The organism is Streptomyces griseomycini, from assembly GCF_014203535.1.
In the GTDB taxonomy this organism is placed as follows: Bacteria; Actinomycetota; Actinomycetes; order Streptomycetales; family Streptomycetaceae; genus Streptomyces; species Streptomyces griseomycini.
Map to the genome: position 1 here is coordinate 873,890 of NZ_JACHJI010000002.1, position 55,658 is coordinate 929,547.

Here is a 55,658-nt window from a genome sequence, read left to right on the forward strand (position 1 = left end):
CCCCGAGGCCTTCCGGCACCCGCCCAGAGTCGCCCCGTTCGCACCACTCCGTCAAGATTGCATCGCGTCCTGTGGATAACTTCCGGTACGCAAGAGGAAGCGGTGCCTGCGCCCCTTCCTCCGTCGTGCGCCCCGCCCACCGGCCCTTCCGCCCCCGCACCACCACGCCGCCTCTGCCCAAGACCGCCGTCTCACCCGTAACGTGTGGCACGGCCACGAACACGTGGAACACCCGCGAGCACCCGCGCACACGAAAGAGAGGCAGCACCCGATGCCCCCCTTCGATGTCCCCGAGGGCGATCCCTTCGGCCCGCACAACCTGCCGTACGGCGTGTTCTCGCCCCCCGGCTCGTCGGAGCGGACCGTGGGCGTCCGGCTGGGCGACCACGTCCTCGACGCCGGTGCGGCGGCCCACGCCCTCGGTTCCCCCTACGCCTCCCTGCTCGCCCGCCCGACCCTGAACCCGCTGCTGGCGGCGGGCCGTACGGCCTGGTCGGACGTGCGGCGGGCGCTCACGGCGTGGGTGACCGTCCCGGCGCACCGGGAGACCGTCGAGCCCCTGTTCCACCCGTTGTCCGAGGTGACCCTGCACCTCCCCTTCGAGGTCGCGGACTACGTCGACTTCTACGCCTCCGAGAACCACGCCCGGAACGTCGGACAGATCTTCCGCCCCGACGCCGCCGACTCCCTGACCCCCAACTGGAAGCACCTGCCGATCGGCTACCACGGCCGCTCCGGCACGGTCGTGGTGTCCGGCACCGACGTCGTACGGCCCTCGGGCCAGCGCAAGGCGCCCACGGACCCCGCCCCGGTCTTCGGCCCGTCCGTCCGGCTGGACATCGAGGCCGAGGTCGGCTTCGTGGTCGGCGTGCCGTCCGAGCTCGGCCGGCCGGTGCCGCTCGGCGACTTCCGCGACCACGTCTTCGGCCTCTGCCTCCTCAACGACTGGTCCGCACGCGACGTCCAGGCCTGGGAGTACGTCCCCCTCGGCCCGTTCCTCGGGAAGTCCTTCACCACCTCGGTGTCGGCCTGGATCACCCCGCTGGACGCCCTGGAGGAGGCCCGCGTGGCGCCGCCGGAGCGCACCCACGCGCTGCTGCCGTACCTGGACGACGCGGACGAGGAGCCCGCCGGCTACGACCTGCGGATCTCGGTGGCCGTCAACGGCCACGTCGTCTCCGAACCCCCCTTCTCCACCATGTACTGGACGGCCGCCCAGCAGCTCGCCCACATGACCGTCAACGGTGCCTCCCTGCGCACCGGCGACCTGTACGGATCCGGCACGGTGAGCGGCCCCGCCGAGCGGGAGCGCGGGTCGCTCCTCGAACTGACCTGGAACGGCCGCGACCCCCTCGAACTGCCCGACGGCAAGCGGACGTTCCTGGAGGACGGCGACGTCGTGACCCTGTCGGCCTGGGCACCGGGCCCGGACGGCGCCCGGGTGGGCCTCGGCGAGGTCACGGGACGGGTGGTCCCCGCGACCTGACCCTTCCGGTCCTTCCCGATCCGCGACGCCCCCTGACTCACACCGCCCTTCGCCGTCATACTTGGCGTCGGGCGGTGTGCGCACGCGCACCACGCCGTCCTCACCCCACGCACGACCGCACGCCCCCTGCACGACCCCGAAGCCGCCCTCTTCCGACAGGACCCGGAGTCCGTGGCATGACCGTCTGCCTGCTCCTGCTGAGCGTCGTCGCCGTGACGGCCGCCGTGCCCGTCCCCCGGGCGCTGACCCGGGCGAAGTGGCCGGAGCGGGAACCGGTGGTCGCGCTGTGGGTGTGGCAGTGCCTGGTCGCCACCGTCCTGCTGTGCTGCGTGACGGCCCTCGCCCTGGGCGCCGCGGCCGTCTTCGGCACCGTCCGCGCCCAGCTCTTCGCCCCGGCCCCGCCCGCGGTGACCGCGGCGTACGACCTGTCCGCCGCGCCGCCCTGGGCCGCCGTCCTCACTGTGCTGCTGGCCTGCGGGGCCGCCTGGACGACGGCCATGCTCGGGCGCGAGCTGGTCGAGGCCCGCCGCCGACGCGCCCGGGCCCGGGCGCATCTGCGCGAACGCGCCCCCGACCTGCCCGCCGGCCTCCCCGCGGCCCGCGGCCCCCTGCTGGTCCTGGAGGACGAGTACCCGGACGCCTGGTGGATGCCGGGCAGCCCGCCCCAGCTGATCGTCACCACCGGCGCCCTGCACCGCCTCACCGACCACCAGCTCGACGCCATCCTCACCCACGAGCGCGGCCACGCCCGCGCCCGCCACGACTGGCTGCTGCACCTCTCCACCGCGCTGGCCACCGGTTTCCCCCGCGTCCCGCTGTTCGCCCACTTCTGCGACCAGACCCACCGCCTGGTCGAGCTGGCCGCCGACGACACGGCCTCCCGCCGTTGCGGCCACCTGACCACGGCCCTGGCGCTGATCGAGCTCAACCAGCACCGCGGCGTCCTGTCCTGCGCCTCCAGCCACCGCCTGCTCGGCGAGCGCGTCGACCGCCTCCTGGAGCCCCCGCCCCGTCTCGGCCGCCGCCACCGCGCCCTGACGACGACCGTGGCGGCGCTGGTGCCGCTGCTCCCCCTGCTGATCACCTTCGCGCCGGGGCTGACGGCGCTGCCGTAGCGGCCGGCGGCGCTGCCGCGGCCGGGAGCGGGGCGCCCTACGCCCAGTCCGGCTCGGGTTCCGGCTCCACGTCCGGATCGGGCCGGTCGTCCCGGCCGGCCGCTCCCGCGTCCCCGGCCGGGTCCGCCGCCCCGCCGGAAGGCCCGCCCAGCGACCCCAGCACCGCCACCACGCCCTCCCCGTACGTGGCCAGCTTCTTCTCCCCCACCCCGCTGATCCCGCCGAGCTCGGCCACCGAGGCGGGCCAGACCGTGACGATCTCCCTGAGCGTGGCGTCGTGGAAGATGACGTACGCCGGGACGCCCTGTTCCCGGGCCTGCTCGGCACGCCAGGCGCGCAGGGCCTCGAAGGCCGGCACGAGTTCCGCGGGCAGCTCGGCGGCGGCCCTGGCCTTGCGCTCGCCCCGCCCCGAGCCCGACGGTCCCGAACCGCCCGACCGGGAGGCCGCCGGCTTCTCCGGCTCCTTGCGCAGCGGTACCTCCCGCTCCCGCCGCAGCACCGCACCGCTGGCCTCGGTGAGCACCAGCGTGCCGTACTCACCCTCGACCGCGAGCAGCCCCTGGGCGAGCAACTGCCGGACCACGCCCCGCCACTCGGCCTCGGTCAGCTCCTCACCGATCCCGAACACGGAGAGCTGGTCGTGGTCGAACTGGATGACCTTGGCCGTGCGCCGTCCCAGCAGGATGTCCACGATCTGCACCGCGCCGAACTTCTGTCCGCGCTCCCGCTGCAACCGCACCACCGTGGACAGCACCTTCTGCGCCGCGATGGTCCCGTCCCAGGTCTCCGGCGGGGTGAGACAGGTGTCGCAGTTGCCGCAGCCCGCCGGGTCGGGGTCCTGGCCGAAGTAGGCGAGGAGCTGACCGCGCCGGCACTGCACGGTCTCGCACAGGGCGAGCATCGCGTCCAGGTGCTGGTTGGCCCGCCGCCGGAAGGACTCGTCGCCCTCGCCGGACTGGATCAGCTTGCGCTGCTGGATGACGTCGCCCAGCCCGTAGGCCATCCACGCCGTGGACGGCAGCCCGTCGCGGCCCGCGCGCCCCGTCTCCTGGTAGTAGCCCTCGACCGACTTGGGGAGGTCGAGGTGGGCGACGAACCGGACGTCCGGCTTGTCGATGCCCATCCCGAACGCGATGGTCGCCACCACCACCAGGCCGTCCTCCCGCAGGAACCGCGCCTGGTGCGCGGCGCGCGTCCCCGCGTCGAGGCCCGCGTGGTACGGCACCGCCTCGATGCCGTTGCGGGTGAGGAACTCGGCGGTCTTCTCGACGGAGTTGCGCGACAGGCAGTACACGATGCCGGCGTCTCCGGGGTGCTCCTCCCGCAGGAAGCCCAGCAGCTGCTTCTTCGGGTCCGCCTTCGGCACGATCCGGTACTGGATGTTGGGGCGGTCGAAGCTCGCCACGAAGTGCCGGGCCGTCGGCATGTTCAGCCGCTCGGTGATCTCCCGGTGCGTGGCGTGCGTGGCCGTCGCCGTGAGCGCCATCCGGGGCACGTCCGGCCACCGCTCGCCGAGCAGCGAGAGCATGAGGTAGTCCGGCCGGAAGTCGTGCCCCCACTGGGACACGCAGTGCGCCTCGTCGATCGCGAAGACGGAGATCTTGCCGCGCGAGAGCAGGTCCAGGGTGGAGTCCAGCCGCAGCCGCTCCGGCGCGAGGTACAGCAGATCCAGCTCGCCGGCGAGGAACTCCGCCTCGACGACCCGCCGCTCGTCGAAGTCCTGCGTGGAGTTCATGAACCCGGCCCGCACGCCCAGCGCCCGCAGCGCGTCCACCTGGTCCTGCATCAGCGCGATGAGCGGGGAGACGACCACGCCCGTGCCCGGTCTGACCAGGGCCGGGATCTGGTAGCACAGCGACTTGCCGCCCCCGGTCGGCATGAGCACGACCGCGTCCCCGCCCGCCACCACGTGCTCGATGACGGCTTCCTGCTCACCGCGGAAGGCCTCGTACCCGAACACCCGGTGCAGCGCGGCCAGCGCCTCGCCCTGCGTCACTGTCATCCTGCCACTACCGCCCGTCACCGTGCTCCCGTGAGCCGTCCCTCGACCACTGCCTCCACGATAGGGGTCCGCACCGACAGCCCCCGGGGTTGTCCACAGGCCCGCCCACGCGCGACGGCGGCGGTCCGGCACCCCCCGAGCAGGTACCGGACCGCCGCCGTGTCGCCGGGCGGGCGGCGCGTCAGCGCACGAACACCCCCGCGTCGCCCGCCAGCTCCAGGAAGTACTGCGGTGCCACACCGAGCACCACCGTGACCGCCACACCGACCCCGATCGCCGTCATCGTCAGCGGTGACGGCACCGCGACGGTCGGGCCCTCGGGACGCGGCTCGCTGAAGAACATCAGGACGATGACGCGGATGTAGAAGAACGCCGCGATGGCCGACGAGAGCACGCCGATCACGACCAACGGGACGGCCCCGCCCTCCGCCGCCGCCTTGAACACGGCGAACTTCCCGGCGAAGCCGGAGGTCAGCGGAATGCCCGCGAAGGCCAGCAGGAACACCGCGAACACCGCCGCCACCAGCGGGGACCTGCGGCCCAGCCCCGCCCACTTGGACAGGTGCGTCGCCTCACCGCCGGCGTCCCGGACCAGCGTGACCACCGCGAACGCGCCGATCGTCACGAACGAGTACGCCGCCAGGTAGAACAGCACGGACGACACACCGCTCGGCGTGGCGGCGATGACACCGGCGAGGATGAAGCCCGCGTGCGCGATCGACGAGTACGCCAGCAGCCGCTTGATGTCGGTCTGCGTGATCGCGACGATCGCACCGCCCAGCATGGTGACGATCGCGACGGCCCACATCACCGGCCGCCAGTCCCAGCGCAGGCCCGGCAGCACGACGTACAGCACCCGCAGCAGCGCGCCGAAGGCCGCCACCTTGGTCGCCGCCGCCATGAAACCGGTCACCGGCGTGGGGGCCCCCTGGTACACGTCCGGCGTCCACATGTGGAAGGGCACGGCGCCGACCTTGAACAGCAGGCCCATCACCAGCAGGGCCGCGCCCACGAGCAGCAGCGCGTCGTTGCCCATGGTGTTCGCGAGCGCCGGGGTGACGTCCTGCACGGTCCCGTCGACGACCCGCGCGATCGTCGCGTACGACATCGAGCCCGCGTAGCCGTACAGCAGCGCGATGCCGAACAGCGTGAACGCGGAGGCGAACGCGCCGAGCAGGAAGTACTTGACCGCCGCCTCCTGCGACATCAGCCGCTTGCGACGGGCCAGCGCGCACAGCAGGTACAGCGGGAGCGAGAAGACCTCGAGCGCCACGAAGAGCGTCAGCAGGTCGTTGGCCGCCGGGAAGACCAGCATGCCGGCGACCGCGAAGAGCAGCAGCGGGAACACCTCGGTGGTGGTGAACCCGGCCTTGACCGCCTTCTTCTCGCTGTCGCTGCCCGGCACGGAGGCGGCCTGGGCGGCGAAGGAGTCGACGCGGTTGCCGTGCGCCTCGGGGTCGAGCCGGCGCTCGGCGAAGGTGAACAGGCCGACCAGGGCCGTCAGCAGGACGGTGCCCTGCAGGAACAGGGCCGGTCCGTCGACGGCGATGGCGCCCATCGCCGCGATGCCCGCCTTGGTGGTGCCGTAGTCGCCGGCCGCGAGCGCCACGACCGCGGCGAAGGCGGCGGCGAGGGCCACCAGGGAGACGAACATCTGCACGTGGTAGCGCGACTTGCGCGGGACGAACGCCTCGACCAGCACCCCGAGGACCGCCGCCCCGACGACGATCAGGGTGGGGGCGAGCTGTCCGTACTCGATCTTCGGCGTGTCGATCTTCGTGATCGGGTCGGCCGCGGCCGCCGCCGTTGTCCACAGGCTGTGGACGGCTGTTGTGCTCACTTGGCCGCCTCCACCTCAGGCTTGGGGTCCTTCTGGTCCACGTCGAGCATGGTCTGCTTCACCGCCGGGTTCACGACGTCCGTGACGGGCTTCGGGTAGACGCCCAGGAAGACCAGCAGCACGACCAGCGGCGCCACCACCGCGATCTCCCGCACCCGCAGGTCGGGCATCGCGGAGACCTCGGGCTTCACCGGGCCGGTCATCGTCCGCTGGTAGAGGACGAGGGTGTAGAGCGCGGCGAGGACGATGCCGAGGGTGGCGACGATGCCGATCACCGGGTAGCGGGTGAACGTGCCGACCAGGACCAGGAACTCGCTGACGAAGGGCGCGAGACCCGGCAGCGAGAGGGTCGCGAGGCCGCCGATCAGGAACGTGCCGGCGAGCACCGGGGCCACCTTCTGCACACCGCCGTAGTCGGCGATGAGCCGCGAGCCGCGCCGCGAGATCAGGAAGCCGGCGATCAGCATCAGCACGGCCGTCGAGATCCCGTGGTTGACCATGTAGAGCGTCGCGCCGGACTGCCCCTGGCTGGTCATCGCGAAGATGCCCATGATGATGAAGCCGAAGTGCGAGATCGACGCGTACGCGATCAGCCGCTTGATGTCGCGCTGGCCGACCGCGAGCAGCGCGCCGTAGATGATGCTGATGACCGCCAGGACGAGGACGACCGGCGTCGCCCACTTGCTGGCCTCCGGGAACAGCTGGAGGCAGAAGCGGAGCATCGCGAAGGTGCCCACCTTGTCGACGACCGCCGTGATGAGCACGGCGACCGGGGCGGTGGACTCCTGCATGGCGTTGGGCAGCCAGGTGTGCAGCGGCCACAGCGGCGCCTTCACCGCGAAGGCGAAGAAGAAACCGAGGAACAGCCAGCGCTCGGTGCTGGTCGCCATGTCCAGCTCGCCGCTCGCCCGGGCCTCGGCGATCTCCGTGAGCGAGAAGTTCCCGGCGACCACGTACAGCCCGATCACCGCGGCCAGCATGATCAGACCGCCGGCCAGGTTGTAGAGCAGGAACTTCACCGCCGCGTACGACCGCTGGGTGGCCGCCGCCTGCTCGCCGTGCTCGTGGGCCCGGTCCCCGAAGCCGCCGATGAGGAAGTACAGCGGGATCAGCATGGCTTCGAAGAAGATGTAGAAGAGGAAGACGTCGGTGGCCTCGAAGGAGAGGATCACCATCGCCTCGACGGCCAGGATCAGGGCGAAGAAGCCCTGCGTCGGCCGCCACCGCCTGCTGCCGGTCTCCAGGGGGTCGGCGTCGTGCCAGCCCGCGAGGACGATGAACGGGATCAGCAGGGCGGTCAGCGCGATCAGCGCCACCGCGATGCCGTCCACGCCCAGTTCGTAGCGGACCCCGAAGTCCGCGATCCAGGCGTGGGACTCGGTGAGCTGGTAGCGGTCGCCGTCCGGGTCGAACCGCACCAGGACGGTGATCGCCAGCACCAGCGTGGCGAGCGAGAAGAGCAGGGCCAGCCACTTGGCGGCCGTGCGCTTCGCGGCCGGTACGGCGGCCGTGGCGATCGCCCCGACGGCCGGGAGCGCCGCCGTGGCTGTCAGCAGGGGAAAGGACATCGGTATCAGACCGCCCTCATCAGGAGGGTCGCGGCGACCAGGACCGCCGCGCCGCCGAACATCGAGACCGCGTAGGACCGCGCGAAGCCGTTCTGCAGCCTGCGCATCCGCCCGGACAGGCCGCCCATCGAGGCCGCCGTGCCGTTGACGACCCCGTCGACCAGGGTGTGGTCGACGTAGACCAGCGAGCGCGTGAGGTGCTCGCCGCCGCGGACCAGGACCACGTGGTTGAAGTCGTCCTGGAGCAGGTCGCGCCGGGCGGCCCGGGTGAGCAGCGATCCGCGCGGGGCGACGGCCGGGACCGGGCGGCGCCCGTACTGGGCCCAGGCGACGGCCACGCCGATGACCATCACGGCGACCGTGGACAGCGTCACCGTCAGGGCGCTGACCGGCGGGTGGCCGTGGGCGTGCCCGGTGACGGGCTCCAGCCAGTGCACGAAGCGGTCGCCGATGCTGAAGAAGGCACCGCCCGCGACCGACCCGACGGCCAGCACGATCATCGGGATCGTCATGACCTTCGGCGACTCGTGCGGGTGCGGCGGGGTGTACTCGCCCCGCGTCCGGGCGGCGGGCTCCACGTCCGGCTCGGCCGGGGACGGCGTCGGGGCGTTGCGCCAGCGCTCCTCGCCGAAGAACGTCATCAGCATCACGCGCGTCATGTAGTACGCGGTGATGGCCGCGCCCAGCAGGGCGCAGGCGCCGAGGATCCAGCCCTCGGTGCCGCCCTTGGCGAACGCCGCCTCGATGATCTTGTCCTTGGAGAAGAAGCCGGACAGCCCCGGGAAGCCGATGATCGCGAGGTAGCCGAGGCCGAAGGTGACGAAGGTGACCGGCATGTACTTGCGCAGTCCGCCGTAGCGGCGCATGTCGACCTCGTCGTTCATGCCGTGCATCACCGAGCCGGCGCCGAGGAACAGCCCGGCCTTGAAGAAGCCGTGCGTCACCAGGTGCATGATCGCGAAGACGTAGCCGATGGGGCCGAGGCCCGCGGCCAGCACCATGTAGCCGATCTGCGACATGGTCGAGCCGGCCAGCGCCTTCTTGATGTCGTCCTTCGCGCAACCGACGATCGCACCGAACAGCAGCGTGACCGCGCCGACGATGGTGACGACCAGCTGCGCGTCGGGGGCGCCGTTGAAGATGGCTCCGGAGCGGACGATGAGGTACACGCCCGCCGTCACCATGGTGGCCGCGTGGATCAGGGCCGAGACCGGGGTCGGGCCCTCCATCGCGTCCCCGAGCCAGGACTGCAGCGGCACCTGGGCGGACTTGCCGCAGGCGGCGAGCAGCAGCATCAGGGCGATCGCGGTGAGCTTGCCCTCGCCCGCCTCGCCCGCGAGGGAGGCCTCCCCGTGGCCGCCGAGCACCGGCCCGAAGGCGAAGGTGCCGAACCACAGGAACATCAGCATGATCGCGATCGACAGGCCCATGTCGCCGACGCGGTTGACCAGGAAGGCCTTCTTCGCGGCCGTCGCGGCGCTGGGCTTGTGCTGCCAGAAGCCGATCAGCAGGTAGGAGGCGAGGCCGACGCCCTCCCAGCCGAGGTACAGCAGCAGGTAGTTGTCGGCGAGGACGAGGATCAGCATCGCCGCGAGGAACAGGTTTAGGTAGCCGAAGAAGCGGCGGCGCCGCTCGTCGTGCTCCATGTACCCGACGGAGTACAGGTGGATCAGCGAGCCGACGCCGGTGATCAGCAGCACGAACGTCATCGACAGCTGGTCGAGCCGGAAGGCGACGTCGGCCTGGAACCCCTCCACCGGGATCCAGCTGAACAGGTGCTGCGTGACGGTGCGTTCCCCGGCGCCCTTGCCCAGCAGGTCGGTGAACAGCACCAGGCCGAGCGCGAAGGAGACGAACGCGAGGGCGGTGCCGATCCAGTGGCCGACGGAGTCCAGCCGGCGTCCGCCGCACAGCAGGACCACCGCTCCGAGCAGGGGCGCCGCCACCAGCAGCGCAATCAGGTTCTCCACGTTTCAGCCCCTTACAGCTTCATCAGGCTGGCGTCGTCGACCGAGGCCGAGTGGCGGGAACGGAACAGGGACACGATGATCGCCAGCCCCACCACGACCTCCGCGGCGGCGACGACCATCGTGAAGAAGGCGATGACCTGGCCGTCGAGGTTGCCGTGCATCCGGGAGAAGGCGACGAAGGCGAGGTTGCAGGCGTTGAGCATGAGCTCGACGCACATGAAGACGACGATCGCGTTGCGCCTGATCAGCACGCCGGTGGCGCCGATCGTGAACAACAGGGCGGCGAGGTAGAGGTAGTTGACCGGGTTCACTTCGACGCCTCCTCGGGCCGCTTGAACGTCGTCGGCTCGATCGCCGTGCGCTCCAGCCGCTCCTCGGCGCGCTGCTCCAGTGCCCTCAGGTCGTTGAGCGCCTCCTGCGACACGTCACGGATCTGACCGCGCTCGCGCAGCGTCTTGCTGACGGTGAGCTCGGACGGGGTGCCGTCGGGCAGCAGGCCCGCGATGTCCACGGCGTTGTGCCGCGCGTACACGCCGGGCGCCGGCAGCGGCGGCACGTGCTTCCCCTCCCGGACCCGCTGCTCGGCCAGCTCGCGCTGGGTCCTGGCGCGCTCGGTGCGCTCGCGGTGGGTGAGCACCATGGCGCCGACGGCGGCCGTGATGAGCAGGGCGCCGGTGATCTCGAAGGCGAAGACGTACTTGGTGAAGACGAGGGCCGCGATGCCCTCCACGTTGCCGTTCGCGTTCGCCTGGCCGAGGCCGCCGAACTCGCTGAGCGAGGCGTTGCCGATGCCCGCGACCAGCAGGACGCCGAAACCGAGCCCGCACAGCAGGGCCAGCCAGCGCTGGCCCTTGATGGTCTCCTTCAGGGAGTCCGCCGCGGTGACGCCGACCAGCATCACCACGAACAGGAACAGCATCATGATCGCGCCGGTGTAGACGACGATCTGCACCACGCCCAGGAAGTAGGCGCCGTTGGCCAGGTAGAACACCGCCAGGACGATCATGGTCCCGGCGAGGCAGAGCGCGCTGTGCACGGCCCGCTTCATGAAGACGGTGCACAGCGCGCCGATCACCGCGATCGTGCCGAGGATCCAGAACTGGACGGCCTCCCCGGTGGAGGTGGAGTAGGCGGCGAGCTGTCCGGTCATCGCTTGATCACCTCCTCCGACGCCGGTTCCTCCGGGCCGAAGGTCGAGGCGGCCTCCTGGACCACCTCGCCCCTGGAACGGGCGACCTGCCGCTCCGTACCGGGCGCGGCCTCGGTCACCAGGCCCCGGTAGTAGTCCTGCTCGTCGGTGCCCGGGTACATGGCGTGCGGGCTGTCGACCATGCCCTCCTCCAGACCGGCGAGCAGCTGCTCCTTGGTGTAGATGAGGTTGGCGCGGCTGGAGTCCGCCAGCTCGAACTCGTTGGTCATCGTGAGCGCGCGCGTGGGGCACGCCTCGATGCACAGTCCGCACAGGATGCAGCGGGCGTAGTTGATCTGGTAGACGCGGCCGTACCGCTCGCCGGGCGAGTAGCGCTCCTCGTCGGTGTTGTCCGCGCCCTCGACGTAGATCGCGTCGGCGGGGCAGGCCCAGGCGCACAGCTCGCAGCCGACGCACTTCTCCAGGCCGTCCGGATGGCGGTTGAGCTGGTGCCGTCCGTGGAAGCGCGGAGCGGTGGTCTTCTGCTGCTCCGGGTACTGCTCGGTCAGCCGCTTCTTGAACATGGCCTTGAAGGTCACGCCGAAGCCGGCCACGGGGTTCAGGAAACCGGGCTTGGTCTCCTTGGGCTCCTCAGCCATCGGAGGCCTCCTTTCCGTCCGTGGATCCACCCAGTGGTCCGTCACTCCGGGTGTCGGGTCCACCACTGACAATGAGCTCCCGCTCGCGTCGCGAGCGGCGCCGCGGCACCGGCGGCACCTCCTGTCCCGGCAGCGGCGGTACGGGGAACCCGCCCGCCATCGGGTCGAAGGCGGCCGGGGCCTCGACGGGCTTCCCGTCCCGCTTGGCCTTCTCGCGGAACATGTCGGCGACGAAGGAGAGCAGCAGCAGGGCGAGCACGGCCCCGCCGATGTAGAGCGCGATGTCGGCGAAGTCGTAGTTCTCGTTCCGCAGGGCCCGCACGGTGGCGACGAGCATCAGCCACACCAGCGAGACCGGGATGAGGACCTTCCAGCCGAGCTTCATCAGCTGGTCGTAGCGGACCCGCGGGAGCGTGCCGCGCAGCCACACGAACATGAACAGCAGCAGCTGGACCTTGAGGACGAACCAGAGCAGCGGCCACCAGCCGTGGTTCGCGCCCTCCCAGAAGGTGCTGACCGGCCACGGGGCCCGCCAGCCGCCGAGGAAGAGGGTGACGGCGACGGCCGAGACGGTGACCATGTTGATGTACTCGGCGAGCATGAACATCGCGAACTTGATCGACGAGTACTCGGTGTTGAAGCCGCCGACCAGGTCGCCCTCGGACTCCGGCATGTCGAACGGCGCGCGGTTGGTCTCGCCGACCATCGTGACGATGTAGATGACGAAGGAGACCGGCAGCAGCAGGACGTACCAGCGGTCGGCCTGCTGCTCGACGATCGTCGACGTCGACATCGACCCCGAGTAGAGGAACACGGAGGCGAACGCGGCGCCCATGGCGATCTCGTAGGAGATCATCTGCGCGCAGGAGCGCAGGCCGCCCAGCAGCGGGTAGGTCGATCCGGAGCTCCAGCCCGCCAGGACGATGCCGTAGATGCCGACCGAGGCGACCGCGAGGATGTAGAGCACCGCGATCGGCAGGTCGGTGAGCTGCATCGTGGTGCGCTGACCGAAGATCGAGATCTCGTTGCCGGCCGGGCCGAAGGGGATCACCGCGATCGCCATGAAGGCCGGGACGGCCGCGACGATCGGCGCGAGGACGTACACCGCCTTGTCGGCGCGCTTGACGACGACGTCTTCCTTGAGCATCAGCTTCACGCCGTCGGCGAGCGACTGGAGCATGCCCCAGGGGCCGTGCCGGTTGGGGCCGATGCGCAGCTGCATCCAGGCGACGACCTTGCGCTCCATCACGATGGAGATCAGCACGGTCACCATGAGGAAGGCGAAGCAGAACACCGCCTTGACGACGATCAGCCACCAGGGGTCGCGGCCGAACATCGAGAGGTCTTCAGCGGCGAGGTACGGGCTCATCCCTCCACCTCCTTGGGGGCCTCGCCGGCGAGCGTCGCCGGGCCGATGCGGACGAGGGAGCCGGGCTGTTCCCCGGTGTCGGAGGCGACGCCGCCGCCGACGGAGTTCATCGGGAGCCACACCACGCGGTCGGGCATCTCGGTGACCTCCAGGGGCAGTTCGACCGTTCCGGCGGTACCGGTCACCGCCAGCAGGCCGCCGTCCTCGACGCCGACCTCCGCGGCCGTGGCGGCCGACAGGCGCGCGTGGGCGGCGTGCCGGGTGCCGGCGAGCGCCTCGTCGCCCCGCTGCAGGACGCCCTGGTCGAGCAGCAGCCGGTGCCCGGCGAGCACCGCCTCCCCGGCGGCCGGCCGGGGCAGGGCGCCCGCGGTCTCCAGCGGGTCGGTGGCCCGCGGCCCGTCCCAGGCGCCGAGCCGGTCGAGCTCCGCGCGGATCGTGCGCAGGTCCGGCAGCCCCAGGTGGACGTCCATGGCGTCGGCCAGCATCTGCAGCACGCGCGCGTCGGTGGGCGCGAGACGCCGGGTCATGTGGTCGGGCTTGAGCGCCGCCTCGAACATGCGGACGCGGCCTTCCCAGTTGAGGAAGGTGCCGGCCTTCTCGGCGACCGCGGCGACGGGCAGGACCACGTCGGCGAGCCCGGTGACCTCGCCGGGCCGCAGCTCCAGCGAGACCACGAACCCGGCCTCGGCGAGTGCCGCACGCGCGCGTGCCGGGTCGGGCAGGTCGGCGACCTCCACGCCCGCGACCAGCAGCGCCTGGAGCTCACCGCGCAGGGCCGCCTCGACGATCTGGCCGGTGTCGCGGCCGTAGCGGTGCGGCAGTTCGGCGACGCCCCAGAGGGCGGCGACCTCCTCACGCGCGCGGGGGTCGGTCGCCGGGCGGCCGCCCGGCAGCAGCGACGGCAGCGCGCCCGCCTCGACGGCGCCCCGTTCCCCGGCCCGGCGCGGGATCCACACCAGCCGGGCGCCGGTCGCGGCGGCGGTCCGGACCACCGCGGTCAGGCCGCCCCGCACGGCCGCCAGCCGCTCGCCGACGACGATCACCGCGCCGTCGGTCCGCAGCGCCTCGGCGGCCACGGCCCCGTCGCCCTCCAGGCCGACGCCGCTCGAGAGCGCGTCCAGCCACTCGGTCTCGGTGCCGGGAGCCGCCGGCAGCAGCGTGCCGCCGGCCTTCGTCAGACCGCGCGTGGCGTGCGTGGCCAGGGCGAAGGTCTTCTGCCCGTGCCTGCGCCAGGCCTTGCGCAGCCGCAGGAAGACGCCGGGCGCCTCCTCCTCCGACTCGAACCCGACCAGCAGGACGGCGGGCGCCTTCTCCAGCGACGTGTACGTGACGCCCGTGCCGTCGAGGTCGCGTCCGCGGCCCGCGACCCGCGCGGCGAGGAAGTCGGCCTCCTCGCCGCTGTGCACGCGCGCGCGGAAGTCGATGTCGTTGGTGTCGAGCGCCACGCGCGCGAACTTGCTGTAGGCGTAGGCGTCCTCGACGGTGAGCCGTCCGCCGGTGAGGACACCGGTGCGGCCCCGCGAGGCCAGCAGCCCCTGGGCCGCGATCTGCAGCGCGTCGGGCCACGAGGCGGGCTCCAGCTCGCCCTCCGCGTTGCGCACCAGCGGCGTCTCGAGCCGGCCCGGCAGCTGCGCGTACCGGAACGCGAAGCGCCCCTTGTCGCAGATCCACTCCTCGTTGACCTCGGGGTCCTCGGCGGCGAGCCGCCGCATGACCTTGCCGCGCCGGTGGTCGGTGCGGGTGGCGCAGCCGCCGGAGCAGTGCTCGCACACCGACGGCGAGGAGATCAGGTCGAAGGGGCGGGAGCGGAACCGGTAGGCCGCCGAGGTGAGCGCGCCGACCGGGCAGATCTGGATGGTGTTGCCGGAGAAGTACGACTCGAAGGGGTCGCCCTCGCCGGTGCCGACCTGCTGCAGCGCGCCCCGCTCGATCAGCTCGATCATCGGGTCGCCCGCGACCTGGTTGGAGAACCGGGTGCAGCGGGCGCACAGCACGCACCGCTCGCGGTCGAGCAGCACCTGCGTGGAGACCGGGACGGGCTTCTCGTAGGTGCGCTTCCTGCCCTCGAAGCGGGACTCGGCGTTGCCGTGCGACATCGCCTGGTTCTGCAGCGGGCACTCGCCGCCCTTGTCGCAGACCGGGCAGTCCAGCGGGTGGTTGATGAGCAGGAGCTCCATCACGCCCTTCTGGGCCTTCTCGGCGACCGGCGAGGTGAGGTGGGTCTTCACCACCATCCCGTCGGTGCAGGTGATGGTGCAGGAGGCCATCGGCTTGCGCTGGCCCTCGACCTCGACGATGCACTGGCGGCAGGCGCCGGCCGGATCGAGGAGGGGGTGGTCGCAGAACCGGGGGATCTCGATGCCGAGCTGCTCGGCGGCCCGGATGACCAGGGTGCCCTTGGGCACGCTGATCCCGATGCCGTCGATCGTCAGCGTGACGAGGTCCTCGGGCGGGACCGCCGCCTCTCCTCCGCCGGAGGGCGCGCTGGTGGTCACCGTCATGCGTTCACCTCCGTACGGTGGTCGGCCCAGGCCGTCGACCTGGCCGGGTCGAAGGGGCAGCCCCGGCCCGTGACGTGCTGCTCGTACTCCTCGCGGAAGTACTTGAGCGAGGAGAAGATCGGCGAGGCGGCGCCGTCGCCGAGGGCGCAGAAGGACTTGCCGTTGATGTTGTCGGCGATGTCGTTGAGCTTGTCGAGGTCGGACATCCGGCCCTTGCCGGCCTCGATGTCGCGCAGCAGCTGGACGAGCCAGTACGTCCCCTCGCGGCAGGGGGTGCACTTGCCGCAGGACTCGTGGGCGTAGAACTCGGTCCAGCGGGTGACGGCGCGGACGACGCAGGTCGTCTCGTCGAAGCACTGCAGGGCCTTCGTGCCGAGCATGGAACCCGCGGCGCCCACTCCTTCGTAGTCGAGGGGGACGTCGAGGTGCTCGTCGGTGAACATCGGCGTCGAGGAGCCGCCCGGCGTCCAGAACTTCAGGCGGTGCCCGGGCCGCATGCCGCCGCCCATCTCGAGCAGCTGGCGCAGCGTGATGCCGAGCGGCGCCTCGTACTGGCCGGGGTTGGCGACGTGGCCGCTGAGGGAGTAGAGCGTGAAGCCGGGGGACTTCTCGCTGCCCATCGAGCGGAACCATTCCTTGCCCCGGTTCATGATGGCGGGAACCGACGCGATCGACTCGACGTTGTTCACCACAGTCGGGCACGCGTAGAGGCCCGCGACGGCGGGGAAGGGGGGACGGAGCCGCGGTTGGCCCCGGCGGCCTTCGAGCGAGTCGAGCAGTGCGGTCTCCTCACCGCAGATGTACGCGCCCGCGCCCGCGTGCACGGTGAGCTCGAGGTCGAGTCCGCTGCCCAGGATGTTCTCGCCGAGGAAGCCGGCCGCGTAGGCCTCGCGCACGGCCTCGTGCAACCGCCGCAGTACGGGGACGACCTCGCCCCGCAGGTAGATGAAGGCGTGGGACGACCTGATGGCGTAGCACGCGATGACGATGCCCTCGATGAGGCTGTGCGGGTTCGCGAAGAGGAGCGGGATGTCCTTGCACGTCCCGGGCTCCGACTCGTCGGCGTTGACGACGAGATAGTGGGGCTTGCCGTCCCCCTGCGGGATGAACTGCCACTTCATCCCCGTCGGGAAGCCGGCGCCGCCGCGCCCGCGCAGACCGGAGTCCTTGACGTACGCGATGACGTCGTCCGGTGACATGGCGAGCGCCTTGCGCAGCCCCTCGTACCCCTCGTGCCTCTTGTAGACGTCCAGCGTCCAGGACTCGTCCTCGTCCCAGAAGGCCGACAGCACGGGTGCGAGCAGCTTCTCCGGGCTCGTGTCCTTGAGTTCGGGTGCCAAGGTCATCACTCCCCCTCCTCGGCGGCGGGACCCGACGGGTGGGCCGGGTCGGAGGCCGATGTGTCCTGCGGCGCGTCGTGCGAGCTGAGGTGCTCGGTGGGCGACGGCTCGTGCGGCGGGGTGTCCTGGGGCACCTCGCCCCGCGGGTGCACCACACGCGCGGGTGCGGCCTCCCCCTTGGCCAGCTTCAGACCGACCAGGGAAGCGGGTCCCGCGCTTCCCGTGGCCTCGACGGCGCCCTCCCGCTCGTCGGGGAAGCCGGCCAGGATCCGCGCGGTCTCCTTGAAGGTGCACAGGGGCGCCCCGCGCGTGGGCGCGACCGGACGGCCGGCGCGCAGGTCGTCGACGATGCGCTTGGCGCTCTCGGGGGTCTGGTTGTCGAAGAACTCCCAGTTCACCATCACCACGGGCGCGAAGTCGCAGGCCGCGTTGCACTCGATGTGCTCCAGGGTGACCTTGCCGTCGTCGGTGGTCTCGCCGTTGCCGACGCCGAGGTGCTCCTGGAGCTCCTCGAAGATCACGTCGCCGCCCATGACGGCGCACAGGGTGTTGGTGCACACCCCGACCTGGTAGTCGCCGCTCGGCCTGCGCCGGTACATGGTGTAGAAGGTGGCGACCGCGGTCACCTCGGCCGTGGTCAGGCCGAGCACGTCCGCGCAGAACCGCATCCCGGTGCGCGTGACGTGGCCCTCCTCCGACTGCACGAGGTGCAGCAGCGGCAGGAGGGCGGACCGGGAGTCCGGGTAGCGGGCGACGATCTCGCGCGCGTCGGTCTCCAGCCGGGCCCGGACGTCGTCCGGGTAGGCGGGTGCGGGCAGTTCGGGCATGCCCAGGCTGACGCCCCGCTCCGAAGAAGAGGTGGTCACCGGTCGACGCCTCCCATCACGGGGTCGATGGACGCGACGGCGACGATGACGTCGGCGACCTGGCCGCCCTCGCACATCGCCGCCATGGCCTGCAGGTTGGTGAAGGACGGGTCGCGGAAGTGGACCCGGTAGGGGCGGGTGCCGCCGTCGGAGACGACGTGCACCCCGAGTTCGCCCTTGGGGGACTCGACCGCCGTGTACGCCTGTCCCGGCGGGACCCGGAAGCCCTCGGTGACCAGCTTGAAGTGGTGGATCAGGGCCTCCATGGAGGTGCCCATGATCTTCTTGATGTGGTCGAGGGAGTTGCCGAGCCCGTCCGGTCCCAGGGCGAGCTGGGCGGGCCAGGCGATCTTCTTGTCGGCGACCATGACCGGGCCGGGCTGGAGCCGGTCCAGGCACTGCTCGACGATGTGCAGCGACTGGCGCATCTCCTCGAGCCGGATCAGGAAGCGGCCGTAGGCGTCGCAGGTGTCGGCGGTCGGGATCTCGAAGTCGTAGGTCTCGTACCCGCAGTACGGCTGGGCCTTGCGCAGGTCGTGCGGCAGGCCGGTGGAGCGCAGGATCGGGCCGGTGGCGCCGAGGGCCATGCAGCCGGCCAGGTCCAGGTAGCCGATGTCCTGCATGCGGGCCTTGAAGATGGGGTTCCCGGTGGCGAGCTTGTCGTACTCCGGGAGGTTCTTCTTCATCTTCTTCACGAACGCGCGGATCTGGTCCACCGCGCCGGGCGGCAGGTCCTGGGCGAGTCCGCCGGGGCGGATGTACGCGTGGTTCATCCTCAGGCCCGTGATGAGCTCGTAGATGTCGAGGATGAGCTCACGGTCGCGGAACCCGTAGATCATGATCGTGGTGGCGCCGAGCTCCATGCCGCCGGTGGCGATGCACACCAGGTGGGAGGAGAGGCGGTTCAGCTCCATCAGGAGCACCCGGATGACCGAGGCCCGGTCGGGCACCTCGTCCTCGATGCCGAGGAGCTTCTCGACCGCGAGACAGTACGCCGTCTCGTTGAAGAACGACGTCAGGTAGTCCATGCGCGTCACGAACGTGGTGCCCTGCGTCCACGTCCGGTACTCGAGGTTCTTCTCGATGCCGGTGTGGAGGTAGCCGATGCCGCAGCGGGCCTCGGTGACGGTCTCGCCGTCGATCTCCAGGATCAGGCGGAGCACGCCGTGGGTGGACGGGTGCTGCGGACCCATGTTGACGACGATGCGCTCGTCGTCGGCGCGGGCCGCGGTCTGGACGACCTCGTCCCAGTCGCCGCCGGTGACGGTGTAGACGGTGCCCTCGGTGGTCTCGCGAGGGGATGCGTGCGACGTGCTCACGAGTACGACCTCCGCTGGTCCGGAGCCGGGATCTGGGCGCCCTTGTACTCGACGGGGATGCCGCCGAGGGAGTAGTCCTTGCGCTGCGGGTGGCCCTGCCAGTCGTCCGGCATCATGATCCGCGTCAGGGCCGGGTGACCGTCGAAGACGATGCCGAAGAAGTCGTACGTCTCGCGCTCGTGCCAGTCGTTCGTCGGGTAGACCGAGGACAGCGACGGGATGTGCGGGTCGCTGTCGGGCGCGCTGACCTCCAGGCGGATCAGCCGGTTGTGGGTGATCGAGCGCAGGTGGTAGACGGCGTGCAGCTCGCGGCCCTTGTCGCTGGGGTAGTGCACGCCGCTGACGCCGGTGCACAGCTCGAAGCGCAGCGCCGGGTCGTCGCGCAGGGTGCGGGCGACGCGGACCAGGTGTTCGCGTTCGATGTGGAAGGTGAGTTCGCCGCGGTCGACGACCGTCTTCTCGATGGCGTTGCCGGGGAGCAGGCCCTGCTCCTCCAGCGCGCCCTCGAGCTCGTCGGCGACCTCGTCGAACCAGCCGCCGTAGGGGCGGGTCGCCGGTCCCGGGAGCCGGACCGAGCGGACCAGTCCGCCGTAGCCGGAGGTGTCGCCGCCGTTGTCGGCGCCGAACATGCCGCGCTGGACGCGGATCTCCTCGCCGCCCTGACCGCGCTGGCCGGGGAGGTTCTGGGCGGAGAGGTCCTTCTCGGGGTTGGCCCCGCCGGCGCCGTTCGCGCCGTTGCCGTTCGCGTCGCTCATCGCAGCAGCCCCTTCATCTCGATCGTGGGCAGGGCCTTGAGCGCCGCCTCCTCCGCCTCGCGGGCCGCCTCCTCGGCGTTCACGCCGAGCTTGGAGCTCTGGATCTTCTGGTGGAGCTTGAGGATGGCGTCCATCAGCATCTCGGGCCGGGGCGGACAGCCGGGGAGGTAGATGTCGACCGGGACGATGTGGTCGACGCCCTGGACGATCGCGTAGTTGTTGAACATGCCGCCCGAGGAGGCGCAGACCCCCATGGAGATCACCCACTTGGGGTTCGGCATCTGGTCGTAGACCTGCCGCAGCACGGGCGCCATCTTCTGGCTGACCCGGCCGGCGACGATCATGAGGTCCGCCTGCCGCGGCGAGCCGCGGAAGACCTCCATGCCGAAGCGCGCCAGGTCGTAACGGCCGGCGCCGGTGGTCATCATCTCGATGGCGCAGCAGGCGAGGCCGAACGTGGCGGGGAAGACGGACGACTTGCGCACCCAGCCCGCGGCCTGCTCGACGGTGGTCAGCAGGAAGCCGCTCGGCAGCTTTTCCTCGAGTCCCATGGCTAAAGACCCCTCAGTCCCATTCCAGGCCGCCGCGCCGCCATACGTACGCGTACGCGACGAAGACGGTGAGCACGAAGAGCAGCATCTCCACGAGCCCGAAGATCCCCAGGGCGTCGAAGGTGACGGCCCAGGGGTAGAGGAAGACGATCTCGATATCGAAGATGATGAAGAGCATCGCCGTCAGGTAGTACTTGATGGGGAAGCGCCCGCCGCCGGCCGGCGTGGGGGTCGGTTCGATACCGCACTCGTAGGCCTCGAGCTTGGCGCGGTTGTACCGCTTCGGACCGATCAGCGTGGCCATGACCACGGAGAAGATCGCAAAGCCTGCCCCGAGGGCTCCCAGTACGAGGATGGGCGCATACGCGTTCACCGCTCCTCGCTCCTCTCAGTCGGCACTGACTGCTGGCGGTTGTGCATCGGGCCCTTCCGCCTCACCAGCCCCACGAACCACGCCCGCCCCGGCGAAGATCGAGAACATGTGAAGCAGGTCACAAGCCCAACCGCTCCGCATCTTATGCCCGCCGGTCTGTGATCTGCGACACGGGGTATCGCACAAGCTTTGTGATCTCCACCACCTGACGAACGATCATGAAGTCGGATGAGCGTCGATCTTCACACGCGAAGCGTTCGCGCGCTCACGAAACGTGACAATCCGCCTCGTCGATGCAGGCCAGAGGGTGCGTCTCCATATCAAGATGCTTCCCCTGCATGCAAATTGGCGCTGGACTCGATCTCTTGATAGAGGGCCCGTTCACACTTCGGAGGGGATGTGAGGCGCGATGTGGACACGTGCACGCGTTCACGAAGTCCCGGCGTCGTGATCCGGTCGTGATCAACCCCGCCGGACGCGGTGACGAGGGCAACCGTTCCGTGACCTCCATCACATCCATGAGAGATCGATGAGAAGGGGGCTTGGCCAACCGGACCAACCGGTGGTAAGCGGAGGGCAATCCGGACGTAATGACGAAAGACCGTGATCACGGGCCGGTCACGGGCCGCCCGCAATGTCCGTTACGGCGTCAGGGGAGAGCGACACGCCCGGGATTCGGGGCTCGACTGAACAACTGTGGCGCAGCACACGTTTCTTGTAGATATGAAGGAGCCCCTGGTACCGGTTGTTCCCATGTCCCACACCGCTCACATACGCAGCCACCGGAAGCCCCGCCGTACCGCGCAGTCCGCGCTCGCCGTGCGGGCCGGAGTTGCCGGTGGCGTCCTCAGCACCCTGGCAGTCGCCGGGGCGTCGGGTTCGGCGAACGCCGCCGAACCGGTGACGCAGACCCTCGAACTGCCCACCCTGACGGCCGACCTGGCCGCTCAGATCGCCCAGTCCGCGGACGCCACCCAGCAGGCCGCCGCGAACTACCAGCTGCAGGCCGAGCGTGACGCGGCCGCCGCCCAGGCCGCCAAGGAGGCCGAGGCGGACCTCGCCGAGGCCAAGGAGAAGGCCGAGGCCAAGAAGAAGGCCGCGGAGGAGGCCCGCAAGGCCGCCGCCGAGCGCGCCGCGCGCGACGCCGAGCGCACCACCCTCTCCGCCTCCGCCTCCACCGCCACGACGGCCTCCGCGCCGGCCAGCGGCAGCGTCGCGACGGTCATCGCCTTCCTCAAGGCGCAGGTGGGCGACGCCTACGTCATGGGCGCCTCGGGCCCCAACGCCTGGGACTGCTCGAGCCTGGTGCAGGCCGCGTTCAAGCAGGTCGGCGTCGACCTGCCGCGCGTCTCGCAGGACCAGTCGATGTCCGGCACCGACGTCCCGCTGTCCCAGGTCCAGGTCGGCGACATCCTCTACTGGGGCGGCAAGGGCTCCGCGTACCACGTGGGCGTCTACATCGGGGGCGGCCAGTACCTGGACGCCGCCAACCCCTCCAAGGGCGTCGTCATCCAGGACCTCTCCGGCTACCCCGCGTCGGGTGCCGTGCGCGTGCTCTGATCCGCGCCCACACGGACTGAAGGGCCGCTGCCGCTCGGGGGCAGCGGCCCTCCGCCGTTCCCGCCCGGGACCTTCGGGCACTTCACGCGTTCCGGCCGCACGCCCGGACCCCTCACCCGCGCCGAGCGAAATCGCCCCCGCTGCCCGAATTGCACCCGGCCGGGGACGCGCTGACGGCCCGCCGCGTCCGGACGGGAGCGCCGTACGGCCTCGTGACGGCCTCTCACAGGGCCCCGCACCGACGCCGACGGCCCCGAGCCCGCCCTTCGGGCTCCGGGCCGTCCGCGGTGCCGCTCACGGCCTCGCGCTCCGCGGCCCCGGGCGGTGGCGCCGCCGCCCGGCGCCACCCCGCCGGCGCGTCACGCCTTCGGCGCCACCTTGCTCAGGCCGTTGATGATGCGGTCCATCGCGTCGCCGCCCGTCGGGTCCGTCAGGTTGGCGAGCAGCTTCAGGGTGAACTTCATGAGCAGGGGGTGCGTCAGTCCGCGCTGGGCGGCGATCTGCATGATCTTCGGGTTGCCGATGAGCTTCACGAAGGCGCGGCCGAGCGTGTAGTAGCCGCCGTAGGTGTCCTTCAGGACCCGCGGGTAGCGCTGGAGGGCGGTCTCCCGCTGGGCCGGCGTGGCACGCGCGTGTGCCTGCACGATGACGTCGGCGGCGATCTGCCCGGACTCCATGGCGTAGGCGATGCCCTCGCCGTTGAACGGGTTCACCAGGCCACCCGCGTCGCCGACGAGGAGCAGCCCGCGCGTGTAGTGCGGCTGGCGGTTGAACGCCATGGGGAGCGCGGCGCCCCGGATCGGGCCGGTCATGTTGTCCGGCGTGTAGCCCCAGTCCTCCGGCATCGAGGCGCACCAGGCCTTCAGCACCTCGCGCCAGTCCAGCTCCTTGAAGGAGTCCGAGGTGTTGAGCACGCCGAGGCCGACGTTGCTCGTCCCGTCGCCCATGCCGAAGATCCAGCCGTAGCCGGGCAGCAGGCGGTCCTGCGGGCCGCGGCGGTCCCACAGCTCCAGCCAGGACTCCAGGTAGTCGTCGTCGTGGCGCGGCGAGGTGAAGTAGGTGCGCACCGCGACGCCCATCGGGCGGTCCTCGCGGCGGTGCAGCCCCATCGCCAGGGACAGCCGGGTGGAGTTGCCGTCGGCGGCCACCACCAGCGGGGCGTGGAAGGTGACCTCCCGCTTCTCCTCGCCCAGCTTGGCCTTCACGCCCGTGATGCGCCCGGTGCGGTCGTCGACGATCGGCGCGCCCACGTTGCAGCGCTCGTACAGCCGCGCGCCCGCCTTCTGCGCCTGCCGGGCGAGCTGCTCGTCGAAGTCGTCGCGCTTGCGGACGAGTCCGTAGTCGGGGAAGGAGGCGAGATCCGGCCAGTCCAGCTGGAGGCGGACGCCGCCGCCGATGATGCGCAGGCCCTTGTTGCGCAGCCAGCCGGCCTCCTCGGAGACGTCGATGCCCATCGACACCAGCTGCTTCACGGCGCGCGGGGTGAGGCCGTCGCCGCAGACCTTCTCCCGCGGGAACTCGGTCTTCTCCAGCAGGAGCACGTCGAGCCCGGACCGGGCCAGGTGGTACGCGGTGGTGGAGCCGGCTGGCCCCGCGCCCACGACGATCACGTCGGCGGTGTTGTCGGAGAGGGGCTCGGTCACGGCGGGATCTCCCCAAGGCTCGAAATCTGCGTGCCGACCGGCACTGGACATGGGCAGTCTATGCAGCAGAATTGATCACCCGGCTGAAGGGCTGCCCCGTGAACCGAGCTCTCCCCGCTGTACGGCTCCGAGTCCCCACCCACGAGGACGCCGTCGTCTGGCACCGGATCTTCGACGACCCGGAGGTCATGGAGTTCCACGGAGGCACGTCGGCGGAGCTGTCGGTCTACGAGGAGCTCACCGCCCGCCAGCGCCGGCACGACGCCGAGCTCGGTTTCTGCCTGTGGAGCGTGCTCGACGAGACCGGCCGCGTCATCGGCTTCACGGGCGCCCAGCCGTGGCCGCGGGAGTGGGGCCCCGCGGGCGAGATCGAGATCGGCTGGCGGCTCGCGCGGGAGCACTGGGGCAAGGGGTACGTGACCGCGGCGGCGCGGCAGACGCTGGAGCGGGTGCGCGCCGCGGGGGTGCCGGACGTGGTGGCGATGGTCGACGCCCGCAACGCCCGCTCGATAGCGGTCACCCGGCGCCTGGGGATGCGCCTCGCCGACACCTTCACGAGCCCGGAGTCGCGCCGCGAGGCGCACTGCTACCGCCTGGAGCTGTGACGGCGCCCCGGCGCCGTCACGCACGGTAGCCGATTGTCACGGATAGCCACCCGGAGCTTCCTGGCGGTGCGCGGCGGGTCTACCCTGCCGGTACCGCTGGGGGGTGAGTCCGTGCGTACGACACCCAGGACACCCGACGTGCGCGTGCCGCGCCTGGTCGGTCTGATGGCCGTGGACGCGCGCGAGTCGGCCCGGGCGCGCGGCCTGTTCCTCACCGCGCCGGACCGGCCGGACTTCCCTCTCACCGTCGTCGACCACGTCGTGCGCCAGTACCCGCAGCCGGGCGCCGAGGTGCCGCGGGACTCGATGGTCTACGTGTGGTTCGACTTCGGGGAGGGGGACGGCGGCGGAGGGGTGCGCGAGCCGTGCGGGTCCCGGCCGCCCGCCGGCGGGCTCCGGCGGGAGCTGGAGGAGCCGCACGGCCCCCGGGCCGTGGTCCTCAGCTGTCCTTGAAGCCCCGGTGCAGCGCCACCACGCCGCCCGTGAGGTTGCGCCACGCCACCTTCGACCACCCGGCGCCCCGCAGCCGTTCCGCCAGGGCGGGCTGGTCGGGCCAGGCGCGGATGGACTCGGCGAGGTAGACGTACGCCTCCGGGTTCGACGACACCGACCGCGCGACCGGCGGCAGCGCGCGCATCAGGTACTCGGTGTAGACGGTGCGGAACGGCGCCCACGTCGGGTGCGAGAACTCGCAGATGACGATCCGCCCGCCGGGCCGGGTCACCCGGTGCATCTCGCGCAGCGCGGCGTCAAAGTCCTGCACGTTGCGCAGCCCGAAGGAGATGGTGACGGCGTCGAACGTGTCGTCCCTGAACGGCAGTCGCGTCGCGTCCCCGGCCGTGAACGGCAGCCAGGCGCTGCGCCGCTTGCCGACCTGGAGCATGCCGAGGGAGAAGTCGCAGGGGACGACGTAGGCGCCGGTGCGGGCGAACGGCATCGACGACGTGCCCGTGCCGGCCGCCAGGTCCAGGACCTTCTGCGCGGGCCGCGCGCCGACCGCCTTCGCGACCTCCTTGCGCCACAGTCTCGCCTGCCCGAGGGACAGCACGTCGTTCGTCAGGTCGTACCGTTCCGCCACGCCGTCGAACATCGAGGCGACTTCGTGCGGCTGCTTGTCCAGGGATGCGCGGGTCACGCGCCCATTCTTGCAGCCCGCCCGCCCGGCAGGGGGGCCGGCTTCCGGCGCGCGGCGACGTCCTCGGCCCGGCCGGGGGTGTGGTGCGCGACCACCCGGACGAGGGCCACCGCGCGGGGGTCGGAGCACCCGTCACGCCCCGGCGGGGCCACCGGGGCCGCCGGTTCCGGGCGTCCGGCCCGTACGGCCCGCTTGCGGTCCGCCCCCGTCAGCCGCCCGTTCCCGGCGGCATCCCGACCTCGCCCGTCCGCTTCAGCTTCTGCCAGCGCAGCCGGCCGCCGGTCAGGGCGGTGACGCAGGAGTGGATGAGGACGAGGTACATCATCTGCCGGTACGCGAACTGCTGCAGCGGCATCATCAGCAGGTACCGGTACTTCTCCCGGTCGAGCCGGAAGGCGTACGCGGCGCACACCAGCTGCACGCCCAGGACGGCGAGCCAGGCCAGCAGGGCGGCCTCGAAGTCGACGAAGAGCATCGAGTACGCGGTGAACACGTCGATGAGCGGCGCGAACACCGGCGTGACGATCTGGAACAGCACCACCAGCGGCATGCCGACCCGCCCGAACCGTCCCGAAGGTCCCTTGTCCGTCAGGGACTTGCGGTGCTTCCACAGCGCCTGCATGGTGCCGTACGACCAGCGGTGGCGCTGCGACCACAGCTGCCGCAGCGACCGGGGGGCCTCGGTCCACGCGCGGGCGTGCTCCTCGTAGACGACCCGCCATCCCTCACGGTGCAGCGCGATGGTGATGTCGGTGTCCTCGGCGAGGGTGTCCTCGCTCGTCCCGCCCGCCCGGAGGACCGCCTCGCGGCGGAACGCGCCGATCGCACCGGGGATGGTCGGCATGCAGCGCAGCAGGTCGTACATGCGCCGGTCGAGGTTGAAGCCCATCACGTACTCGATGTGCTGCCAGGCCCCGATGAGCGTGGAGCGGTTGCCGACCTTGGCGTTGCCCGCGACGGCGCCCACCGACGGGTCGGCGAACGGCTGCACCAGGCGGCCCACGGTGTCCGGCTCGAAGACGGTGTCTCCGTCCATCATCACGACGATGTCGTGCCGGGCGCTGCGGATGCCGTTGTTCAGGGCGGCCGGCGCCGCCACGGGGTCAGCGCCGCCGGTACACCAGGCGCCCCTCGACCACGGTCGCCACGCAGGTCCCGGCGCCGCGTGCGGCGAGCGCGGCCTCGTCCGGCACGTCGAAGACGGCGAACCGGGCGGCGGAGCCGGGCTCCCGGGGCTCCGCGAACGTCACCGGCAGTCCGCAGGCGTACGGGTCCAGCGAGGGCGTCCCGCCGGGGCGCCCCAGCCGGCCGGCGACGCCCAGTCCGGAACGGCGCACGGCGTCCCGGACGGCCCGGTTGCGCAGTTCCCCGCAGGCCACCGCGACCGTGCCGTGGGCCAGCATGCGCTGCACCCCGCGCCGGGCGCTCGCACCCCAGCGGGCGTCGTCCATGGCCAGGGCCGCGAGCGCGTCCCCCGTCAGCGGCTCGGTGCCCAGCTCGTCGGCCTCACGCGGATCCGGGTGGTACGCCTCCTCCAGCAGCTCGTTGCCGTGGAGGTTGACGAGGCCGGGGGTGAGGATGCCGGGCCACCGGCGCACCCGGGCCCGCGGACGGTCGGCGAGCAGGTCCTCCAGGGAGCCCGCCCGGGCGATCCACGCGCCTTCGACGGCGAGCGCCCGCCCCTGGGAGTCCGCGTGGATCGTGAGCATGCGCGGCCTAGTTGGACGCGAGGAGCTTCAGCTCCGGGTGGGCGGTGCCGCCCTCGATGGCGGTGGAGGAGATGTGGGAGACCACGCGGTCGTCGGCGGGGTCGTCCGCCGGGTCGTCGTGCACCACGAGGTGCTCGTACGTCGTCGACCGCTGGGCGGGCACCCGGCCCGCCTTGCGGATCAGGTCGATGATCTCCAGCCGGTTGGAGCGGTGCCTGGCGCCGGCGGACGACACCACGTTCTCCTCGAGCATGATCGAGCCGAGGTCGTCCGCGCCGTAGTGCAGGGAGAGCTGGCCGACCTCCTTGCCCGTGGTCAGCCAGGAGCCCTGGATGTGGGCCACGTTGTCGAGGAAGACGCGGGCGATGGCGATCATCCGCAGGTACTCGAAGATCGTGGCCTGGGTGCGGCCCTTCAGGTGGTTGTTCTCGGGCTGGTAGGTGTACGGGATGAAGGCGCGGAAGCCGCCCGTGCGGTCCTGCACGTCCCGGATCATCCGCAGGTGCTCGATGCGCTCGGCGTTGGTCTCGCCGGTGCCCATCAGCATGGTGGAGGTGGACTCGACGCCCAGGTTGTGCGCGATCTCCATGATCTCCAGCCAGCGCTCGCCGGACTCCTTCAGCGGCGCGATGGCCTTGCGCGGCCGCTCGGGCAGCAGCTCGGCGCCGGCCCCGGCGAAGGAGTCGAGTCCGGCCGCGTGGATCCGGGTGATCGCCTCCTCGACGCTCACCCCCGAGATCCGCGCCATGTGCTCGACCTCGCTCGCCCCCAGGCTGTGGATGACGAGCTGCGGGAACTCCTTCTTGATGGCGGCGAAGTGCTTCTCGTAGTACTCCACGCCGTAGTCCGGGTGGTGGCCGCCCTGGAACATGATCTGCGTGCCGCCCAGCTCGACCGTCTCGGCGCAGCGGCGCAGGATGTCGTCGAGGTCGCGGGTCCAGCCCTTGGCGGTGTCCTTGGGGGCGGCGTAGAAGGCGCAGAACCTGCACGCCGTGACGCACACGTTCGTGTAGTTGATGTTCCGCTCGATGATGTACGTCGCGATGTGCTCGGTCCCGGCGTACTTCCGCCTGCGGACGGCGTCGGCGGCGGCGCCCAGCGCGTGCAGCGGGGCGTCGCGGTAGAGGACGAGCGCCTCTTCGGGGGTGATCCGCCCACCGGCGGCAGCACGGTCGAGGATGGGCTGAAGGTCGGCCTTCTCGGTCACCGGGCGTCCCTTTCGACAGGGTGTGGACGGACCGATCCAGCGTACGCCAGGGGTCCCGGGCCGCTGACGTCAGGCCGCGTACGCCCCGATCAGCAACCCCGCGAGGGCCCCGCTGATCAGGAAAGGACCGAACGGGATCGCCGTCTTGCGCCCCGCCTTCCGGGCGACGACGAGGACACCCCCGTACAGCGCCCCGAACAGGAACCCGGCGAAGGTGCCGAGCATGACGGCCGGCCAGCCGTACCAGCCGAGGACGGCGCCCGCGCCCAGGGCGAGCTTCACGTCGCCGAAGCCCATGCCGTTCGGGTTGATCAGGAACAGCACGAAGTACCCGGCGCCGAGCGCGAGCGCGCCCAGCAGGGCCGTCGTCCACTCCCCCGCGTGCTCGGGGACGAGGGCGATCGGCCCCAGCAGGACGAGCGCGGCACCGGCGAAGGGCAGGGTGAGCGGGTCGGGCAGCCGCTGCACCCGGAAGTCGACGACCGCGAGCAGCACGCCGACGGGCGCGAGCAGCAGCCACACCGCCAGCTCGGGCCGGGCCCCGGTGGCGGCGGCGAGGGCGGCGCAGACCAGGACGGTGGCGAGGACGGGAGCGGCGCCCGGTCCGTACGCCGGCCCCGCGCACCGCCCGCACCTGGCCCGTCCGAGCCAGCCCGTGACGGGATGCCCCGCCGGACACGCCGTGCGCCACTCCTGCCCCGACGGGACGGAGAACCGGTAGGCCGCGCGCGGCAGCACCGCGCCCGCCGCCGCGCCCCACAGCGCGGCGGTGACGATCAGCGAGACGTACAGGCCGTCGCTCATCCCCCGGACCGCTCCTCCCCCGGACCGCTCATCCGGCTGCCGCGACCGCGTCGCGCCACGTCGGCAGCAGTTCGTCGAGCAGTGCCTCGGTGCGCGGCGGCAGCCCGCGGGCGCCGCTGCGGCCGACGAGGTCGGCGGCGAGGGCGGTCAGCCGCTCGGGATCGCCGAGGGAGTGGGTGGCGCGCAGCAGCTCGTGCCACAGCCGCTCGTCGGCCGGGGCGGTGCGCAGCGCCGCGTTCAGCGCCTCGATGGCCTTCTCCGCGCGGTTCTTCTCCAGGTGGAACTCGCAGAGCGCGAGCCCGGTGTCCGCGACGAGCAGCGGGAGCTGGGCGTCGACGATCTCGTGGGTGAGCCAGCGGTAGCGGCCCTCGGGCCGGTCGGCGAGCAGCGGCCCGCGCACCAGCACCAGCGCGTCGGTGAGCAGCCGCCCGCGCACGGCCCGGCTGTCGACGCCCCGGCCCTGGGTGGCCTCGTGGTACAGCGACCGCAGCACGTCCAGGTCGGAGACGACGGACTTGGCGAGGGTGAGCCGCCCGGTGTCGTCCGTGCCGAGGCGGGGCGTGCCGTCGGGGTCGGTCCCGAGCCAGGTCCGCAGCCGCTCGACGAGCGCCTCGCGCACGTCGTCGGTGACGCCGCGCGGCCACAGCGCGGAGGACAGCACGCGCGGGTGCACGCCCTCGCGGTGCAGGAGCAGCAGCGCGAGCGCCTCGTGGAGCAGGGCGCTGCGCTCGCCGTCCGGGGTGTCGAGCCCGATGATCTCGTACGGGCCGACCAGGCGGGCGTAGACCGCCGGCCGCCCCTGCTCGCTGATGTCGACCAGGAACGGCGGGGTGTTGCCCGGTCCGTCGGGGCCGCGCTCGGGATCGGCCTCGACGAACAGCTCCACCACCGCGCGCTGTTGGGCGGGGGGCAGCAGCTGGGCGTCGAGTTCGAGGCCGAGCAGCGGGGCGAGCAGCTTGCCCTCGCCGGTGATCTCCATCTCCCAGGCGGCGCCCGGCAGATCGCCGCTCCCGGTGCCGACGAGGTAGCCGATGCCGAGGCGGCTCGCGTCGGCGGCCAGCTCGGCGAGCCGGAGCGCGTCCTCGGCGGACGGCTCGGCGGCGAGCAGCACCAGGTGCGGGGCCCAACGGGTGTGCTGGGCCGGACCGGTGCGTCCGGTGAGGACGGAGTCGTGCCCGGCGGCGCCGAGCGCGCCCCGCCGCTGCCGCGTCTCTGCCTCCATGGTCTCGAGCAGCGCCTCGACGCCGTCGAGGTGGCGCAGCCGGTTGGGCGCGAGCGGGGTGAGGTCCTCGCCGAACCCGACGAGCGTGATGGTCATCCGGTCCGACCACCCGTTGGTGGCCAGCTCGGCGGCGACGGACGCGAACACGGCGGCCCGGTCCTCCTCGCGGCCGCTCAGCGAGACGATGCCGGGCACCGACTCCAGGTTGAGCAGCAGCCGCGAGTCGTCCATGGTGCCGAGGCTGACGAGCCCCGGGTAGGGGGCGGCGGTGTCGGCGTCCTCGTACCGCTCGGCGTCGTCCTTGGCGAGCATCCAGAACGTCTGGTCCTGGCCGAGCTGCCAGGGCGCCGGCGGCTTCCCGGAGGGCTGGGCGAGCTGGAGGTGCAGGTCCCCGTTGCTGAGCCAGGCCGCGTAGACGGTCGGCAGGGGCCGCGACTCGGCGGTGAGGGCGGCGGCGAGCCCGCGCAACGACCGGTCGAGCAGCCGTACGCCCTCGGGGTCGGCGCCGACGAGCAGCGCGTCCTGCGCGTCCTGGGCGTCCCCGGTCGGCGTGGGCGGCTCCATCCCGCGCCGCCCGCCGATGCCTCCGAACGCCGACTGCCACAGCGCCTGCCGGCGCCGGTGCCCGAGGGCGCCGAGGAGGCCGGCGGCGAGGAGCGGGGCGGCGAGGAGGGCCTCGGGCAGCCCGAAGGAGGAGGTGGAGGAGGCGGGGGCGTCCTGGGCGGGGGCGGCGTGCTGCCGGTCGGGGGCAGCGGGCTGCCGGTGGCCCGCGTCGTCGGCGGCGGGCGCGGGCCGCTGCTCGGGCACCAGGACGTGGGCGGCGCCCCCGCCGCCCTGGGCCTGGGCGTGGTCGCCGGTCTCGGCGTAGTCGTGGATCTGCTGCCGCACCTCCGGCGAGACCTCGGGTGCCTCGTCGGGCATCTCGACGAGGTCGCCGCCGCGGGCGTCGCCGGGCATCTCCATGATCCAGCCGGGCCGGATCAGGCTGGCCTCGGAGAGCCTGGAACCGTCCGGCTGGATACGGTCCTTGTTGAGGTCGAAGATCTCCTTGTACCGGCGTCCGTCACCGAGGTGCCGCTCGGCGATCTCCCAGAGGGAGTCGTGGTGGCGCCCCTCGGGCGGCTGGATCCGGTAGAACTTCGTGTCCCCCCGCTTGGCGGTGCCGCCCCCCGCGTCGGCGTGCGCGGCGGCGTGGGACGCCTGCTCCGCGAGGGCGGCCGCGGCACCGGCGGCCCGCTCCTGCTGCTGGGCGAAGATCCCCGGCGTCTGCTGGGCGGCGGCGACGGTGGGGCGCTGGTTCCCCTCGAGGCTCTGCCCGAGCTGGCTCAGCCCCGGCGTGAAGCTGCCCGCGGCGGCGCCGACGAGCAGCAGCGCGGCGACGAGCTGCCGGGCGAGCAGCTGACTGGGCCCGGCCCCCGGCACCCGCCCCGGCACGCCGACCCCGGACAGCGCGGCCTTCATCTCGACGAGCACGCAGGCGGTGAACTGGGCCCAGGCGAGCCAGACGACGAAGGTGAGGATGTCCAGGAAGGTCGAGACGGAGAGGTCCGCCCTGAGCCACTCCATCGGCTCGAACGAGCTCGGGAGCGGCCAGCCGGCCGCCGTGGCCAGCGCGAGCGGCACCCCGACGACCAGGACGAGCAGCGCGACGAGGGCGAGGAACGCCTTGACGAAGTCCCCGAACGTCCGCCGCCGCACCCGCACCGGCTGCGGCGTCCGGTTCCGCGGAGCGGCGGAACCGGCGTCCGTCGAGCTTGACGAGCTGGAACTGCGGCGTCGCGGCATGGCGGGTGTCCTGGGTCCTGTGTGGGAGGAGTTGGGTGAGGTGGTGGAGGGCGTACTGAGCCTACCGAGATCTTATTGACTCGAACGGACGCCGTCGAAGGGCGGAGCCACCCCTCTTCCGCCCGGCGCCCTCCGCAGGATCCCGCCGTTCGCAACCGTCACGGCACACTCCTCACGTTCCCCACACGATCCGCCGTTACCTCACAAGTAGCCGCTGTCTGCTCCTGATGGCTTCGTTCTCCGCTGCACACAGCCGACACCAGGGTGGAACATCCGCGGCCCGCCGGCCCCTGCCCGTCACCGCAGCCGCGCTCACCGCGACGGCGGCACTGCTCCCCTCCGCCTGCGGCGGGGACGGCGACGAGCCGTCCGACGACACCGAGGGGGCGGGCACGGGGGTGTGGCAGACCGTGCCGACCGCGTCGAAGAAGAGGGGCGGGTGTTCCTGATGCGGTGGCTGACGAAGCGGCGCAACGCCTGGTCGAGTGGGTCACCATGCTCATCGTCCTTACCGCCGTCGGAACTTCCGTGTTTCTCAGTACAGGCCGGGGGAAATGAGGTGCGAGGCGCCGAGCGGACCTGCCAGGGCGAGGACTACCAGGGCCGTGGCCGCGGTCAGGCTGACGAGGAAAATGAAGACGGCGAAGATCAGTGTGCCGGTGGTGCCGCGGCCGACCTGTGCCTTCGTCCTGCCTTCCGGGTCGTAAAGGATCTCCACTTGCTCCGCGTGCTCGGACGTACCCGTGAGCTGGTGGACCCGGCCCTCCAGGTCGGTGAACTCATAGGCACCGGCGTACAGCCGCCGGCCTTCGACGAGGACGCCGTGGTTGCGCAGCCGCCACGTCTCCCGTGTGAACCCCCAGCCCCCGTACACGAAGTGGCGCAGTGGTATCGCGAGGGAACCGAACAACCAGCACACCAACGCGACGTACCACTCGTACGCGCCGAGGACACCGGCGGTCAGCATCGCCGCGGCCGCCAGCAGGTAGAGGGTCACGGCGACGCGTGAGGCGGTCCGGCGCCGGCCGGCGGGCGGTTTCGCGACCGGTGTCTCGGTCACCAGCAGGGTGCCGTCGGCTCTGGGTTCGGCCGAGTCCCGGACGGGCAGTTTCCGCTGGAGTGCGTCGGTGAAGGCCCGCACCGCCGGGGCGCTGCGGCCGTGTACCGTCCAGGACGTCGGACGGATCGTCCGCGGCGCGGTGAGCACGACGGCGAAGCCACGTTTGCCGGATCCAAGGGTCTCTATCCGTTCGATGCCGGTGATCGGTATGCGCCTGTTGAAGTCCGGTGTCTTCAGGACCAGCGAGCTCTGCTCGAGCCGCGCCTCGAAGCCGCGGCGGCGTCCGGGCAGGATCACCGCGGAGGCCGCTTCCGAGACTGTGCTCGCGTCGGAGGACGGGCCCGCCGTCTCGTCCGAAGTCATGGAAGGAGATTAGAGCAGCCCGGGTGAGGCTCAGGCAGTCGCCGGGCTCGCCCCGACGGTATGGCAACGGGGCCTATGCCGGCGCGCTGGCGTCCAGTGCGACGTGCTGGGGGATCACAGGTGCCGTCGACCGCCGGTGGCTCCGGACCTCATCGCGTGGACCGGTCGTTCTCGGAGTGGCCACCGATCGGTGGCGGGGCGGGCGTCCGCACCGCGCGAGGTTCCTGTGCCGTTGAGAGAGGTGCTCGACATCTCGACTCATCAGCTCGGAAGCCTCATTGGTTGTCCGTCCTGCCGCACTCGACCTGCCTCACGCCCCGGTCGAGTGGGTAACCGTGCTCATCGTCACCCGTGAGGGCGGCCGCCGCGGCAAGCTCCCGCCGCACCAGCGCGCTCTCGTCGCCCTGGTCTACCTGCGCCGGCACGACCCACTCGCGCAGATCGCCGCCGGCTTCGGCACATCCGTCGGCACCGCCCACGCGTACGTGACGGCCGTCATCGGTCGCCTGCCCCGGCGGGCGCCCGGACTGCTGCGGGTGCTGCGGGAGGCCGGTCACACGGCGGTGCTGCCGCAGGCGTGCGGACAGGAAGCCCGAGGCGGAGCTGGACACGTCGACGCCGGACGGGTGGACAAGCGTGCGAAGCCTCTGGTGGAGACGGTCCTCCTGGTCGAGAACCCGTCTGCCAGGGACTCCACCTCGTTGCCGGCCCAACGTCCGATCTCCCGCCGTAAGTCGGAAAAGGCTCATGGTCCGGGAGCAGCGACACCAGAAGGAGGTCCGATGATTCGCCCTGTCGGATTCTTCACCGGGCTCGCGCCCGGGTGGGGGCTTCCCGAGGAGGGTTCGATCAGGGATGCGGTCAGGCCCACGGGGGAGCCGGACGAGCAGGGCATTCTGGACTACCTGCGGAACGGCACCGAGATCTGGAGCGAAACGAGTGCCGGACCGAGAAGCTCTTCGAGAGCTACCGGGACGACATCGGCGACGGCAGCGTCAACGACGCGCTCGCCGACATGTCGGACGCCGTCGTCCGCGGGTTCGAGGAACTCGAGGACGGACTCGCCCGGCAGGTCGACGAGAAGACGAAGGTCGAGGACAAGCGAAAGAACAAAGGGGACAGGGGCGGCACGTGAGCCGGGTCCGGGGACGCCGAAGGCCCCGGCCGCAGCGGTCCGGGGCCCCCGTTCACGCGCCGTCGGCGCGCGTCCGCGACGCGGATCAGTACATGGTGGTGCGCGCCTGGCCGGCCGCCGAGACGCCGTCGAGCGTCACCGAGCCGCCGAGACCGGCGGAGATGCCGACGGGGCCGGCCTCGGCGTAGAGACCCGCACCGCCGTCCGCGGTGACGGCCACGCCGGCGGCGAGGCCGACGGCGCCCGCCTGGCCACCGGACACGTTGTCCAGGTCCGCGTCGGAGATTTCGGCCGTTTCGACCTGGGGGACGAGGTTCATGGCAGGCCTTTCCCTTCGTATCAACGATTGCAGCGGCGGATTTCGCCCGGAGCCCGGAGCGGAACGAACCGGGGCTGATCACCGGCGAGCCGCGCACCGATCAAAACACGCCGGAGAGGAACCGGCCACCGGCGCACCGTCGACGCGTGCTTTCCCGGCGCCACCGAATTCACCGGTGTGGCAATACGGTCATGGAACGGGCCCGTGTCTTCACGTTATCCGCCGGTTCCCGGAGGCCCCGGTCCCCGCGCACCGCGTTTCCGGGCGTCCCCTCCCCCTCACCCCGGTCTCCGTACGACCTTCCGGTGAACGGTGTGCAGGTCCGAGGGATGTTTCGGGGCAGCCGGGGGCGGAGGGCCGGCCGGGCCTCAGCCCACCAGGTTCTCCGCGACCGCCTGCCCGCGGACCGTCACGTCGCCGCCGTAGAACAGGCCCGTGAACACCGGTGAGTACGTCAACTGCACCTCGACCTCGACCGCTTCCGCGTTCGCCGCCACGCAGTGGGTCGCCGCGATGTCCGGGCCGGACATGTCCATCTCGCGGGCGAAGGCCTTCACCCGGGCGTCACAGTTCTCGTAGTTGATCGGTGCCGGGCCGCCCTCGTTGTCGTAGAGGGCCTCGCGGTCGATGTCCTGGGCGGCGTAACGGGCCGCCTGCTCCGCGATGTCGGCCGCCCGCTCCCGCTTGGAGATGGACATGCCGCCGTCGATCACGAACGCCGCGAGCGACAGGAACACGAGCGCGAAGAGGATGACCGCGCCCGCGCCCGATCCCCGGTCGTCCAGCCGGACCCGGCGGGCCGACAGCCAGGTCCTCATCGGTACGCGTGCCCTCACGCCGTCCTCCGGTACGGGTCCAGCGGTGAGCTGAAGCTGGCGGACAGGGTCGTCGGGATGTCCAGGCCCAGCATGGCCAGGCCCCGCACCTCGCAGCTCACCTCGACCGAGAAGAGGGTGTCGGGTTCGAATCCCTGGCTGGTCTGCACGACGGTCACCGGGCCCGAGCAGACGTCGGCGAGGTTCGCCTCCGCCGCCTTGCGCGCCTCGGCCATCGCCGTCGCGTGGTCCTTCTGGATGGAGCCCGCACGGGCCGCGTCCCGGGCGGCGCCGTCCAACGCGCCGCGCCCGTCGACCAGTTGCCCGAACGCCACCAGCACCAGGATGAACAGGATCATCACCGGCGCGAGGATGACCACCTCGACGGTGGACATGCCCCGGTCACCGCACGGTTCCGGCCGGCCGTCCCGCGGGCGGAACCTCATCTAGTTCTCCCCCTCCTGCACGAACCGTTCCACCGGCCCCACCGACTGCGCGTGCACCGTCAGGTCCAGGCCCGGGAACACCGTCGGGACGCGCGCCGTGATCTCCACGCCCACCGTGTCCTGCTCCGGCTGGAGCGTCCTCACGTCCGGCGCCAGCACCAGCTGCGGGCCCAGCTGCCGGATGTAGCTGTCCACCACGTTCTGCGCCTCGCCCCGCCAGCCGCCCGGCTGGTCGTGGGCCGTCGCACGCGCCTTGCGCGCCCCCGCCTGCGCCGCCGCCTGTGCGACGTGGTCGGCGAAGAAGTACAGCGCGAACTGCACCGTCGCGAAGATCATGAAGAACAGGATCGGCGTGAGGAACACGAACTCGATCGCGGTCACGCCGGACTCGCCGCGGGCGGAGGCGGCCTCCACCCGTCGGCGTACCCAGCGGCTTACGCGCACCGGCATTCCCGTGGACCCCGTAGCAGTCGTGCCGGCGGTCAGCAGGTGCTGCCCGCGTCCGCGCCCTTGATGCAGTCGCCGACCTTGTTCGCGCCCTCGCTCAGCGCGGCGTTGATGATCGCGGCCACCACGCCGACGATCGCCACGACGACCGCCGAGATGATGACCCACTCCACCGCGGAGGCGCCGCGGTCCAGTTCGCCGGAACGGGCGCGCTCCACGCGGGCCCGCAGGAAGGTGACCAGGAAGTCCACGGCGGGAACGCCGGTGTGGAAGGTACGTCCGTTCATGACGCGTTGTCCTCTCGAATTCGGTTCACGGAAAAGACGTAGGGCTCAGGGCTCACGGTTCTCACACCTGGAACACCCGCATCGCCGCCGGGAAGATCAGGAACACGAGGAACCCCGCGCACAGCAGCAGCTGCGCCACGAGCATCGACTGGGACTTCTCGCCCGCGCTGCCCTCGATCTCGGCGAGCTCGCGGTGACGCATGGTCTCGGCGCGGGAGGCGAGGGACTCGCGCACCTTGGCGCCGTCGTCGGCGACCAGGGCGAGGGAGGCGGAGAGGTCCTTCAGCTCCTCCACGCCCAGCTCCTCCCCGAGCTGCCCCAGTGCCTGCCACTGGCTGATGCCGGTGATCCGGGCGTCCGCGAGGGCGTTGCGGATGCGCTGCGTCGCCCACCCGTCGGACACCTCGGCCGCCGCCATCAGCGCCTCGGGCAGACCCCGGCCGCCGGCCAGGCTCATCGACACCAGGTCCAGGTACGCGCCGATCACCCGGCGCAGGTCGCGCCGCTTCTCCGCGGCGTCCCGGCGCACCTCCAGGTCGGGCAGGAGGAAGAACACGGTCGCGCACAGCAGGGCGAGCCAGACCGGGATGATCGGGCTGTCGCCGAAGCCGAGCGTCCAGACGACCGCGAAGAGGAACGGCCCGAAGAACAGGCCCGTCACCGCCAGCAGCGCCTTCGTCGCCAGGAACTTCTCCCAGCTGCGCTCCAGCACCGCCAGGTCCGCGCGCAGCGAGCGCTGCTCCCAGCCCTGCTGCAGGTAGAACTCGGCGACCCGCGCACCCACTTCGGCCCTCAGCGAGCCGAAGCGGCCGGTGTCCTCCCGCGTCGTGCGCGCCGACTCGTACGCCGTCCCGCGGGCCCGCATCGCGTCGATCCGGGCGACCTGGGAGAGGGCGCTGCGCTTGGTCGGCATCAGCGCGCGGACCAGGGCGTAGACGCCCAGTCCGATGACCGCGCCGACGACCACCGGCATCGTCAGGTCGTCGCTCACCGGCGTACCCCCTCTTCCTGCTGGAGCGGCGCCTGCTGCGACGGGGCGCCGGGGACGGGCGTGCGGGGACGGACCAGCCGGACCGCCGACTCGTCGCGCACCAGGAAGCGTTCGGGCGTCTCGATGGTGGACAGCTTGCGCAGCCACCAGAAACCGAGGGCGAACAGGCCGCAGACGCAGGCGAGGACGAGCTGGCCGACGGCCGTGCCGTACGGCTCGACGAAGTCGCGGTTGAAGACGGACAGTCCGAGGACGAACGCGATCGACACGGCGACGACGATCTGCACCGAGCGCCGGGTGGACGCCCGCTGCGCCATCACGCGCTGCCGCATGTCGACCTCCTCGCGCGCCGACTTGGCGAGCGCGCCGAGCACCTGCCGCAGACCGGGGCCGCGCAGCCGGGCGTTGAGGATGAGCGCGGCGACGATGATGTCGGCGGAGGCGTCGTCGATCTCGTCGGCGAGCTGCTGGAGCGCCTCGGGCAGCGGGGTGCGGGCGCGCAGCCGGTCGACGAGCGCGTCGAGGTGCGGGCGCAGGACGGGGGCGGCGGCCCGGGCGGACGCCGGGATGGCCTGCTCCAGGCCGACCGCGCCGGCGATGGTGTCGCGCAGCGACTCGGTCCAGGAGGCCAGCGCCTCCACGCGCCGCATCGCGGCCCGTTCCTCGGCGGCGCCGCCGAAGAGGCGGTCCCAGAAGAAGACGAGGACGGCGGCCGCGGCACCCGCGACCGTCCAGCGGGTCAGCAGCAGCACGACGAGTCCGACGATCGCGGCGAGGGAGCCGCGCCGGCCGGCGAACCGGATCAGCTCGCCCGCCCGTTCGCCCGCCTTCTGCTTCTCGTGCTCGGGCTTGGCCGGCAGTCCGCGCACGGCGACGGCCAGCAGGGCCAGTCCGCCGCCGACCGCGACGCCGGACGCGAGCGCGTAGAGGACGGTGGTGGAGAACAGCCCGCCCATGGAGCCGAGCGAGTCGAGCGCGGCGAGGGGGAGGGTCGTGCGGTTCATCGGATCACCCCCACGTTCCGCTGGGCCGGTAGCCGTGTGCCATCAGTTCCTCCAGGCAGGCTATGGGGGCGTGCGGCACGACCCGGCCGTCGGGGGCCTCCGCGAACACCTCGCTGGACAGCACGCGGCCGTCGACGCCGTTGACCTCGCGGACGGAGGTGACCATGCGCTGGAGGCGGCCGCCGCTCTGGAAGCCGTTGCGCCGCTGGATGAAGACGACGAAGTTCACCGCGCCCGCGATCAGCATCTGGCTGGCCTCGATGGGCAGCCGCTCCGACGCCTGCAGGGCGTAGGTGGAGATGCGGTTGAAGACCTCGCTGGAGCTGTTGGCGTGGATCGTGGACAGCGAACCGTCGTTGCCCTGGGACATCGCGTTCAGCATGGTCACGATCTCGTCGCCGAGCACCTCGCCGACGATGACGCGGGAGGGGTTCATGCGCAGCGACCGCCGCACCAGTTCCGCCATGGAGATGGCGCCCTGCCCCTCGGAGTTGGGCAGCCGCTCCTCGAACGCCACGACGTTGGGGTGGAGGTCGGGGAAGGTGTCGAGCCCGAGCTCCAGGGCCCGCTCCACGGTGATGAGCCGCTCGTGCGGCGGGATCTCGTTGGCGAGGGCCCGCAGCAGCGTGGTCTTGCCGGCGTTGGTGGCGCCGGCGATCATGATGTTCTTGCGGGCGCGCACCGCGCAGGCGAGGAAGTGCCCCAGCTCCGGTGTGAGCGTGCCGTTCCCGACCAGGTCGGAGATGAACACCTTGCCCATGCGCGCGCGGCGGATGGACAGCGCGGGCCGCCGCGCCACGTCCATGACGGCCGACAGGCGCGAGCCGTCCGGCAGCCGCAGGTCGAGCTGGGGGTTGGCGGAGTCGAAGGGCCGGGACGACAGACCCGAGTACGCGCCGAGCACCTGGATGAGCTCGATGAGCTCCTCGTCGGTCTCGGCGACGGGCTCGCCGCGCACCTCACGGCCGTCGGAGTAGCCGACGAACACCTGGTCGCAGCCGTTGATGTCGATGTTCTCGACCTCGGGGTCGTCGAGCAGCGGCTGGAGCCGGCCGACGCCGAACAGCGCGGCGTGCACGGCCGCCGCGTACTGCTCCTCGGTCTCGGCGTCCAGCGGCGTACGGCCCGCGTTGATCTCGGCGCGGGCGTACTCCTCGAGTATCTGGGCTATGACGGCGCGGGCGTACTGCCGCTCGTCCTCGGTGGACATCGGCGTGACGCCGTTGACCTGGTCGAGGCGGCGCTGTTCGGCGATCCGGTCGCCGGCGTCCTGGCGGAACCGCTTGACCAGCTGGTGGTCGACAGCGGTCATCGGCCGGCTCCGGCGTGACCGCTCGCCTGGCCATGGTGCGTCTGCTGGGGCTGGTGCACCTGCCGGGGCTGGTGCGCCTGCTGGGCCTGGGCGGACGCGGCCCAGGCGGCGCCGTACTGCTGGTACAGGTCGGCGGTCACCTTGCGGGCGGAACGGATCAGCAGCGACTTGTCGAGCCGTCCGCGCCTGCGTCCGGCCAGCTGCTCGGCGCCGGCCGGGTCGTCGGCGAGGGTGCCGACCACCCGGGCGCCGGTCTGGGCGTGCACGAGCATGTCGTTGACCTGCGACGCGAGCTTGGCGGCGGTGCCGGTGTCGGCGATCAGGACGACGCCGATCATCGGGTTGCCCAGGCTCGCGGCACCGCGCGGCCCGCCGTGCAGCTTGCCGGCCAGGGCGGCGGCGCGGTCCCGCACCCGGGCGAGCGCCTCCGGCTCGGTGCGCGAGATCAGCAGCACGAGGGCGGCGTGCGGGAACAGCTCGACGGCCGGGGTGTCCCCGCTGATCCGCCCGCAGTCGGCGATGACGTCGGCGGGCGCGTGCGGGGAGTCGGCGAGCGAGGCGAAGGCGTGCCCGAGGGTCGGCCACAGCCCGGTGAGCCCGGCGGCCTGCTCGGCGATGCCGAGCCCGACGAGCACCTCCAGTCCGCCGCTCAAGGGCTGCACGTGGTCCCAGAGTTGGTCGGGCACGAGCCCGCGCCGGGCCGTGGCCGCGATGGACAGCATCCCGGTGTTGGGATTGAGCGGCCCGCCGTGCGCGGCGGCGCTGCGGTAGACGAGGTCACCGCCCGCCGGGTCGGTCTCGGCGAGCAGCACGCGCCGCGGCCAGACCGCCGCGAGGGCGACGGCCGCGGTGGTGACGCCGGGGGAACCCTTGTCGGCGGCGAGGGCGATGAGGGCCATGGGTGGGGTGCCGCCTTCTAGTTGCCAGGAACGAGGACGAGCGCCACCTCGCCGTTGGAGGCGGCCTGGGTGAGTTCGGCGGCCTCGGCGCTGTCGACGAGCAGCGTCACGGGCCGGTTGGTGCTGCTGACGATGTCGCCGCTCTTCGTGGGCTGGACGTAGTCCACGCGCGCCCGGTCCACGATCAGGGAGTCGCCGCCACCGGTGGCGGAGGAGCCGGCGGCGTCGTCGGAGTCGGAACCGGACCGGGCGGTGCCGCCGACGCGGTAGGCGGCGACGACGTCACCCGCCTTCAGGCCGGTCGGGTACTGCCCCTCCTTGAGGGAGAGACCGACGAGCGCCTTGCCCTCCGGGACGCTGGCCTCCTTGCCGAACATCTCCCCGACGGGGACGACGCCGGCGGGGATCGTGCTGACGGCCTTGAGCTTCTTCAGGGCGTCCAGCTTCGTCCACTCGATGTAGTGGACGCCCGGATCCTCGGCGACCATGACGGGCTCGGTGTTGGCGTCGGTGACCGACTGCCCCGCGGGGACCTCCTTCGTGATCTTCACGACCTCGATCCGCTCCCCGGCCTGCAGCACGAGCATCGTGGCCCCGAGCGCACCGACGAGGACCAGCAGGACGGCGAGTGCGGCCAGCGCCGGTTTGCGCTCGCGGGGCGGCGTGGGAAGCCGGTCACCGACCGACGGCTGAGCCGGAGCGGCGGAACGACCGGCGCCCGCCCCCGTACGCTCTTGGATCTTCACGCAACCGCTCCCCGTACACCCAAGAAATTGTCTGCCAAGTTCCCTGAAATTCCAGACACTTCACCCACGCCCGCTCGCGCACGGACATGCGGGGCATGCGGGACGCGCCGGATTTACCCGCCCGACCTGGGCGGATAACCAACGCTGGGGTGAGTGTCAAGCGATCGCACCGTATCAGCCACCCATAAGCCCCTCAAGGCGGACCTCGCCCCAGGAGCCCCTTCACCGACACCGTTACCCACCAGCAACTTGAGCCGTGAACAACCCTGTTGGCCGCTACCCCGAGATCCAGGTCACACCCTGTGCGGGAGCGAACCGACGAGCGGCCCAACCGGCCACCGCAGGAGCCCGGTTCGTCACACGTCACCCATGATGCCCGCACGATTCGCTCACGAGGACGCCGACGGCCCGTGCCATGATCTTCGCTCGGACCGGTGACGGGACGTACGGGGACACGGGGGACCCAGGGGTGACGGAAGCGCAGACGGCGCCGGTTCCCGCCGTCCACAGGACTCGATCGACCTCAAGGAGCCACCCATGAAGCGAGCCGTCACGCTCGCCGCCTCCACCCTCTCCCTCCTCTCCCTCGCCACGCTCACCGCGTGCGGCGGTGACGGGGAACCGGACAACGCGACCGGCGAGCCCAGGCCCTCCGCGTCCCGTGCCGAGCGGCCCACGCCCGAGCAGCAGCTCGCGAAGCTCATGGTCACCGAGGCGGACGTCGCCGGGTACGAGGTGACGGAACCCTCCGACGACTTCGTCCTCGCCGGGTCCACGGACGAGGTCACGCTGGACGAGCCGGCCTGCGCACCCCTGGCGTACGCGATGAACCAGCTCCCCCTGGGCGAACCGGAGGCAGATCTCACGCGAGTCGTCGAGACGGAGAAGTACGGCGACACCGACACCTACGTCACGCTGACCGCCTACGCGGCGGGCGGTGCGAAGGCGGCCCTGGCCGACCTGCGCGAGGCGGTGGACGCCTGCGGTTCCGGCTTCACCGCCGAGGCTGACGGCACCAGCGCCTACGACTCGGTCACCGCCGAGGAGCCGACGGACCGGGCCGGCGACGAGACCGTCGCCTTCGCGTCGACGACGACCTTCCGCGGCGCGGGCCACACCCTCCACACCCAGGCCACCCGCAGCGGCGACGTCCTCGCCGTCTTCTTCTCGGTCAACGGCATGGCCATCGCCAACGCCTCACCCAGCGACGCGGAGCTCCCGCCGCCGGTGGTGAAGGCACAGAACGCGAAGCTGGGGTGAGGCGCGGATGACCACGGCCATGTCCCACGCACCGCGCCGGCCCCGCTCCCGGACCCCGCGCACCGCCCACCGCCTGCTCCTCCTCTGCCTCTGCGCCCTGGCCGCGTTCCTCGCCGCCGTGCCCCAGGCCCGCGCGGCGACCGACGCCCCGGCCACCGCACGGGCGGCCTACCTGGCCGACCGCCTGCGCGAGAACCCCGTCCACATCACCGACCAGCTGCCCCGCGCCCTCCCGCGGTCCACCGCCCCCGACTTCGCCCGCCTGGCCGAGCGCACCGGCGTCCCCACGTACGTCATCGCGCTGCCCGGCCAGAGCCTGTACGCGAGCAGGGAGCTCCTCACCGCGGTGCACGACCGCCTCGGCCGCGACGGGCTGTACGTCCTGCTCGACGAGACGATGGTCGTGGCGGCCGCCGCCCACGGAGTGCGCGTCCCCGCGGAGCACGCGGCGACCGTCGTCCGCTACGAGCTCCCCTACGACGCGGGCCCCCTCCTCAGCTTCGAACGCTTCGTGGAGGTCGTCACGCAGGGGCCCGAGGAGGCCGCGGCACGCGCGCAGGCGGCACGCGAACGGTACGCCGACGCGGAACCCGCGGACCTGTACATCGGCCCGTCGGACCGCCGCAACCAGTCGCTCCTGACGGGCGTCGTGCTCACCGGCGTACCCCTGTCGATCCTGTTCCTGGTCCCGTACGTACGCCGCCGTCGGCACGGCCCGCCACCCACGAACCGCAAGAAGGGACGCACCGCTCACCCCGCCAGCGGGCCCGCGCGTCCTCTCTGGCGTCGTCTCGCGCTCCCCGCCGTCGCTCTGGCCACAGCCGTCGCGATCGCCGTCACCGCACCGCTGGTCTTCGACCAGACCCGCAGCAGCGCGGCTGCCACGCCCTCCCCCGCCGACCTCTCCGCACGCGTCGAACGGGTCGCGGCCGCCCTGGTCCGGGACCCGGTCTACCAGGACCCGGAAAGCCCACGCACGCTGGACTCGGCGCAGCTCTCCCGCCTGCGCGACCGCATCGACCGGTTCGCGAAGTCGGAGGGCGGCGGGCCGGTGTTCGTCACGCTCGTGCCGCACATGCCGGAGGACGAGTCCACCGGTATCGAGGAACTGTTCGCCGCCGCGGTCCACGCCGAACTGGACGAAGACGGCGTGTACGTCGTCGCCGACCCGCTGAGCGGCTACATCGACGTCTTCAACCACGGTCTCCGGCTGGACAGCTACGACCTCCTCTCCGACCTCCCCGATTCCATCTCGTACGGGACGGACGAGGCGGGCAGGGCCGAGGACCACCTCTTGGGCGAACGCCTCGACGCCCTCATGACGTACCTCGACAAGTCGCCCCGGACCGAGGAGCCGACCACCAGCGGCAAGCCGCTGCCCGCGCCCAGCCCCGCCGAGGAACACGCCCTCCCGCCGCTCTTCGCCACCGACTTCTGGCCGGGCCTGATGGCCGGCGCCCTCGCGGCCCTGCTGCTGCGCGGCGTGGTGGCCTGGACGTGGACGGCCGTCGCCAAGGTGCGACGGCGGCTCGGCTGAAGCCGGGACCGTCATGTTCGCCCCGACTTCACCGCCCGTCGTACCGCCGGTCCCACTCGCTCTGCCGCACGCTGCCCCAGGTGCCCATGAGGACAGCCACCAGGAACAGGGCCGCGAGCATCCCTCCGTACGAGCTCGCACCCTGGTCCTCCGTCGGGCCGGCAATGCCTTCCGGGTCGTACCGCACCCGCAGCTCGTCCCCCTTCGAGACCCAGTCCTCGCAGCCGCCGCCCTCCGGGAGCGAAGGGGAGATCGTGCGGCCGTCCGTCGTGCGCAGGTCGCAGTGGTTGGTTCCGGAATCGTCCATGCTCACGACCACGGCATCGGTCCACCTGCCCCGGTCCGCAAGGGCGGCCTGATCACCGGCGGCGTTCCCGAACACTCCCATGGCCACCCCGGCGATCAGAGGAACGCAGAGTTGCCACGCCACCTTCCGCTTCTTGCGCGGCACCCGGCGCAACAGCAGCACGGGTACCAGCAGCGTCGCCAACGGGAGCACCAGGACGGCGAGGATCATCCCCACGCCCCGCACCGGAGCCGGCAAGGGCGCGACGGGCCCGAGCCAAGCGAGTCCCAGCGAACCACCGGCGCACACCAGGTTGAACAACAGCCACCGGATCAGGTCCACCCGCTGTCTGGTGTCCTCCCCCACACGGGTTGCCCGGACGGCAGCCCCGGACGCGCTCTTCGTCACTCAGCCCTCCCTCTCCTCGCCCGCCGCGATCCTGCGCCCAGCTCGCTTCTCGAACTCACGCCTTCACCACGGTTCGTTGCCGGATGCGAACCGTACCGGCGTCGGTCAGCGGTGCTGGAAACGACCGGGACACAACCGTCACCAACCAGCCCCCATACGCCGGGATCGCCCCGTTTGCAGGGAACTTCGCCCTGGCGAAACCAGGAACCACACCGATACCGTCATTGCTCTTGACTGAACTTCTGTCTCACGGGGAGTCACTGTGAAGCGCCGCTCTTTGCCCGTTGCTGCCGCGTTCGCCGCGACCGCGGCCCTGCTCCTGACGGCGTGCGGAGGTGAGGACGGGAGCTCCAAGGCCAACGACGAGATCGCGGGAGCCGACACCGGCAAGACCGGGAAATCCCCCTCACCGGCCGCCGCAGCCACAGACTCGGCGCAGCGCCCCGAGGTGGAACTGCCCAAGGACGTCACCAACACCTTCGACGGCTGGAAGACCGGCGACGCCGCGAAGGACGCGGTGCTGGCCGACGCCTCCCGCCGCATCGACGCACTGGCCTACGCCATCACCCAAGGCGACCCGGAGGAACCGGTGTTGGGCTTCTACTACAAGGACGACGCCTTGCTGGGTGCCGCGGACTGGGTCCAGGAGTTCGTGAAGGCGAAGAAGTCCATGACGGGCGAGACCCGCTACTTCAAGCCGAACGTCAACGTGTACGAGAAGGACAAGGCGACGCTGACGTACTGCTCCTTCGAAGGCGAGGCGTTCGTCAAGGACAGGCAGACGGGCAAGGCGGAGAAAACTCCGGTCACCGACAACTCCTACCTCCTCTACTCCACTCGCCTGGAGAAGAGCGACAAGGGCGTGTGGCAGACCGCCGTGCTCAACTCTGAAAGGGGCAACGACTCGTGCACGCCGTGATGTCCGCTCGCCGGTTGTTCCCTGCCGCCGGCATTGCCGTTGCATGTGCTCTCATCGCTCCTCCCGCCCACGCCGACGTGGACCTCGGCAGCGGCAACGAAGGGGCCAAGGTGAAACAGGAAGGCTCGAACAGCGGGAGGACACTGGAGTCCCGGATCACCTTCAGCGGCTCCACCAGCGGCGGGGGCGGCAACACATCGGGGAGCCTCAAGCCGGTGGGGAACTGGACACCGCCGGCTTGCTGGTACGAGCCGAGGTCCGCGGAGGAGTTCGCGAAGTACATCGAGGACATGTACGAGACCACCGTCAACGCCCCGGGACAGCACAGCTACGCCAAGACAAGCGCCGGCAAGACCCGGGAGAAGTACAAGGACGGCGAGTACGAGAACTACAACCTCGAGAAGAAGGACGAGGGCAACTGGTGGATCGCCGTCCAGGACGAGGACCGCTGGATGGAACCGGAGGCGCAGGTCTGCGACCGGGAACCCTTCTGGGTGGAGAACGGTGACGCACCGGACGTAGAGAACGCGGTCACTCCTCAGGTCCTGGCCGAACTGGCCTACAACCGCGTTCGGCTTCCCACCACCGAGGTCACTCTCGCTCCCGCGGAGACCACCAAGGTCAACCTCCCGACCTGGGCGTGGCTGGACAAGGCCGAGTTCAAGGAAGTCTCCGTGACCGCATCCCTGGACGCGGGCGGGGTGAACATCCAAGCCACCACCACGGCCAAGCCCGTCTCCCTCAAGCTGGAACCGGGCACGGACGACGCCGAGACCTACCCCGCATCCGGGGAATGCACGATCAACGACGACGGGTCGATCGGCGAGCCGTACGCCGAGGGCAAGGCCGACGAGACCCCGCCCTGCGGCCTCAAGTACCTGCGTTCCTCCGGTGACGGCACCTTCACACTGCAGGCCACGGTCACGTGGGACATCACCTGGGAAGGCACGGGCGGTGCGGGCGGCGACCTGCCTGACGGGACCTTCGGCAACGACCAAGCAGTGACCGTCCAGGAGATCCAGGCCGTCAACCGTTAGCCCCGCACCGCGCGAATCACCCCTACGAAGACTGCATTACAGGAGACCAGTCGGAGCCATGGCAGGCGACTCAGATCTGATTGTCAATGTCGACCTTCTCATCGAATCGGAGTCCGCTCTGAGCAAGATCCAGAAGGAGCTCAAGGACATCAACAACAGAAAAGACGAGATGCGCCCCTACTGGGGCAGCGGAGAGATCAGCGAAGCGATGGGCGATTTCGTCGACAACTGGGACGACTACCGCACCAAGATGATCGAGAGCCTGGAAGGCGTTGGAAAGCTCATAACAAACACCATCGACGGGTTCACCGGGGCCGACGCCGCTCTCGCAAAGGAACTCAAGAAAGCGAGGAAGGGCAAGTGAGCGCTTCCTCGAAACCGCGCCCCAGGGACTGGCACCCACTCGCCGAATCCGACCCCGTGCCGGGCGATGCAGAAGAGATACGCGATGAAGTGAAGCACATGAAGAGCGTGGCATCCGCTCTTCGGGACCAGGCCGAGCGACTTCGTAAAATCAAGAACGACGACGAACTCAAAGGCAAGTACGCCGGCAAGCTTCGCGAAGATTCCGAGGTGCTGGAAAAACACCTGCGAGAGGTCGCAAGCCGTTACGAACGTGTACACGTCCACCTGTCCAACTGGGCCAACGACCTGGAGTACTACCAGGGCGAAGCCGACAAGGTCCTGGCCAACGCGAAAAAGGAACAGGAACAACTCGACGCGGAAAAAGCAAAAAAAGATTCCGGAGACAGCGACACTCCAAAGCCCTCGGAAAGCGAAACCGAGGGAGACCCCCTACACAAATACAGAACACAGCTCAGCGGCATCACCCGCGACCGAGACGAACGCGCCGGGCATTACGCCAAGAAAATTCGCGAAGAAATTGACGACATTATCGAGGACAGCTTCTGGGACGACATCAAGGGATGGATTCACGATAACGTAGATGCGATCAAACTGGTACTGGACCTGGCCGGCTGGGCAGCCACCTTCTTGGGAATGCTGGCTCCATTCTTGGCCTTCATTCCCATCATCGGTCAGATAGTAATAGCCATTTCTATCTTCGTGGCTCTGTCTCGTTTCATCATGTTCCTGGCGGGCGAAGCAAGCCTCACCGAGGTGTTCGTCGACTGCATCGGCCTGATGGCTTTCGGCGCGGGTCTCAAGATGCTGGGCAAATTGAAGGTCGCGAACAGTGCGGTCAAGACCGCGTCCAAAGCCCAGCGCACGACGCGCCTCAAGGATGCCGTCCGGGCGAACAAGGCCGCCCGTGAAGAAATTAGCCGGGTGCTTGCCACGACCAGTGATGACGGACTCAAGTCCTTCGCCCGCGACTCACTCAACCGATTGCGCAGAGAAATCCTGGACAACGCGGGGCGGGTGACCGATGAAGCTCCGGTGAGCCTCAACCGTTTCGAAAAGATAGGGCTCGGAAACTCTGACGCTCGGGCCTTGATGGAGAACATCAGGCGCAACGCCGACGCTTTCCCCGAGTCCGGAGCGGAAGCTCTCGGAAAATCCCAGAACTATTACAGAGCTGCTGTTACAGCAGCTGTGACAGGCACCGCGGCGGACCTCACAGACAAAGCTCTTGGCGAAAGCCCTCTGTTCCCGGGCAAGCCTTTCTACGCACCCTACGAGGACGGGAAGGGAGAATTCATCAAACTGCCCGAAGACACGCACTGGTAGGACACAGAAGATCGGATGGATGAAGCGACATGAACTCGAACGAATCACTAGGGATTCTTCAGAAATTGGGCGGCGGGCATGTAGCACTCGCCAAAATCTGCATCATCGGCGGCTTCGCGTCAGTGTTTGTCGCCGCGATCGCGGCCCGTTTGCCGGACACGGCCAAGGACGCTCTCTACTGGATTCAGCGCGGCATCGTATCCGCAGCCATCATCACTTTGCTGATTCTGTTCATCAAGTATCCCCGCCACGCGTCACGTCCGGAGGGATTGACACTGCCCCTGGTCATGTCGATCGCCCTCGCGCTGGCCTCTCTCGTCACAGCTTTCTGGCCCGGCGTCTTCGTTGCTTTGGTCACTCCCCTCCTGGTCGCCGTCTCATGGCTGTGGGAAAGGTTCAGCCGTGACTGAGGTCAATCTCAAGAATTCCCCCACCGGTTACAACTTGGTTCCCCCACCAGGCTGGGAACAGATCGAGCTGCAGAGCGACTCCCTCAACGAGACGCTGCTGGGAATCGTCGACCGTTCCATGAACGAACTTCCGCATGACCTGCCGAAGGACGACATCACCAGAGTGCGAATGGAACTGTTCAAGCAGCTCAAGAAGGGAGCAAGGAAAGCCGCCAGGGGAAACGGCCACATGCTCTACATGCCCGTGGAGCGTGTGCAGGGCACTTTCATTCCAGCGTCCTTCGTCATCTCCAAACCTCTCGACGGTCCGGGCTCGAGCGCATTGACCCAGGAAGTCATGGGGGCGGTGGCAGGCGACCGCGGCGACAGTGAGCCCGTCGAAGTCGACGGCGCACGGGGAATTCGTATCGAGTACGTCGCTCCACCTCAGGAGGACATCGAGGCGCAGTTTGCGTCCCGTCGCGTCGAATACGTTCTCCCTGTCCCCGGGAGCCCCACTCCCCGGTGGCTGACGATCAATTTCAGCGCAGTGGGAGACGGTAACCCGGACAGCGAGTTCTCCGACGCTCTGGTGAGTCTCTTCGATGCCGTTATGACAACTTTCCGTTGGAGTTATGCATGATTTTTTTCGAAACCGAGGCTGATCCCACCAACTGGTTCCTGATGCCGCTGCACTGGACTGAACTCGACCAAGACAAGATCGAGGACTGGTCGCGAACCTGTGCCGAGATCATGTCTCGGCGGCATAGGAAATGGTGGAGGAGCCCGAACAAGGACGCACTCACCACACGGTTCCGTCTGCTGGTGGAGTCACACCCGCACCCCGCAATTCCGGCAGACCAGGTTTTCCTCTATGGCGGTGATCCCCGTCGCATCCCCCAGGTCTTTTACGCGCTCGCCGTCCGCAGCGACGGCGGAGATCGCCGCAAGGAGCTCCTCACGCTGGTCCAAGCCGACAAGGGGAACGACGTCAAGCCGCCAGAGGTCGAGACGTTTCACTCCGACCGCATGGGAGACGGGCTGCGCTGTCTGCAGTACTTCGACGACGCCGGGCAAGTGTGTGTCTCGCTGAATTACGGATGGTGGTCGGAGGAGCACCAGACCTACGCGTCACTGCGAACGGTCACGGGTGATCTCGGCTGGCTCATGTCCCTCATCGACGAATGGGACGATTTCGCCCGCAGTATCTGGCTGAACTCGAATCCCCAGTAGCTCGGCTTGGACATGCACCGACCCTGTTCCGCGCCGGCGAGGAGAGTCCTGACATGACACGCAGGGGCAAGCAGCGCGCGGCGACGGAGCGTCTTGGCATCCACGCCGAGGCGGGCGGCTGGTGCACGATCGACAAGATCCCGCACCCTCCTGCGGATGTGCTCCAGGCCGCGGACAATCCTCGACTCCGCCCGGCGAGGATGCGACCACTGGGCATGCTCGGTGCGGCACTTGGTGCACCTTTCATCCTCGTGATCACGTTCTTCGAGCTTCTGGCCAAAGCGGAAGAAGCCGTCATGCGGTCCCTTGACACAAGGGACGAAAAGGAACGGTTGCGGGTCAAGAAAGAGGACGAGAAACGCCGTCGGGACGCCATCACCGCCCAACAAGGCATCGACAAGGTCTTCGACGGCAACTGGCACGGCGACGCCGGGCAGTTCCTCCTGCGGTGGTACGGCCACTCGACCCACCACCAGCGGCTTCTGCTCGCGACCACGGAGGGGATCGCCCTGGCGGCCCCGCCGCGGCGCGTCAGTGCGGGACGGGAGAAGCACCTGCAGATCGTCGCCCGTCTTTCCGCCGCCGAAGCGACCCTCGCCGATCCCTTCTCCGGTGAGTTCAAGACGAGGATGCTGCTGATCCGCTTCCAGGACGGGTCCTGGCTGCGGGTCGACACGGAGGAGTTCCGCAGCGACCTCCACATGTACGTGCTCCGGCAGCCTCTCACCGGCAGCTGACACGACCCCGTCGGCCGTCCGCCCGGTGCGTTCGGCATCCGCCGCCGCGGCTCAGTCGTGCGGAACCTGCTCGACCACCTTCTCGCCGAAGCACCACGAGCCCCGGGTGCCCCACGTCTCCGCGCGCAGCCCCGTCCACCAGGCGATCCGGGCGGCACGACGGTGCGAGACATCGGGGTACTCCTCGGGGGTCACCTTGATGTAGCCGCGGCGGTCGTCCGGGTACGTACGCAGGGCCTCGCGCAGCCTCTCCTCCTGCTTCTCCTGTATGGAGCGATCACCGGTGGCCCGCTCGTACACCTTGCGTACGATTCCCGGCCCCTTCAGCACGTCGCGCCACCTCGCGGTGTCCGAGCCCTGCCCGGTCATCCAGCCGACGGCACCGAGCGCGGCGACGGCCGAAGCGCCGGCACCGACCAGTTCACCGGTGGCGTCGGCCTGGCCCGGAGTCCGGGGGCGGAGCTCACCCTCGGGATCCTCGATCACCGTCAGCACCTGGTCGACGTCGTGGAGCCCGGACGTCGTCTCCATCTCCGGACCGGGGACCCGGGTGCCGTCCTGTCTCCGAAGTGTGCAGCCGGACGGCACGCCCCTGTGGTTCTCCCGCCCGACACCTGACCGCACACATGACCTGACCGCACCCCGCGGCTACGGCATCGTCCAGGCCTGCCTGACCCGGCAGATTCTCGTCCTCGCGGACCGCGCCTTCTGGCCGGGCATGATCGCCGTCCCGGCTTGGGCTCTCCTCGTCGGCATCACCTACGCAGTGGAAGGGATGCGGGAGCATCATGGCCACCGCTGAGCGCCGCCGCCCCCCGAACGGTTTCGACCTGGTGCCGCCGCCCGGCTGGGACGTGATCCCCCTACGCACGGGCACCAGGGAAGCGATGGACCGTGTCGTCCGCAAGGCCGTCGCACAACTGCCCGCCAGCTTTCCCAAGGACGACATTCCGAAGGCCCGGCTGAAGCTCACCCAGGAGATGAAGAAGGTCGTCCGCCGGGCCAGCGCCAAGGGGGGAATGACCCTCTGCCTCCCCACCGAACCCCTTCACGGCGTCGCGCTGCCCGTCTCGATCGTGGCCTCCGAGCCGATCGAGATTCCACGGGTCAGGCCCAGCAGCGGCCCGGAAGCGGTCCTGGCCGCGCTCGCCTCCGTGACTCCCGGTGCCGAGACACGGGAACTCGACGACACCGCGGCCCTGCGCTCGGAGCGAGACGTACCCGCCGACGCGGCCAAGGGCGTCGACGTCGCTCACCGCCGGGTCGAGTACTTCGTTCCGGTCCCGGACAGCGCCCCCGACCAGTACCTGACCTTCTCCTTCAGCGCCCTGATCGCGCCCGGCTCGGATCCCGCCTTCTACGACACCCTCGTGGAGCTGTTCAATGCCGTGATGGGCACCTTCCGCTGGAGCTACGCCTGAAGGCTCCCTTCTGCCGTGTCCCCCGAAGAAAGAGACCGCTCATGTCCGAAGGCACCCTGTGGAGCACCGACCTCGGCGCCCCGCTCCACATCGACACGGATGCCAACCCAGACCTCTGGGGCTATCTCCACCTCCAGATCGACAAGAAGAACTTCAAGGAATGGCTGGGCCTGCACCTGACCGGCCTGGCCGCCGTCCACGACATCGAACTCACCCGCAAACTCCGCCGATTCCACAAGAGCTTCTACGAGCAGACGATCGTCACGCTCCGGGACAAGCTCCAGGCCGACGAGGCGTTCATCTACCACCCCGTTCCGCTGACCTACATGCCGCTGGTGATGCACGCCACCCGCATCCACTGCGAGGCCCGTGACGCGTCCTCCTGCGAGGGGATCACCGCGGCCACGGTGCCGCACCCGGAGATCCCCGAGTGGCAGCAGCGAACCGGCAGCATTCCGTTCCCCTCGCCGCACCTGGGCGCGGACGGGGTCCGGGTCACCCGCTCCTACCCTGCGGACAGCACCATCATGATGACCTCGGTGACGTACCACTGGCACACCCCGCCCGGCCTCCCCGACGTCCTGCTCCGCGGGCACCACGACGATCCGGAGGTGATCGCCGCGGCACTGGAGGCACTGGACGACTTCGCGCGGACGCTCCGGCTTCCTGATGCGGCCCATTGACCGGAGCCGCCGGGGGCAGGACTGATGGGACTTCCCCCTGCGGCCTCGAGTACCCGTTCTCTCTCCCCCCGGCGACGGCGTTCGAGAAACCATGCGGGAGTAGCTGCCCTGCCGCAGGTTCGAGCTCTCCTCCGCAAGCGGGCCCCAGGCGGGATTGTCCTCGGTGAGGGCGTGCAGGGGCAGACTGCCGGGTGCGATCATCGTGCTGGTCTCCTTCAGGCTTCGACACCTCGAAGACCAGCCGGTGGCCGTTCGTCCGTGCGGGCACCGTCCCGATGCCGGAACGAGCCCCGGATCAGACCGAACCCGTACACCACTTCCCTGGACGCAACCGGACAGCATGGGACGATCGACCGCACCACGTCGTCGCAGAGCAGCCGCATCGGCCCTGCGCTACGAACACCGAACGGGAAGGCCCGGCCCAGCCGGGAAGAAGGAGAAGGACGCCGGTGTGACCCCCGGGGGCTGCCTGGTGGGTCTGGGCTGTGCCGGCCTCATGGTCCTGGCGGCCACTCTCGACTGGCTTTGGGGTGATGACGCGTGGCAGTGGGCGGCGGCATCATGGCCGGGCGGTGCTTACGCCTTCGCGGTCTGCATCGGTGTGATCGGGCCTTGCCTCGCGGCGCTCTCCGTCTTCAGCCTGAGCCACATGGGCTGGAAGTCGTGGAGGAAGCATCCGGCGCGCACACTCACTCACACGGCGGTGGGTGTGGCGTCCACGGTTGCGCTGATGCCCTTGGGGTCCTTGATCACCAACGCACAGAACAGTGGCGGGTGGGCCCGTAGCCGTACCTCTTCCCCCACCTGGGTGTTCAGTCACTACCCGTGGCTCTGGGCCGTCGGGCTGGCCTCCACCGTCGTCAGCGCCATCCTGCTCATCCGGGTTGTCGTCGCTTACCACCGATTGCGGCGCCGATCACCCGCCCCAGGCGCCGAGAGCGGATCCCGGCAGGATGCCGTGCCCCCGGAATCGCCATGACGCGCGGCACCTTCAGTGGCCAGGCCTTCCCCGGCCTCGCCCGTCAGTCCCAGTGAAGCGTGCCGGCCACCGCGTCGCACTTGGACTGGATCGCACGGACTGCAATGGCAACGGGTCCCATCAGGAACCGTCGGTACAGCCGCCGCCTCTTTACCGGTCCTTGCTCTGGGTCACCGGAGCCGCTCATTCCCACGGCCGTCTTCCGTTCTGCTCGAGAGCTTCGGACTATCACTTCCGATGCGCCCAGCGGGCCCGTGTCATAGGCAGGCGGACATGCTGCTGGTGCCTCCGTCTGTGCACCCGACGCACCGAATCCTGTTCCACGTCGGCAAGGAGAACCTCGACATGACGTGTAGGGGCAAGCAGCCCGTGGCGACGGACCGCCTCGGCATCCACGTCGAAGCAGGCGAGTGGTGCCGGACGGCGGCGTATGTCGCCCGGGCGTTTCAGAATTCCACCGTCAGCGTCTGCGCGATGCCGTCGGCAGCCTCTTCCATTTCCTGCGTCAGTCCAGGGACGGTCCACGACGCGAGGACCATCACCGCCACTTCCGAACCAGTGGGCCGGATCCCGTACGTGAGCGTCTCCATCAGGATTCCGGGCCCCCGGGGCGGAGGATCGTCCGCGGCGAAGTTCTGCCGGATACGTACGGCAGGACCGACCGGCAACTCCGTGCGCGTGATCTCCGGCGTACCGAAGTCATCTGCGCTGAACGTCTCGGCCAGCCAGTCCAGAGTGATGCG

52 protein-coding genes and 4 pseudogenes (1 of these 56 cut by a window edge) are annotated in these 55,658 nt (G+C 70.5%); 19 read left to right on the forward strand and 37 right to left on the reverse strand.

The genetic code is table 11. The features are described from left to right. The first annotated feature begins 271 nt into the window (after nucleotides 1-271). Nucleotides 272-1,486 (forward strand): fumarylacetoacetase, encoded by a 1,215-nt coding sequence (gene fahA, locus FHS37_RS08570; RefSeq protein ID WP_184818655.1) that lies wholly within the window; start codon nucleotides 272-274, stop codon nucleotides 1,484-1,486. 176 nt (nucleotides 1,487-1,662) lie between these two features. Continuing rightward, on the forward strand, nucleotides 1,663-2,601 hold the full coding sequence (locus FHS37_RS08575; RefSeq protein ID WP_184818657.1) for a M56 family metallopeptidase: 939 nt from the start codon (nucleotides 1,663-1,665) through the stop codon (nucleotides 2,599-2,601). A gap of 37 nt (nucleotides 2,602-2,638) precedes the next feature. On the opposite strand, the gene recQ is transcribed toward FHS37_RS08575, so the two are convergent. From recQ to FHS37_RS08650, 15 genes are all read right to left on the reverse strand, one after another. Then, on the reverse strand, nucleotides 2,639-4,603 hold the full coding sequence (gene recQ, locus FHS37_RS08580) for a DNA helicase RecQ (protein WP_184818659.1): 1,965 nt from the start codon (nucleotides 4,601-4,603) through the stop codon (nucleotides 2,639-2,641). A 181-nt stretch (nucleotides 4,604-4,784) separates the two neighbouring features. Beyond that, nucleotides 4,785-6,443 carry an NADH-quinone oxidoreductase subunit NuoN gene (gene nuoN / locus FHS37_RS08585; RefSeq protein WP_184818661.1) on the reverse strand — a complete coding sequence of 553 codons (1,659 nt, stop codon included), beginning with the start codon at nucleotides 6,441-6,443 and terminating at the stop codon, nucleotides 4,785-4,787. Beyond that, on the reverse strand, nucleotides 6,440-8,011 hold the full coding sequence (locus FHS37_RS08590; protein ID WP_184818663.1) for an NADH-quinone oxidoreductase subunit M: 1,572 nt from the start codon (nucleotides 8,009-8,011) through the stop codon (nucleotides 6,440-6,442). Before FHS37_RS08590 ends, nuoN begins: the two co-directional genes overlap by 4 nt. Before the next feature lie 5 nt (nucleotides 8,012-8,016). Beyond that, the gene (nuoL, locus tag FHS37_RS08595; RefSeq protein ID WP_184818665.1) at nucleotides 8,017-9,981 is read right to left on the reverse strand and encodes an NADH-quinone oxidoreductase subunit L; all 1,965 of its coding nucleotides are present in this window, start codon (nucleotides 9,979-9,981) and stop codon (nucleotides 8,017-8,019) included. 11 nt (nucleotides 9,982-9,992) lie between these two features. Beyond that, the gene (gene nuoK / locus FHS37_RS08600; protein ID WP_037929353.1) at nucleotides 9,993-10,292 is read right to left on the reverse strand and encodes an NADH-quinone oxidoreductase subunit NuoK; all 300 of its coding nucleotides are present in this window, start codon (nucleotides 10,290-10,292) and stop codon (nucleotides 9,993-9,995) included. Beyond that, complete coding sequence (locus FHS37_RS08605; protein WP_184818667.1) at nucleotides 10,289-11,131, reverse strand: NADH-quinone oxidoreductase subunit J; 843 nt, start codon at nucleotides 11,129-11,131, stop codon at nucleotides 10,289-10,291. The genes nuoK and FHS37_RS08605 overlap by 4 nt, the downstream gene beginning before the upstream one ends. Continuing rightward, complete coding sequence (gene nuoI / locus FHS37_RS08610) at nucleotides 11,128-11,769, reverse strand: NADH-quinone oxidoreductase subunit NuoI (protein ID WP_184818669.1); 642 nt, start codon at nucleotides 11,767-11,769, stop codon at nucleotides 11,128-11,130. The genes FHS37_RS08605 and nuoI overlap by 4 nt, the downstream gene beginning before the upstream one ends. Next, nucleotides 11,762-13,138, reverse strand: coding sequence for an NADH-quinone oxidoreductase subunit NuoH (gene nuoH, locus FHS37_RS08615; RefSeq protein WP_184818670.1), 1,377 nt, complete (start codon nucleotides 13,136-13,138; stop codon nucleotides 11,762-11,764). Before nuoH ends, nuoI begins: the two co-directional genes overlap by 8 nt. Continuing rightward, nucleotides 13,135-15,639, reverse strand: coding sequence for an NADH-quinone oxidoreductase subunit G (locus FHS37_RS08620; protein ID WP_184818672.1), 2,505 nt, complete (start codon nucleotides 15,637-15,639; stop codon nucleotides 13,135-13,137). Before FHS37_RS08620 ends, nuoH begins: the two co-directional genes overlap by 4 nt. Continuing rightward, entirely contained in the window at nucleotides 15,636-16,985 is a 1,350-nt protein-coding gene (nuoF, locus tag FHS37_RS08625; RefSeq protein ID WP_221499420.1) for an NADH-quinone oxidoreductase subunit NuoF, read from the reverse strand. Before nuoF ends, FHS37_RS08620 begins: the two co-directional genes overlap by 4 nt. Next, nucleotides 16,985-17,845, reverse strand: a complete 861-nt coding sequence (nuoE, locus tag FHS37_RS08630) for an NADH-quinone oxidoreductase subunit NuoE (protein WP_184818676.1) — start codon at nucleotides 17,843-17,845, stop codon at nucleotides 16,985-16,987. Before nuoE ends, nuoF begins: the two co-directional genes overlap by 1 nt. Continuing rightward, complete coding sequence (locus tag FHS37_RS08635) at nucleotides 17,842-19,164, reverse strand: NADH-quinone oxidoreductase subunit D (protein WP_184818678.1); 1,323 nt, start codon at nucleotides 19,162-19,164, stop codon at nucleotides 17,842-17,844. Before FHS37_RS08635 ends, nuoE begins: the two co-directional genes overlap by 4 nt. After that, complete coding sequence (locus FHS37_RS08640; RefSeq protein WP_184818680.1) at nucleotides 19,161-19,919, reverse strand: NADH-quinone oxidoreductase subunit C; 759 nt, start codon at nucleotides 19,917-19,919, stop codon at nucleotides 19,161-19,163. Before FHS37_RS08640 ends, FHS37_RS08635 begins: the two co-directional genes overlap by 4 nt. Next, nucleotides 19,916-20,470, reverse strand: a complete 555-nt coding sequence (locus FHS37_RS08645) for a NuoB/complex I 20 kDa subunit family protein (protein ID WP_018528252.1) — start codon at nucleotides 20,468-20,470, stop codon at nucleotides 19,916-19,918. The genes FHS37_RS08640 and FHS37_RS08645 overlap by 4 nt, the downstream gene beginning before the upstream one ends. Before the next feature lie 13 nt (nucleotides 20,471-20,483). Further along, nucleotides 20,484-20,843, reverse strand: a complete 360-nt coding sequence (locus FHS37_RS08650; RefSeq protein WP_003974383.1) for an NADH-quinone oxidoreductase subunit A — start codon at nucleotides 20,841-20,843, stop codon at nucleotides 20,484-20,486. A 723-nt stretch (nucleotides 20,844-21,566) separates the two neighbouring features. On the opposite strand from FHS37_RS08650, the gene FHS37_RS08655 reads away from it, so the two are divergent. Beyond that, nucleotides 21,567-22,403, forward strand: coding sequence for a C40 family peptidase (locus FHS37_RS08655; RefSeq protein WP_184818682.1), 837 nt, complete (start codon nucleotides 21,567-21,569; stop codon nucleotides 22,401-22,403). A 359-nt stretch (nucleotides 22,404-22,762) separates the two neighbouring features. On the opposite strand, the gene FHS37_RS08660 is transcribed toward FHS37_RS08655, so the two are convergent. Next, nucleotides 22,763-24,097 carry a geranylgeranyl reductase family protein gene (locus tag FHS37_RS08660; RefSeq protein WP_184818684.1) on the reverse strand — a complete coding sequence of 445 codons (1,335 nt, stop codon included), beginning with the start codon at nucleotides 24,095-24,097 and terminating at the stop codon, nucleotides 22,763-22,765. A 47-nt stretch (nucleotides 24,098-24,144) separates the two neighbouring features. On the opposite strand from FHS37_RS08660, the gene FHS37_RS08665 reads away from it, so the two are divergent. Together FHS37_RS08665 and FHS37_RS08670 are read left to right on the forward strand one after the other, a co-directional pair. Further along, nucleotides 24,145-24,651: a GNAT family N-acetyltransferase gene (locus tag FHS37_RS08665; RefSeq protein WP_184818686.1), complete on the forward strand. Its 507-nt coding sequence runs from the start codon at nucleotides 24,145-24,147 to the stop codon at nucleotides 24,649-24,651. Nucleotides 24,652-24,762: 111 nt separating this feature from the next. Next, entirely contained in the window at nucleotides 24,763-25,104 is a 342-nt protein-coding gene (locus FHS37_RS08670; protein WP_268254582.1) for a PASTA domain-containing protein, read from the forward strand. Here FHS37_RS08670 and FHS37_RS08675 read toward each other — a convergent pair. The 7 genes and pseudogenes from FHS37_RS08675 to FHS37_RS39230 form a co-directional block, all read right to left on the reverse strand. Continuing rightward, entirely contained in the window at nucleotides 25,091-25,786 is a 696-nt protein-coding gene (locus tag FHS37_RS08675) for a demethylmenaquinone methyltransferase (protein ID WP_184818687.1), read from the reverse strand. The two genes, FHS37_RS08670 and FHS37_RS08675, sit on opposite strands and share 14 nt — an antisense overlap. Nucleotides 25,787-25,994: 208 nt before the next feature. After that, a pseudogene (locus tag FHS37_RS08680) lies at nucleotides 25,995-26,876 on the reverse strand (glycosyltransferase family 2 protein); the annotation flags it as partial. Between the two features lie 13 nt (nucleotides 26,877-26,889). Further along, complete coding sequence (locus tag FHS37_RS08685; RefSeq protein ID WP_184818689.1) at nucleotides 26,890-27,495, reverse strand: hypothetical protein; 606 nt, start codon at nucleotides 27,493-27,495, stop codon at nucleotides 26,890-26,892. Nucleotides 27,496-27,502: 7 nt separating this feature from the next. Further along, nucleotides 27,503-28,702: a cyclic dehypoxanthinyl futalosine synthase gene (mqnC, locus tag FHS37_RS08690; RefSeq protein ID WP_184818691.1), complete on the reverse strand. Its 1,200-nt coding sequence runs from the start codon at nucleotides 28,700-28,702 to the stop codon at nucleotides 27,503-27,505. Nucleotides 28,703-28,771: 69 nt separating this feature from the next. Next, nucleotides 28,772-29,506: a prepilin peptidase gene (locus FHS37_RS08695; RefSeq protein WP_184818693.1), complete on the reverse strand. Its 735-nt coding sequence runs from the start codon at nucleotides 29,504-29,506 to the stop codon at nucleotides 28,772-28,774. Nucleotides 29,507-29,534: 28 nt separating this feature from the next. Beyond that, a complete protein-coding gene (locus tag FHS37_RS08700; protein ID WP_184818695.1) occupies nucleotides 29,535-32,513 on the reverse strand; it encodes a BTAD domain-containing putative transcriptional regulator in 2,979 nt (992 codons plus the stop codon). 535 nt (nucleotides 32,514-33,048) lie between these two features. Further along, the gene (locus tag FHS37_RS39230) at nucleotides 33,049-33,936 is read right to left on the reverse strand and encodes a hypothetical protein (protein WP_229889776.1); all 888 of its coding nucleotides are present in this window, start codon (nucleotides 33,934-33,936) and stop codon (nucleotides 33,049-33,051) included. A 278-nt stretch (nucleotides 33,937-34,214) separates the two neighbouring features. Here FHS37_RS39230 and FHS37_RS08710 point away from each other — a divergent pair. Next, nucleotides 34,215-34,505, forward strand: a pseudogene (locus FHS37_RS08710) (helix-turn-helix domain-containing protein); the annotation flags it as partial. On the opposite strand, the pseudogene FHS37_RS40980 reads toward FHS37_RS08710, so the two are convergent. From FHS37_RS40980 to FHS37_RS08765, 11 genes and pseudogenes are all read right to left on the reverse strand, one after another. Then, nucleotides 34,455-34,571, reverse strand: a pseudogene (locus FHS37_RS40980) (IS5/IS1182 family transposase); the annotation flags it as partial. The pseudogenes FHS37_RS08710 and FHS37_RS40980 sit on opposite strands and share 51 nt — an antisense overlap. A gap of 585 nt (nucleotides 34,572-35,156) precedes the next feature. Beyond that, nucleotides 35,157-35,390 (reverse strand): hypothetical protein, encoded by a 234-nt coding sequence (locus FHS37_RS08720; RefSeq protein ID WP_184818697.1) that lies wholly within the window; start codon nucleotides 35,388-35,390, stop codon nucleotides 35,157-35,159. 368 nt (nucleotides 35,391-35,758) lie between these two features. Next, the gene (locus FHS37_RS08725) at nucleotides 35,759-36,208 is read right to left on the reverse strand and encodes a Tad domain-containing protein (RefSeq protein ID WP_184818850.1); all 450 of its coding nucleotides are present in this window, start codon (nucleotides 36,206-36,208) and stop codon (nucleotides 35,759-35,761) included. A gap of 14 nt (nucleotides 36,209-36,222) precedes the next feature. Further along, entirely contained in the window at nucleotides 36,223-36,651 is a 429-nt protein-coding gene (locus FHS37_RS08730; RefSeq protein ID WP_184818699.1) for a TadE/TadG family type IV pilus assembly protein, read from the reverse strand. Beyond that, complete coding sequence (locus FHS37_RS08735; protein ID WP_184818701.1) at nucleotides 36,652-37,101, reverse strand: TadE/TadG family type IV pilus assembly protein; 450 nt, start codon at nucleotides 37,099-37,101, stop codon at nucleotides 36,652-36,654. It abuts the gene before it with no gap. A 32-nt stretch (nucleotides 37,102-37,133) separates the two neighbouring features. Next, nucleotides 37,134-37,385, reverse strand: a complete 252-nt coding sequence (locus FHS37_RS08740) for a hypothetical protein (protein ID WP_184818703.1) — start codon at nucleotides 37,383-37,385, stop codon at nucleotides 37,134-37,136. Between the two features lie 61 nt (nucleotides 37,386-37,446). Further along, nucleotides 37,447-38,358 (reverse strand): type II secretion system F family protein, encoded by a 912-nt coding sequence (locus FHS37_RS08745; RefSeq protein ID WP_184818852.1) that lies wholly within the window; start codon nucleotides 38,356-38,358, stop codon nucleotides 37,447-37,449. Nucleotides 38,359-38,372: 14 nt separating this feature from the next. Continuing rightward, entirely contained in the window at nucleotides 38,373-39,380 is a 1,008-nt protein-coding gene (locus tag FHS37_RS08750) for a type II secretion system F family protein (RefSeq protein ID WP_229889775.1), read from the reverse strand. A gap of 4 nt (nucleotides 39,381-39,384) precedes the next feature. Further along, on the reverse strand, nucleotides 39,385-40,692 hold the full coding sequence (locus FHS37_RS08755) for a TadA family conjugal transfer-associated ATPase (protein WP_184818705.1): 1,308 nt from the start codon (nucleotides 40,690-40,692) through the stop codon (nucleotides 39,385-39,387). After that, nucleotides 40,689-41,591 carry a hypothetical protein gene (locus tag FHS37_RS08760; protein WP_229889774.1) on the reverse strand — a complete coding sequence of 301 codons (903 nt, stop codon included), beginning with the start codon at nucleotides 41,589-41,591 and terminating at the stop codon, nucleotides 40,689-40,691. Before FHS37_RS08760 ends, FHS37_RS08755 begins: the two co-directional genes overlap by 4 nt. Nucleotides 41,592-41,608: 17 nt before the next feature. Further along, nucleotides 41,609-42,337, reverse strand: coding sequence for a CpaB family protein (locus FHS37_RS08765; protein WP_184818707.1), 729 nt, complete (start codon nucleotides 42,335-42,337; stop codon nucleotides 41,609-41,611). 537 nt (nucleotides 42,338-42,874) lie between these two features. Between FHS37_RS08765 and FHS37_RS08770 the strand changes: the two genes are divergently transcribed. Both FHS37_RS08770 and FHS37_RS08775 read left to right on the forward strand, forming a co-directional pair. Further along, nucleotides 42,875-43,597 (forward strand): hypothetical protein, encoded by a 723-nt coding sequence (locus FHS37_RS08770; protein ID WP_184818709.1) that lies wholly within the window; start codon nucleotides 42,875-42,877, stop codon nucleotides 43,595-43,597. 7 nt (nucleotides 43,598-43,604) lie between these two features. Then, nucleotides 43,605-45,134 carry a hypothetical protein gene (locus tag FHS37_RS08775; protein WP_184818711.1) on the forward strand — a complete coding sequence of 510 codons (1,530 nt, stop codon included), beginning with the start codon at nucleotides 43,605-43,607 and terminating at the stop codon, nucleotides 45,132-45,134. Between the two features lie 28 nt (nucleotides 45,135-45,162). On the opposite strand, the gene FHS37_RS08780 is transcribed toward FHS37_RS08775, so the two are convergent. Beyond that, complete coding sequence (locus tag FHS37_RS08780; RefSeq protein WP_229889773.1) at nucleotides 45,163-45,828, reverse strand: hypothetical protein; 666 nt, start codon at nucleotides 45,826-45,828, stop codon at nucleotides 45,163-45,165. A gap of 262 nt (nucleotides 45,829-46,090) precedes the next feature. Here FHS37_RS08780 and FHS37_RS08785 point away from each other — a divergent pair, with 262 nt between their 5' ends. The 8 genes from FHS37_RS08785 to FHS37_RS08820 are packed head-to-tail and all read left to right on the forward strand — an operon-like array spanning nucleotide 46,091 to nucleotide 51,832. Then, entirely contained in the window at nucleotides 46,091-46,747 is a 657-nt protein-coding gene (locus FHS37_RS08785) for a hypothetical protein (RefSeq protein WP_184818713.1), read from the forward strand. After that, nucleotides 46,747-47,784: a hypothetical protein gene (locus FHS37_RS08790; RefSeq protein ID WP_184818858.1), complete on the forward strand. Its 1,038-nt coding sequence runs from the start codon at nucleotides 46,747-46,749 to the stop codon at nucleotides 47,782-47,784. Before FHS37_RS08785 ends, FHS37_RS08790 begins: the two co-directional genes overlap by 1 nt. A gap of 58 nt (nucleotides 47,785-47,842) precedes the next feature. Continuing rightward, nucleotides 47,843-48,148: a WXG100 family type VII secretion target gene (locus FHS37_RS08795; protein ID WP_184818715.1), complete on the forward strand. Its 306-nt coding sequence runs from the start codon at nucleotides 47,843-47,845 to the stop codon at nucleotides 48,146-48,148. Then, nucleotides 48,145-49,473 (forward strand): putative T7SS-secreted protein, encoded by a 1,329-nt coding sequence (locus tag FHS37_RS08800; protein ID WP_184818717.1) that lies wholly within the window; start codon nucleotides 48,145-48,147, stop codon nucleotides 49,471-49,473. Before FHS37_RS08795 ends, FHS37_RS08800 begins: the two co-directional genes overlap by 4 nt. Before the next feature lie 29 nt (nucleotides 49,474-49,502). Continuing rightward, on the forward strand, nucleotides 49,503-49,883 hold the full coding sequence (locus FHS37_RS08805; RefSeq protein ID WP_184818719.1) for a hypothetical protein: 381 nt from the start codon (nucleotides 49,503-49,505) through the stop codon (nucleotides 49,881-49,883). Continuing rightward, nucleotides 49,876-50,505, forward strand: a complete 630-nt coding sequence (locus FHS37_RS08810) for a hypothetical protein (RefSeq protein ID WP_184818721.1) — start codon at nucleotides 49,876-49,878, stop codon at nucleotides 50,503-50,505. Before FHS37_RS08805 ends, FHS37_RS08810 begins: the two co-directional genes overlap by 8 nt. Further along, nucleotides 50,502-51,095, forward strand: coding sequence for a hypothetical protein (locus FHS37_RS08815; protein WP_184818723.1), 594 nt, complete (start codon nucleotides 50,502-50,504; stop codon nucleotides 51,093-51,095). The genes FHS37_RS08810 and FHS37_RS08815 overlap by 4 nt, the downstream gene beginning before the upstream one ends. Before the next feature lie 53 nt (nucleotides 51,096-51,148). Further along, a complete protein-coding gene (locus FHS37_RS08820) occupies nucleotides 51,149-51,832 on the forward strand; it encodes a hypothetical protein (protein WP_184818725.1) in 684 nt (227 codons plus the stop codon). Between the two features lie 51 nt (nucleotides 51,833-51,883). Here the strand turns inward: FHS37_RS08820 and FHS37_RS08825 are convergent, their stop codons facing one another. Beyond that, complete coding sequence (locus FHS37_RS08825; protein ID WP_184818868.1) at nucleotides 51,884-52,363, reverse strand: hypothetical protein; 480 nt, start codon at nucleotides 52,361-52,363, stop codon at nucleotides 51,884-51,886. 43 nt (nucleotides 52,364-52,406) lie between these two features. Here FHS37_RS08825 and FHS37_RS08830 point away from each other — a divergent pair. The 3 genes and pseudogenes from FHS37_RS08830 to FHS37_RS08840 form a co-directional block, all read left to right on the forward strand. Then, nucleotides 52,407-52,541 (forward strand): annotated as a pseudogene (locus tag FHS37_RS08830) (IS5/IS1182 family transposase); the annotation flags it as partial. 79 nt (nucleotides 52,542-52,620) lie between these two features. After that, a complete protein-coding gene (locus FHS37_RS08835; protein WP_221499422.1) occupies nucleotides 52,621-53,253 on the forward strand; it encodes a hypothetical protein in 633 nt (210 codons plus the stop codon). A gap of 41 nt (nucleotides 53,254-53,294) precedes the next feature. Continuing rightward, on the forward strand, nucleotides 53,295-53,936 hold the full coding sequence (locus FHS37_RS08840; protein ID WP_184818727.1) for a hypothetical protein: 642 nt from the start codon (nucleotides 53,295-53,297) through the stop codon (nucleotides 53,934-53,936). A gap of 1,425 nt (nucleotides 53,937-55,361) precedes the next feature. Here the strand turns inward: FHS37_RS08840 and FHS37_RS08845 are convergent. Further along, nucleotides 55,362-55,658 carry the final stretch of a hypothetical protein gene (locus tag FHS37_RS08845; RefSeq protein WP_184818729.1) on the reverse strand. Its footprint extends 297 nt past the window's final position, so only the last 297 of its 594 coding nucleotides appear in the window; its start codon lies off the right edge, out of view; it ends in the stop codon at nucleotides 55,362-55,364.

What these genes read in the sequence shown, in the direction of transcription:
- FHS37_RS08700 (WP_184818695.1), bottom strand. Translation starts at nt 32,513, where the DNA reads ATGCCGCGACGCCGCAGTTCCAGCTCGTCAAGCTCGACGGACGCCGGT.
- FHS37_RS08685 (WP_184818689.1), bottom strand. Translation starts at nt 27,495, where the DNA reads ATGCTCACGATCCACGCGGACTCCCAGGGGCGGGCGCTCGCCGTCGAA.
- FHS37_RS08770 (WP_184818709.1), top strand. Translation starts at nt 42,875, where the DNA reads ATGAAGCGAGCCGTCACGCTCGCCGCCTCCACCCTCTCCCTCCTCTCC.
- FHS37_RS08790 (WP_184818858.1), top strand. Translation starts at nt 46,747, where the DNA reads ATGTCCGCTCGCCGGTTGTTCCCTGCCGCCGGCATTGCCGTTGCATGT.
- FHS37_RS08740 (WP_184818703.1), bottom strand. Translation starts at nt 37,385, where the DNA reads ATGAACGGACGTACCTTCCACACCGGCGTTCCCGCCGTGGACTTCCTG.
- fahA (WP_184818655.1), top strand. Translation starts at nt 272, where the DNA reads ATGCCCCCCTTCGATGTCCCCGAGGGCGATCCCTTCGGCCCGCACAAC.
- FHS37_RS08730 (WP_184818699.1), bottom strand. Translation starts at nt 36,651, where the DNA reads ATGAGGTTCCGCCCGCGGGACGGCCGGCCGGAACCGTGCGGTGACCGG.
- FHS37_RS08825 (WP_184818868.1), bottom strand. Translation starts at nt 52,363, where the DNA reads ATGGAGACGACGTCCGGGCTCCACGACGTCGACCAGGTGCTGACGGTG.
- FHS37_RS08815 (WP_184818723.1), top strand. Translation starts at nt 50,502, where the DNA reads ATGATTTTTTTCGAAACCGAGGCTGATCCCACCAACTGGTTCCTGATG.
- FHS37_RS08660 (WP_184818684.1), bottom strand. Translation starts at nt 24,097, where the DNA reads ATGTCCAGTGCCGGTCGGCACGCAGATTTCGAGCCTTGGGGAGATCCC.
- FHS37_RS08620 (WP_184818672.1), bottom strand. Translation starts at nt 15,639, where the DNA reads ATGACGGTGACCACCAGCGCGCCCTCCGGCGGAGGAGAGGCGGCGGTC.
- FHS37_RS08745 (WP_184818852.1), bottom strand. Translation starts at nt 38,358, where the DNA reads ATGCCGGTGGTCGTCGGCGCGGTCATCGGACTGGGCGTCTACGCCCTG.
- FHS37_RS08640 (WP_184818680.1), bottom strand. Translation starts at nt 19,919, where the DNA reads ATGAGCGACGCGAACGGCAACGGCGCGAACGGCGCCGGCGGGGCCAAC.
- FHS37_RS08725 (WP_184818850.1), bottom strand. Translation starts at nt 36,208, where the DNA reads ATGAGGACCTGGCTGTCGGCCCGCCGGGTCCGGCTGGACGACCGGGGA.
- FHS37_RS08645 (WP_018528252.1), bottom strand. Translation starts at nt 20,470, where the DNA reads ATGGGACTCGAGGAAAAGCTGCCGAGCGGCTTCCTGCTGACCACCGTC.
- FHS37_RS39230 (WP_229889776.1), bottom strand. Translation starts at nt 33,936, where the DNA reads ATGACTTCGGACGAGACGGCGGGCCCGTCCTCCGACGCGAGCACAGTC.
- FHS37_RS08820 (WP_184818725.1), top strand. Translation starts at nt 51,149, where the DNA reads ATGACACGCAGGGGCAAGCAGCGCGCGGCGACGGAGCGTCTTGGCATC.
- FHS37_RS08775 (WP_184818711.1), top strand. Translation starts at nt 43,605, where the DNA reads ATGACCACGGCCATGTCCCACGCACCGCGCCGGCCCCGCTCCCGGACC.
- FHS37_RS08575 (WP_184818657.1), top strand. Translation starts at nt 1,663, where the DNA reads ATGACCGTCTGCCTGCTCCTGCTGAGCGTCGTCGCCGTGACGGCCGCC.
- FHS37_RS08695 (WP_184818693.1), bottom strand. Translation starts at nt 29,506, where the DNA reads ATGAGCGACGGCCTGTACGTCTCGCTGATCGTCACCGCCGCGCTGTGG.
- FHS37_RS08760 (WP_229889774.1), bottom strand. Translation starts at nt 41,591, where the DNA reads ATGGCCCTCATCGCCCTCGCCGCCGACAAGGGTTCCCCCGGCGTCACC.
- FHS37_RS08795 (WP_184818715.1), top strand. Translation starts at nt 47,843, where the DNA reads ATGGCAGGCGACTCAGATCTGATTGTCAATGTCGACCTTCTCATCGAA.
- FHS37_RS08590 (WP_184818663.1), bottom strand. Translation starts at nt 8,011, where the DNA reads ATGTCCTTTCCCCTGCTGACAGCCACGGCGGCGCTCCCGGCCGTCGGG.
- FHS37_RS08750 (WP_229889775.1), bottom strand. Translation starts at nt 39,380, where the DNA reads ATGAACCGCACGACCCTCCCCCTCGCCGCGCTCGACTCGCTCGGCTCC.
- FHS37_RS08840 (WP_184818727.1), top strand. Translation starts at nt 53,295, where the DNA reads ATGTCCGAAGGCACCCTGTGGAGCACCGACCTCGGCGCCCCGCTCCAC.
- nuoI (WP_184818669.1), bottom strand. Translation starts at nt 11,769, where the DNA reads ATGGCTGAGGAGCCCAAGGAGACCAAGCCCGGTTTCCTGAACCCCGTG.
- FHS37_RS08805 (WP_184818719.1), top strand. Translation starts at nt 49,503, where the DNA reads ATGAACTCGAACGAATCACTAGGGATTCTTCAGAAATTGGGCGGCGGG.
- nuoH (WP_184818670.1), bottom strand. Translation starts at nt 13,138, where the DNA reads ATGAGCCCGTACCTCGCCGCTGAAGACCTCTCGATGTTCGGCCGCGAC.
- FHS37_RS08605 (WP_184818667.1), bottom strand. Translation starts at nt 11,131, where the DNA reads ATGACCGGACAGCTCGCCGCCTACTCCACCTCCACCGGGGAGGCCGTC.
- FHS37_RS08735 (WP_184818701.1), bottom strand. Translation starts at nt 37,101, where the DNA reads ATGCCGGTGCGCGTAAGCCGCTGGGTACGCCGACGGGTGGAGGCCGCC.
- nuoF (WP_221499420.1), bottom strand. Translation starts at nt 16,985, where the DNA reads ATGACCTTGGCACCCGAACTCAAGGACACGAGCCCGGAGAAGCTGCTC.
- FHS37_RS08755 (WP_184818705.1), bottom strand. Translation starts at nt 40,692, where the DNA reads ATGACCGCTGTCGACCACCAGCTGGTCAAGCGGTTCCGCCAGGACGCC.
- FHS37_RS08835 (WP_221499422.1), top strand. Translation starts at nt 52,621, where the DNA reads ATGGCCACCGCTGAGCGCCGCCGCCCCCCGAACGGTTTCGACCTGGTG.
- FHS37_RS08655 (WP_184818682.1), top strand. Translation starts at nt 21,567, where the DNA reads ATGAAGGAGCCCCTGGTACCGGTTGTTCCCATGTCCCACACCGCTCAC.
- FHS37_RS08720 (WP_184818697.1), bottom strand. Translation starts at nt 35,390, where the DNA reads ATGAACCTCGTCCCCCAGGTCGAAACGGCCGAAATCTCCGACGCGGAC.
- recQ (WP_184818659.1), bottom strand. Translation starts at nt 4,603, where the DNA reads ATGACAGTGACGCAGGGCGAGGCGCTGGCCGCGCTGCACCGGGTGTTC.